The following is a 56939-nucleotide window of genomic DNA, read 5'->3' as shown; positions in this document are numbered from 1 at the left end:
CAGCGAGTTGGTGACGAGTCTCGCCTTGGCCCCGGCCGCCTCGACGGCCTTCGCGGCGCCCTGGTCGAGCACATTGACGACGAGACTCCTGGCCTGGGCGTCGTAGTAGCTGCCGGCGGCGCCGGAGCCGAGGTTCTTCAGCAGCGTCGAGGCGAGGTTTCCAGCCGCCGGAGCGGACAGAACCCGCGCCTGCGGAGCGGACTTCACGGGCTCGCTGGCGTTCGCATTCTGCAAGGTGACACCCGCGGCGACCAGTGCGGCAATTCCCGCCCCGGCCAGGGCGGCCCGCCGCCCGGTTATGCGTCGGTGCTTCAACTCACGTCCTCCTGTGGGGGGTCGGCTCGCCGGTTGTGGGGACTCGGCGGGCCGGAAGGCTGGTTGACGAGCGCCTACTCTTCCGAACGGCGCGGGGAGCACACAAGGTTGACTTCAGGACGCGCACACCGAGGGCTTGCGCACCCCCCACTGGATTGACTGACCACGGTCACGCCCAGAAATTCGCACTGCAAACACAACGTGCAAGGGCGCCGCAGCGGAACGTCACGACAATGCATGGCTTGTTCTCCACCCCCGCTTCGGGCAGACAGAAGTCCCCGCACGCGCCGCGCGTGCGGGGACTTCGAGGAAGCGGGAGCCGGACTCGCTACGGCAGCGTGACTCCGTAGTAGTTCAACGCCTCGGTCACCGGCTGGAAGAACGTCGTACCGCCGGAGGTGCAGTCACCGCTGCCCCCGGACGTCAGCCCGTACGCCACGGTACCGGCGTACAGCGGACCACCGCTGTCGCCGCCCTCGGCGCACACCGTGGTCTGGATCAGCCCGGAGACGACGTCACCGCTTCCGTAGTTCACGGTGGCGTTCAGCGCGGTGACCCGGCCGCTGTGCGTACCGGTGGTGGAGCCGCGCCGGTAGACGGTCGTGCCCACGGACGGCGTGGCCGCCCTCGTGATGGACTGGCTCCCCACGGAACTCGGGTGGGACACCGAGGAGTTGGTGTACCGGACGAGCGCGAAGTCGTTGCCCGGGAAGCTGTAGCCGACATTGGTGCCGAGCACCGTGCTGTGGCTGGAGTTGCTGTACCAGGTGGAGGCGACCTGCCCGCAGTGACCGGCGGTCAGGAAGTAGTAGGTGCTGCCGCTGTGCACGTTGAAGCCGAGCGAGCAGCGGTAGGAACCGCCGTAGATGGCGTCACCGCCACTGATCAGCTTGCTGAACTTGCCGGGTGTGCGCTTGATGGTGAGCGCGCCCGCGTCGGCGCCGGCCTGCCGCTTGATCCTGGCGATGCCGGCCTGGGACACCGTGCTGTCGACGGTGACGACGACGCGGTCGGTCTTGCTGTCCACCGCCCAGGCCGTACCGGGTACGTCGGCCTTGAGGACGGAGTCGTCGACCTTGCTGAGCTGGGCGGCGCTGAACGTGTGGCCGTCGTCGCTGGCGTTCGCGGTGGGGGCGGCGAACGCCGCTGCGGCCAGGAGGCCGGTGGCCACGGCGATCAGCCGGGTCCGTCTCGCCGTGCCGCGTTGGGGAGTAGTGCGCTTGATCCTCACTTGTCGTTCCCTCCTGGGGGAAGTCGGGGGCCCGCGTGGGGTCGGGGCCCGTGAGTCGCAGCCAGGGTCTGTGGCCGGATTCCGAACATGCATGCCCTGACAAGCGCTGAGGGGGAGTATTCGGCCGAACGACCGGCCGCCACAAGAGTGCCTTTCGGCCGTCCGACTTTAAACCACTCTTACGCAGCAGCGTCTTGACATCAGGTCAGCGTGCGCTCGCCCGCCTCGACCGCCACGTCCAGCGTGTTGCCGGGCGGCGGGAACGGGCAGAGGAAGTGGTCGGCGAAGGCGCACGGCGGGAGCTGGGCGCGGTTGAAGTCGACGGTCGTACGCCCCTCGGCGTCCGGTGCGGGCGGGTGGAGGAAACGGAACCGGAAGCTGGTGTCGCCGCTGGTGGCGTCGGCGAACACCGCCCACAGCGGCCCGTCACCCTGCTGGGCGACCTGCAGCGTCAGCTCCCGGCCGGCGAGGGCGAAGGCCAGCTCACCGGCGAGGGCGAGCCCCCGCTCGCGCCCGTCCGCGTTGCCGACCCGCACGGTGCGCGTGCCGTCGTACGGCGTGAACCGTCCCGGCACCGACCAGCGGGGGTCGTACGCGGTGGCCTCGATGCCCTTGAAGGCGCGCCGGGCCTCGGACCCGGGGTCGTAGACCCGCACGCCCCAGACGCCCTCGCGGACCAGCACGACCAGCCGCTTCTCAGCCAGCGCGACCCGTGGTCCGGCCTCCGGCCCGAGGTCGGCGGCGAGCCGGACCCCGCCCGCGAAGGGCCGCCCGTCCACGGTCAGTCCGTCGGCCTCGGCGGCCGTGAGCACGACCCCGTCCCCATCCGCCACCCAGGTCCCGGGAATGTCCGGAAGTCGCCCGTCCGGATGGTCCTCGATCCAGTGGGTGGCCACCAGCGCGAGCGGTCCGTAGGGCGCCGAGACCTTCTCCGCGCGCTGCTCGTGCCACCGCTGCCACGCCTCGGGCGCGTCCGTCGTCATGCCGCAGGTTCCTCTCATCGGTGTTCAACCCTTCCCTGCCGGGCACGGAAGGGCGTACGGGTGGGCGGGCCGGGCCAGGCCCAGGTGCTCGCGCAGGGTGCTGCCCGGGTAGAAGGTGCGGAACAGGCCGCGGTGCTGGAGGACCGCCACCGTGCCGTTGACCAGCCGCTCCAGGTCACGGCGCGGCTCGACGGGCACCAGGTGGAAGCCGTCGGTGACACCGTCGGCGTGCCAGCCCGCGACCAGTTCGGCGAGGGCGACCGGGCCGCCCCGGTACAGCGGCCCCCGCACGGTCGGCCGCGGGCCGCCGCCACCGTGTCCGGGCTCGGCCGCGTACTCTCCGTCGCCGAGGTCGACCAGCAGGCTCACCAGGGTCCGCAGGGTGTCCGGGTCCCGTCCGGACCCGGCGGCCCGCTCGCGCAGTTCCCCGCGTACGGCGGCGGCCTGCGCCGGGGTCGCGGCGCGGATCAGGGCCACGTCCGCGTACCGGGCGGCGACGGTACGGGCCTGGGCCTCGGTGGCGTCGACCACGCGGACGGGGCGGCCCTGCGGCGGCCGGGGCACGGTGGAGGGGCCCCGGACCGAGGAGGCGCCGCCGGTGAAGCCGCCGGGGTGCGGCTCGTCCCGGTCCGGGAAACGGCCGGCCGGCGCGTCCCGGATCCCCGTGCCGTCCTCCCAGCTGTCCCCCGTCCTGGCGGACACCTCGGCGACTTCGCCCGCCTCGTCCCACCGCGCCCCGGCGGACACCTCGATCCGCCAGCCGGCCCGCCCCCGGCTGACCCGGTCCAGCGTCGCCACGGCGGCCTGCGCCCGGAAGGGCTCGGTGTGGGTGGTGGTGAGGGTCGGGACCAGGCCGATGCGCCGGGTCGCGGGCGCCGCCCGGGACAGCACGGCGAGCGCGTCGGGCCCGGGCCCGGCGGAGGAGTCGTCCAGCGTGACGAAGTCCAGCCCGCCGCGCTCGGCGAGCCGGACCAGCTCGACGTACGGTTCGGCACCGACGCAGCCCGGCACGTCGACGGCGGCGGCGAGACACAGCAGCCGGCGGCGGGCAGCGGCACCCATCCTCACAGCACCTTCGCCAGGAACGCCCGGGTCCGCTCCTGCCGCGGAGCGCCGAGCACGTCACCCGGCGGGCCCTGCTCGACGATCCTGCCGTCGGCCATGAACACCACCGTGTCGGCGACCTCGCGGGCGAACGCGATCTCGTGCGTGACGACGATCATCGTCGTGCCCCGGTCCGCCAGGTCCCGGATGACGTCGAGGACCTCGCCGACCAGTTCGGGATCGAGCGCCGAGGTCGGCTCGTCGAACAGCAGCAGCTTCGGCTCCAGGGCGAGCGCCCGCGCGATGGCCACCCTTTGCTGCTGCCCGCCGGACAGCTGCCGTGGATAGGCGTCGGCCTTGTCGCCGAGCCCCACCCGTTCCAGCAGCCGGCGGGCGGCCGCACCCGCTTCCTTCCGGGGCCGTTTCAGCGCGGACACCGGCGCCTCGACGACGTTCTCCAAGGCCGTGAGGTGCGGAAAGAGGTTGAAGTTCTGGAAGACGAACCCGATCCGGGTGCGCTGCCGGAGCACCTCGCGCTCGGGCAGTTCGTACAGCTTGTCCCCGGCGCGCCGGTACCCCATCAGCGAGCCGTCGACGCTGATCTCGCCCCGGTCCACCTTCTCCAGATGGTTGACGGCGCGCAGCAGCGTGGACTTGCCGGAGCCGGAGGGGCCGAGTACGACGGTCACCTCACCGGTGCGCACCTGGAGGTCGATGCCCTTGAGGACGTCGAGCGGGCCGAAGCTCTTGTGCACGGACCTGATGTCGACCATGACGCTCATCGCGCGAGTTCCTTTGTGTGTGAGGCGCTCAGGAAGGCCAGCGCCGCCCGGGCGGTGGCGTCGTTCTGCCGGAACGCGGCCCCGCCGGTGCGCGGCCGGGTGAAGGCGCCGGGGGTGCGGGCGTCGGTGTAGGGGCCGAGCGCGAAGCGCCGGGGATGCGGGCGGCCGGCCCGGTCGAGGATCCGGCCGTCGCCGGGATCGACCCGGAGCAGCCCCTCGGGGGTCTCGGCGGCGCCGTCGGTGTGCAGTTCGCGCAGCAGGCTGTCGCGGGCCCGTCCGACGGTGGGCTCGGGCAGCCGGGCCTCGACCAGTGCGCGGGCCTCGACCGAGAAGCCCGGCACGGTGGGACTGGCGGCCCGGAACACCCCGTTCTCGGCGGTGACGCTCATGTCGGCGCCGACGAACTTCAGCAGCCCGGCCCGGGACAGCGCGAGCATCTGCCGCAGCCGGGGTCCGGGCGGCCCGGACGCCAGGTAGCTGAAGAAGCCGTGCCACCAGGGGCCGGTGTTCCCGAGCCGCACGAGCTGCCCGTAGACGGAGAGCAGCCCGAGGAAGACGCCGAGGTCCGCGCTGTGGGAGGCGTCGTGACGGCGGCTCAGGTCCGCCTCGACATAGGCCCGCAAGCCGTCCTGGAAGTCCTCGTGCGACGCGTGGCGCACGCCGTCCAGCGGATGGTCGAGCGCGGCGAGGTCGAGCCGGTCGGCCGGGTCCGGCACCGCGGCGGCGACCAGCGCCCGCACCTCGGCGGAGCCGCTCGCGGCGGCGTACTTCTCCTCGAAGTCGGCCCAGGCCATCGCCGTACGCTCGGTGTGGGCGGTGAACAGCCGGTGGTAGTGGGCGAAGCCCAGCTCCTTCTCCACCAGCGGCCACACGTCGCGCCGGAAGTCGAAGCCGGCCGGGCGGGCCAGCAGGGCGTCCACCTCGGCCGGGCCGAAGAAGCGGGGCAGCGGGGGCCGGTCGCCGGTCCAGTCGTAGCCGATCTTCGAGTGGTACGGCACTCCGCGCCGGGAGCCGACGTAGAGCACGGGCTCCCGGCCGGAGGGCAGGTACGCGTCGCCCTCGTACCGCCCGCCGCGCCCCTCGGTGAGCAACACCATCAGGTCGACGAAGGCCAGCCCGAAGCCCCGTACGAGGACGGGTTCGCCGGGCTCCAGCGGGGACAGGTCGCTGTCGGCGGTGAAGTCGGGCGGCAGGTGCACCAGGCCGTGTGCGCGGGCGTAGGCGGCCAGCGCGGCCTGCTCGTCGTCGGGTTCGGCGTCGAGGTGGCCGAGGGCGAGGACCACGAGGTCGGCGAGGAGGGGGCGCGCGCGGCCGGCCAGCCACACCTGCTGGCGGCCCTCGCGCGGGCCGGTGACGCGCAGGGCGCGCCGGGGATGGTGGTGGACGGTGACGCCCGGCGGCAGGGCGGCCAGCGCCTGGTCGTACACCCAGCGCAGATAGCGGCCCTGGAGCTGCCGGTCGGCGAAGGTGCTGCCGTCCAGCCCGGCCCACTCGTGCAGGGTGGGGCCCTCGCGCACCGGGCCGTCCATGGCCACCGTCTCGTCGGTGAACATGGTGACGTCCTCGGCGTGCGAGTTCATCCACAGCAGCGGCGACTGGGCCTGGCGCCAGATGCGGCCGCCGCCCGGCGGATACGGGTCGACCAGATGGACGTCCAGGCCGGCACCGGCGTACAGCTCGGGGGCGTTGGCGGCGATGCGCTCCAGGAGGCCGGTCCCCCGCGGCCCGGCTCCCACGATCACCAGCTGCGGCCTCATCGGGCGTTCTCCGTGCCGCGCGCGTAGTACTTCTCGATGTAGTGCTGGCCGAGGCCGAGAACTGAGGTGACGACCGCGTACCAGAGGGTCGCGACCATCAGCAGCGGGATGACCTGATAGGTGCGGTGGTAGATCAACTGGGCCGAGAACAGCAGGTCGTTGACGGCGATGACGCTGACGATCGAGGTGCCCTTGAGGGTGCCGATGAGCATGTTCCCGGCGGGCGGCACGATGGACCGCATGGCCTGCGGCAGCACGATCCGCCACCAGCGCCGCCACCGGCTCAGGCCGAGCGCCTGGGCGGCCTCGATCTGCCCGCGGTCCACGGAGAGGATGCCGGCCCGGACGACCTCGGCGGCGAAGGCGGCCTCGTGCAGGGTGAGTCCGGTGATCGCGACGGCGACCGGGGTGAGCAGGTTGACGGTCTTCACCCCGAACACCTGCGGGTACAGCGCCCCGATGTTGAACCACAGCAGCAGCTGCACCAGGATCGGGATCGACCGGAAGAGCCACACATAGCCCCAGCCCACGGCCCGCAGCACCGGGTTGGCGGAGAGCCGGAGGGCGGCGAGCAGGGTGCCGAGGGCGAAGCCGAGGACCATCACGACCGCGGTCAGCCACAGCGTGAGCCACAGACCGCGCAGGATGGAGTCCGTGGTGAAGTAGTCGGCGACGACGTCCCACTGGAACGCCCGGTTGTGCAGGACGGAGTTGACGGCGAGGCCGAGCAGCGCGAGGACGGCGACGGCTGCGGCCCACTGGCCGTACCGGCGCCGCGGGACGATCCGCGGGGTGTCCGCCGGCTCGGGAATGCCGGCCGCGGTGGGGGCTTGCGCGAGGGTGTCGGATGACATGCGAAGGCTCCGTGACACGAAATGGTCGGGTGGCGCCTTCACACGGCCGAGCCCCTCAGCAGGGCCGTCCGTCGAGAGTACGTGGGCGTTTCCCGCCGCTGTCAAGGCTGTCCGAACTATGAGCCTTCCGTCTCAGGCAAGTTGACGCGGAACCGGATGCCTGTTCCACTTGGCCCATGCATCCACAGCAGTGGCTGGTCACGCGCTCCCACATCGACTTCGGTCGCGTGTGGTCCTCTTCGTGTTGAGCTGACCCCCTGCCTGCGCCTGCCCTTCGGGCGGCGTACTCGCGCTCTCCCTCTCCTTCCTCGCCTTCACACGCGTACCCCTCCCCTCGGGCTCCGCCACCCTGTCTGCTCCCAGGAGATCGCCACCGATGCGCACGCGTCATTTCGTACCTTTCATCGGCATTACGTCCGCCGCCCTGCTCCTCACCGCCTGCGGCTCGGGCGGGACGGACACGTCCGCGGTGGCGGCCAAGGCCGACCCGGTGCCCGCCACCGATGTCGTCTCCGCGGAGAAGAAGGACGAGGCGGCGGCGAAGCTGCTGCCCGCCGGCACCACCCGCCTCACCGTCGCGATCAGCGTCGGCGGCACTCCGCCCGGCACCACCTACCTGTCCGACGGCAAGACACTGACCGGCCAGGACGTCGACTTCACCAAGGCGGTCGCCAAGGTGCTCGGCATCAGACTGAAGGTGGAGCAGGCGAGCTTCGAGGCCATCCTGCCCGCGCTGGGCAGCGGCAAGTACGACTTCGGCGCGAGCAACTTCGGCGTCACGGACGAGCGCCGCAGGAGCATCGACTTCGTCACCTACGTCAACGACGGCCAGGGCTTCGCCACTCGCGCGGACAGCAAGCTGACGAAGATCACCGACCTCCGGCAGCTGTGCGGCCTGAACGTGGCGACCGGCGCCGGCACCACCTTCGAGGCCACGCTGCAGGAGAACAGGCACGTGTGCGCCGACGCGGGCAAGAAGGCGTACCAGGTGCAGACGTACTCGGAGCAGAGCGCGATCTGGTCGTCCGTCCAGCAGGGCCGCAGCGACATCGTGATGTCCACGATCAACGGCCTGCGTTACGCCGTGGCCCACCAGCCGGGACTGAAGTTCCTGAACGAGTACCACCGCCTGGACGTGGGGTTCGCCTTCAAGAAGGGCACCGGTCTGGCCCCGGCCTTCCAGGCGGCGGTCAACAGACTGCTGGCCGACGGCACCTACGCCAGGATCCTGAAGAAGTGGGGCACGACGGGCTCGGCCATCGGGAAGTCCCGGATCAACCCGCCGGAGCTGAAGGGCCAAGCGGGCCGCCAGGCCTGATCCTCCGTCAGGACCGAGAGGAGAACCGACCATATTCCGTCACGATCAACGCACAGTCTGACGATTCCGCACACGACGATCCCTCGTGATGTGGTACGAGATTGACGTTCACCCGGACGCACCGATCATCACCCATCCGCCGCCGACAATCATATTTCACTCTCAGTCAGCAGCCGTATGTGTCAGGACCCTTGGGGTACAAGGGTTCTCGACGGATCGCCTGTGCACCAGTACCGTCACAAACCCCCCGCGCGGCGTCTATCCACTTGGCGCGCCGTCCGCATCATGGATGACCATAGGGATGCGGAAAGCAAGAAAGACCGCTGTGAGAGGAGGCGTCCATGGGATCGGTACGCAAGGCGAGTGCGTGGCTCGGCCTCGTCGACGACAACGATGACGAGCGTTACTACGACGACGAGTACTCCGAGGGCACCGAGTCCGGGGACGCCTGGGTCACGGACCCCCGGGTGAAGGTGGCCGCGGACACGGCCGAGGAGAAGGGCCGCCGGATCGGCACGGTCACCCCGGACAGCTTCCGGGACGCCCGCGCCATCGGCGAGCTGTTCCGGGACGGCGTCCCGGTCATCATGAACCTCACCGCGATGGAGCCCGCCGACGCCAAGCGTGTGGTGGACTTCGCGGCGGGGCTCATCTTCGGCCTGCGCGGCTCGATCGACCGGGTGTCCAACCGGGTGTTCCTGCTGACGCCCGCCGACACGGAGATCATCAGCGGTGAGGCGTCCGCCCACCGCGAGGACGGCTTCTTCAACCAGAGCTGAGGCAGGGCCGCTCACCGGCCCTGCCTGCTGACGGGGATCAGCGGAAGGCGTCGAGCCCGGTGAGCGCCTTGCCCAGCACGAGCTGGTGCATCTCGACGGTGCCCTCGTAGGTGAGCACCGATTCCAGATTGGTCGCGTGCCGCATCACGGGGTATTCGAGGGAGATCCCGTTGGCACCGAGGATCGTCCGCGCCGTACGGCAGATCTCGATGGCCTCGCGGACGTTGTTGAGCTTGCCGAAGCTGACCTGCTCGGGACGCAGGCGGCCGGCGTCCATCCGCCGCCCCAGATGATGGGCGAGCAGGATCCCCTTGTGCAGTTCGACCGCCATGTCGGCGAGCTTGGCCTGGGTGAGCTGGAAGCCGCCGATGGGCCGCCCGAACTGCTCGCGCGTCTTCGCGTACTCCAGGGCCGCCTCGAAGCTGCTGCGCGCCGCGCCCATCGCGCCCCAGACGATGCCGTACCGGGCGTGGGACAGACAGCTGAGCGGTCCGCGCAGTCCGGTGACCTCCGGCAGTACGGCGGTGGCGGGCAGCCGTACGTCGTCCAGCACGAGTTCGCTGGTGACGGAGGCGCGCAGGGACCACTTGTGCTTGATCTCGGGCGCCGAGAAGCCGGGGCGGTCGGTGGGCACGACGAACCCGCGGATGCCGTCCTCGGTCTGGGCCCAGACGACCGCGACCCCGGCGACCGATCCGTTGGTGATCCACATCTTGCGGCCGTTGAGGATCCAGTCGTCGCCGTCGCGCTTGGCGTGGGTGCGCAGGGAGGCGGGGTCGGAGCCGTGGTCGGGCTCGGTCAGCCCGAAGCAGCCGATCACCTCGCCGGCCGCCATGCGCGGCAGCCACTCCTGCTTCTGTTCCTCGCTGCCGAACCGGTGGATCGCGTACATGGCGAGGGAACCCTGCACGGAGACGAGCGACCGGATGCCCGAGTCCGCCGCCTCCAGTTCCAGGCAGGCCAGGCCGTACTGCACGGCCGTCGCACCCGCGCAGCCGTATCCGGTCAGCGACATCCCGAGGGCGCCGAGGGAGCCGAGTTCGCGCGCGAGGTCCCGGATGCCGGGCAGCTCGCCCTTCTCGTACCAGTCGGCGACGTACGGCAGCACCCGGTCCGCCGCCCAGGCCCGCACGGTGTCCCGCACGGCCAGGTCTTCCGGTTCCAGCAGGTCGTCGATCCCGAGCGGGTCGGCGGGATCGAAGGGGGGCAACTTCGAGGACGCGGACATGGGACACCCTCCGGCACACAAGAAACTAGCACCGCTAGTTACATTTTGGGGCCGACGTTACGGTGCAGTGGGCCGCACGTCCAGTCCGTCAGGCCGTGACGCGCGGCTCGGCCACTTCCCGCGGTGCGGGCAGCTCCACCGCCGCCGCGGGCTCCCCGCACTGCATGACCCGCGGCAGCCGCAGCGCCATCAGCGCGCCCAGCAGCAACAGGCCAGCGCTCACCAGCAGCGTCACATGCAGCCCGTGCACGAAGGAGTCCCGCGCGGCCCGGCGCAGCGCCGCCCCGGCGGGACCGCCGAGGCGTCCGGCGATGTCGTAGGCCTCGCCGAGCGAGTGGCCCGCCGCGTCGGAGGCGTGCCGCGGGACGCCCGGGACCGAGCGCAGACCGGGGGCGTAGGCCGCGTTCATCACGCTGCCGAGCAGCGCGATGCCGATGCCCGCGCCGAGCTGGTACGACGTCTCGCCGATCGCCGCCGCCCCGCCGGCCTGGTCCGCCGGGGACTCGCTGAGCATCGACTCGTACGCCCCGAAGAGCGTGGTCTCCAGGCCGAAGCCGAGCAGGACGAAGCCGGACAGCAGCAGCGGGGCGTTGTCGGTGCCGCCCATCGCCGTGAGCGTGCCGACCGCCGCCGCGGTCAGGCAGAAGCCGAAGCAGACCATCCGGCGCGGTCCGAAGCGGCGCAGCAGCCGCGCGCCCGCCAGGCCCGCCGCCATCGCCGCGATGGTCAGCGGCAGCAGCCTCAGGCCGGTCCGCAGCGGGGAGAGCCCGAGCACCAGTTGCAGGTACTGGGCGGCGATCAGCTCCAGTCCGACGAGCGCGAGCATGGCCAGCACGATGCAGCCCACCGAGGTGCTGAACGCGGGCCGGCGGAACATCCGCAGGTCCACCAGCGGATGCGGGAGCCGCCGCTGCCGCCGCAGGAAGAAGAACAGCAGGGCCGCGCCGGCCAGCAGCGGCAGCACGGTGAAGGGGCTCGCCGGCGCCTCGCCGCCGCCCAGCCGCTTCACCCCGAGGACGACACCGAAGAGACCGCCGGCCGCCATCAGGGCACCGATGACGTCCCAGGGGCCGCCGCGGTCGCCGTGGGACTCGGGCAGCAGAATCCGGCCCACCGGGAGGCTGACCAGCATCAACGGGATGTTCACGAGGAAGACGGCGCCCCACCAGAAGTGCTCCAGCAGGAACCCGCCGAGCAGCGGTCCGACGGCCGCGCCGACGGCGGCCACCGCGCTCCAGATGCCGATGGCGAGCGCGCGTTCGCGCCGGTCGGGGAAGACCTGACGCAGGATCGACAGGGTCGCCGGCATGATCATGGCGCCGCCGACGCCGAGCAGCGCGCGGGCGAGGATGAGCGTCTCGGCCGTCTGCGCGAACGCCGCCACGGCGGAGGCGACCCCGAACAGACCGTAGCCGAGCAGCAGGACACGCCTGCGCCCGACCCGGTCGCCGAGGGTACCGAAGAGGATCAGCAGCGAGGCGCAGACCAGCGGATAGACGTCGACGATCCAGAGCAGCTGTATGGCGCCTGGCTTGAGGTCCTCGGTGACGGCGGGCACCGCCACGTGCAGCACGGTCGCGTCGAGGGCGACGAGCAGCAGGCTGACGCAGAGGACGACGAGGACGACCCAGCGGTTGGCACCGGCCCCGGCCGTCCGACGGCACGGCCGTACGGCAGCCGTGGTCGTCCCGGACATGTACGTACCTCCCAGATGAGCCTCGCGTTGGGGCGGACCGACGGGGTGGGGACCCCCTGTCGTACGGCCGGAGAGGAGCGGTGTCTTCCGGCCCGCGCGAACCCACGCGGCTGACTCGTCAGCGTACGCGAGTTCGGCACGGGGGCACGTGGCGGACCTCTCACACGCTCGACGGAACCCGTGTGGCGTACGCCACGTCGCTCCCTCTTGACCACGCCCCGGGGTCCGGTCCGGTTCCACCGCCGGTCGATAATCGAACCGTGACCGATCTTGACACGCGCGCGGCTCCACCCGGCGCACCGCTGCTGCGCCGGGCGGCGCCTGCCCTCCTGGGCTACGCGGCGGTCCGCGCCCTGGGGCTGCTGGTGCTGGCGGTGTGGAGCGCCGCGCGCGGCAAGAGCGCGTACACCTTGCTGACCGCGCGGTGGGACTCGCTCTGGTACACGCGGGTCGCCGCACTGGGGTACGGCTACCAGGTGCGGCTGCCCAACGGCGACGTGCACTCCAACCTGGCGTTCTTCCCGCTGCTGCCCTGGCTGGAGCGGCTGCTGCACGCGGCCCTGCCGCTGTCGTACGCGGACGCCGGTTTCGTGGTCGGCGTGCTCACCTCGCTCGCCGCGGCCTGCGGGATCTTCGCGGTGACCGACCGGGTGTACGGCCCCCGGGCCGGGCTCTGCGCCGTCCTGCTGTGGGCGGTGCTGCCGGTCGGGATCGTGCAGTCGATGGCGTACAGCGAGTCGCTGTTCACGGCGCTGGCGGCCTGGTCGCTGTACGCGCTGCTGACCGGCCGCTGGGTCACCGCGGGCACGCTGGCCGCACTGGCGGGGCTGACCCGGCCGGTGGGGGCGGCGGTGGTCGCGGCGGTGTGGACGGCGGGCGTGATCTCGTTCGTGCGGGGCCGGAGCGCGATGCACGCACCCGGCGCACCCGATGAAGCACACGCCCCGGCGCACCCATCGAGCGCACTCGACAGCACACACGCCCCCGAGCATCCGAGCGGCGCGCGGGAAACCGAGGGCGCCACCTCTCACGCCCCTGCCACCTCTTTCACACCATCAGCCGCTGCGGCCACTCCTGTGGCCCCGCGCGGCCGGGTCGCCCTCGGCATGCTCATCGCGCCGCTCGGAGCCGCCGGTTACGTGCTGTGGGTCGGGCAGCGGACCGGCAAGGGGCCGCTCGGATACCTGGACGTCCAGGCCGGATGGCGCAATGGCTTCGACGGCGGCTACGCATTCGCGCGCTTCGTGGCCCACAAGTTCACATCATTTCCGTCCGCCCTGGCCGGCGTCGGCCTGACCGCCGGGGTCGCCCTGCTGCTGTGGCTGTACCTGACCGGCGTGCGCCGGCGCCAGCCCGTCGAACTGCTGGTCTACACGGGGTTCGTCCTCGCACTCGCCCTGTGCGCGTCGAGCTACTTCGGCTCCAAGCCGCGACTGCTGGTGCCCGCCTTCCCCCTGCTGCTGCCGCTCGCCTGTTCCCTCGCCCGACTGCGTCCACTCCGGTTCATGCTGGTCACGACCGCGCTGGCGGTCGCTTCGGCGGCCTACGGGGCCTTCTGGCTGAACGGTTCCGGTCCACCATGATCGACATTCGCCTGCCGGTGACGCACCGGAGAATTCAGCACCAGGACCCGGTTAACGCATTCATAAGCGCCATATAAAGAACGCCCGGCATGATCAAAGGAATTGAAGAGAACAGCGTCACAGGATTGCGGAATCGCTGGAATTCGGGCCACCTTGAGAGGTTTCCCACATCACATCGTCATCACAAAGCCGCTGTTACGACCGGGAACACAGCTCACTCGCTGTAACGTCGATTGGGTGCGTACCGAACGAAACCTCACCCGGCGTCTGGACCGGGTGTTCGCCAGACTCGACCGTGAGCCGGAACGACCGGCCCACATCGATGTGCCAAGGATGAGCCGGCACCGGGTCGTTCTCTTCACCGCGACCCTGGCTTTCTACCTGGCGATCGTGTGGGCCGTGGTGATCACGTCCTGGCTGGTCCGGCTCGACTGGCAGGTCATGTTCTTCCGGCCGTACCAGCAGTGGCCGCAGATCCACGCCTTCCTCGACTACTACGTGGTGCTCGGCCAGCGCGGCCCCACCGCGGTGATGGTCGCGGCCTGGCTCGGCTGGCGCTCCTGGCGGCAGCACACGCTGCGCCCGCTGCTCACCCTGGCCACCTCCCTGCTGCTGCTGAACATGACGGTCGGCGCCGCCAAGCTCGGGATGGGGCGCCTCGGTCCGCACTACGCGACCGTGATCGGCTCGAACGAGATGGGCCAGGGCGGCGATATATTCCCCAGCGGCCACACCGCCAACGCGGTGGTGACCTGGGGCATCCTGGCCTATCTGGCCTCCACCCCGAGAGCGCGCCGCTGGCTGTCGGCACTGTCCGCGATCACGGCGCTGGGCGTCGGCCTCACCACCGTCTACCTCGGTACGCACTGGCTGAGCGACGTCCTGCTGGGCTGGGCCGCGGGCCTGCTGATCCTGCTCGCCCTGCCGTGGTTCGAGCCGCTGATCGCCTGGGTCGAGACCACGGTGTTCGGTCTGCGCGACTTCGTGCGCGAGCTCCTGCGCGACCTCCTGCGCACCCGCCGCGGCCGCCCGGTGCCCGAACCGGCCGTCCCGGTCACGCCGGTGGTGTTCAGGCCGCGGGCCACACCGGCCGAGCAACCGGCCCCGGCACGCGAGCCGGTCGCCTCGACCCGTGCCTCCAGAGGGCTGGCCCATCTGGCCCCGGGTCCGCACACGACCCGTTCGGAACGCACCCCGGTCACCCCCGCGGGCAGCCGCCGCCCACCCCACGCCGACCACCGCCCACCCCGCGGCACCACCCAGCCGGCCCGCCCGCTGACCGGCGGCTGACGGCACGAAGGCCGGCGGGGCCGGTACGCACAACCGCCCCGCACCACGACGAAGGCCCCGCATCCCCGAGGAGGGAAACGGGGCCTCGGCCATACCGGCGACCCGCCGCGACGGGCCCGCGGACGAAGGACCCGCTACCCCTTCCAGGCGCGGGCGACGAGACCGTCCCGCACCTCGAAGTTCAGCCGCCCCGCCCGGTACTCCATGGTGACGACCGCCCCCGGCGGCAACGACCGCACCGTCGACCACCCCCGCTGCCGGGCGAGCCGCTCGGCGTGCGCGGCGTCGAGGCCGACGTACCCGTCCGGACTGTCCTGGGGCTCCGCTGGCGGAGTGGGAATCGGTGCCATGCCGCCACGCTACCCCGCGGCGCAGGGTAAGAGTCCTATCAGACTCCCGTCACACTTCTGTCACAGCTTCCCGGCCGAGGTATCCCTCGTTCCCCTTCACACGTACGAGGGTTTCCGCAGGCCTCAGCGGGGCTATCGGCCGGAATTCACGGGTCGCGCAGCACCCCTCCAATTACCCCGGGAAAAGCGCTGCAGTGGCGATCGGGACGGCTCCGGAGTGGGATTCCCCGTGCAATCCGGTGCCCCGTCACGGCAGCTGACGCCCCCACGGGTATTTCACCGGTTCGACACATGACCGCCATGCGCCGCCGGCGGGGCGGGCGCCGCGGCCAGAGCCGCGTCCAGCCGGTCCCGGACGCTCCTGATCGCCTCGGTCAGCTCGGCGGGCTCGATCACCTCGAAGGGGAAGCCCAGCATCATGACGTGGACGACCATCACGTCCAGGTTCGCCGCGCCGGAGCGCAGGACGCACGCGTCCGCGCCGTCGGCCTCCAGCGTGCCGGCGGACGGTGAGATCCGCTCGGCGGCCTCGTGCAGCGGCACCAGCAGCCGTACGGCGGAGTGCGTGGCGTACGCGCGCGTGGAGACGCCCTTCGAGACATAGGCGGCCAGGTCCTCGGCGGGCGGCTCGCGCGGGACGAAGCGGGGCCCGTGCGGCGGCCTGGGGGTGATCCGGTCGACGCGGAACGTCCGCCAGTCCGCCCGGTCGACGTCCCAGGCGACCAGGTACCAGCGCCGCTCACTGCACACCAGCCGGTGCGGCTCGACGGTACGCCGGCTGGTGGTGCCGTCGTGGCTCCTGTACGCGAAGCGCAGCAGCTCGGCGTCCCGGCACAGGTGCGCGAGCTCCGTGAGCAGCGCCGGGTCGACCGGCGACACCGGCGGGCCGCTTCTCGTCATCGGCACGGTGAAGGCGTTCAGGGCGCTCACCCGGCGGCGCAGCCGGTTCGGCAGCACCTGCTCCAGCTTGGCGAGGGCGCGTACGGAGGTCTCGCCGATGCCCTCGATGCCCTGGCCCGCGGCGGTGCGCAGGCCGACGGCCACGGCGACGGCCTCGTCGTCGTCCAGCAGCAGCGGCGGGAGTTCGGCGCCCGCGCCCAGCTGGTAGCCGCCGCCGGTGCCGGGGCTGGCGTTGACCGGGTAGCCCAGTTCGCGCAGCCGGTCCACGTCCCGGCGGACCGTGCGCGCGGTGACGCCGAGCCGGTCGGCGAGTTCGGCGCCGGACCACTCGCGATGGGCCTGGAGCAGCGAGAGCAGGCGCAAAAGACGTGCCGAGGTCTCCAACATGGGGCCGAGTCTGCCAGGGCATGCGGACAGCCGCTGTCCTCGTCGGGGACAGCGGCTGTCTCGGGCGGACCGGGCGGGGCTCAGAGCGCGAGGCGCTGGCCGGGCACGATCAGGTCGGGGTCGTCGCCGATGACCTTCTTGTTGGCGGCGTAGATCCGCTGCCAGGTGGTCCCGTGCCGGGTGGCGATGGCGCTCAGGGTGTCGCCCTCACGGACGGTGTAGTCGCCGCGGGAGGCGCTGCGGCCGGTGTGGGCCGCCGGGCGCTGCGGGGCCGTCGCCGGGGCGGACTTCACCGGGGCGGACTTCGTCGTCGCGCCGCCCTGGGGGGCCGCCGTACCGGAGGAGCCGCCGCGGTCGGCCGCGGGAGCGGCGCCATAGGCTCCGGCGCGGCCCGAGCAGACCGGCCAGGCGCCCCAGCCCTGGGCCTCCTGGACCTTGGTGGCGACGGCGATCTGCGCGCTCCTGGAGGCCTGGTCGGCCGTCGGGGCGTAGGCGGTGCCGCCGTACGCGCGCCAGGTGCCGGCGGAGAACTGGAGCCCGCCGTAGTAGCCGTTGCCGGTGTTGATGTGCCAGTTGCCGCCGCTCTCGCACTGGGCGATGCGGTCCCACACCCCGTTGTCCGCCGCTGCGGCGTTGCCGGTGGCGGCCAGCAGGCCCAGTGGGGCCAGCAGGGCGGCTCCGGCGAGCGCGGCCGTCGTACGGCCCTTGCGGGCGCCGTCGTGACGGGCGGTGCTGCGGGTGGTATCGGCACACTCGGACATGTAATTCCCTCTCCACGAACCCGGGCTCCCCCAGGCGGAGCACGCCTCGCCGCGCAGGAGCGCGACCGGTCGTGCCCGCCCCGTCCGCGTGGCCGGTGCCGGCGTGGTGCTCTGCCGGTGCCGGCCGTCGGACGTACCCGAGCGGTGCTCGTTGCACACGGCGGAGGAATGTAGGGAGGTCGAGCGGCCGGAATCAACCAACTCACCGTCAGTCCAGGCCAGTTGCCCGTTACCGCGAGTATCGGCGATTTTCAGCCACCCACTACATGCGCTGATTTCCCGATTTTTCGACCACCGACTGAAGCGATCTGTGACTCACCTCACCGCGCCAAGTTCCTTGACGTGGCGAGGAGTTGACTTCGAGTAGCGGATTCCGCACACAAGGTGACCGTGCGCGCTGCTTGGTTCGAACCGGTCGCCCTTGAGGCGTGACTCCCACCACAGGACGCCCGTTGTCTCCTTCATGAGCCCGGAACCCCGGGGCTCATCGGCCGGGAGCCACCCGGCCGACCCAGCACCGCATCCCGAGGGAGCCACCGTGCCGCGCATGCTCGACGTCAGTGACGCCGTACGCGCCGAGATCGGCGACGAAGAAGCCGACCGGCTGCTCGCCGGAGAGAACGCCCCGGGCAGTTACGACTGCACGTCCTGCCGCACGCCGGGCGACTCCGAGCAGGAGCGCACCAGCACCGTTCTGTTCGTCGGCGACGAGACCGCCGTCCTCGCCTTCGCCCACGCCAGCTGCCTGCCCTCCCAGGTCGTCCAGGTCACCGAGGAGCAGCTGCAGGGCGCCGTCCGTTCCATCGGCGGGATGGCCGGCGAGGCCGCCGGGGGCGCGCCGCAGCAGGCCGCGGCCGAGCCGGCGGTGCTCGGCGTGACCAGCGGTCTCGTCCTGGTCGAGGGCGAGTTGCACCCCGCGCTCGTCGTCGAGCCGACCTCGCCGATCGTGCGTCCGGGCACGACCGGGACCGGCGACGACTTCCTTCCGCTCCTGATCGAGCAGGGGTTCATGCCGGTGACCGAGCTGGCGTCGGTGCCGCCGGTGCTGCACGGCTGGTCGGTGCTGCTCGCCGCGGGCCAGCTGCACGCGGTGCTGCAGCCGTCGGCGGGCGGCGGGCAGCCGGTCGCCTGGTGGCAGGCGCATCAGCCGCTGCAGGTGACGGACAGCTGGCGGGCCGCCGCCAACAAGCACCAGCAGGTGCTGATGTTCGCGGCGCCGGTGGGGTCGATCGGGCGGCAGCCGCGGGAGGACCTGCTGCGGGACTCTCTCGACAAGGCGGCGGCGAACGGGAAGCTGGTCGCTGCGGCGCTGCCTCTCGCGGGGACGTGAGGGGCGCCTCATGGGCGGGGGCTGCACGCAGTCCGGCGGCTGCGGGCGCATCGCGGCTCGCCGCGCAGTTCCCCGCGCCCCTCAGGGGGTTGCGGTGACCGCATCTCTTTGAGGTTCCGGTCGTTTGGACATACGTGCACGCATACGACACTCCACCCCGCCGGTCATCCTTCTCCACCATCCCCTCTGCCCGAACGGGGCAGGAAGGGGCTGGTGGTGCCTCGGCCACGCCGATCTACGACTCGCTCTACGCGGAGTGGGTCAAGAGCTTCCGTACCCTGCCGGGTGACCGGAGCGGGGAGGAGGGGCTGAGGTTCAGCCCCTTCGGTCAGCTTCCGGACCGTACGGGCGGGTACGGCGGCCACCGGGCGGGGTCGTTCAGCAGCTCGTACAGCGCCTACAGCGCGGGGGCCTACAGCGCACGGCAGCAGTCGCAGTGGCAGCGGATCGGCACGCTGGGGCGGCAGCAGCACGACACGGGGATGCAGCACGTGCCGGCGGCGCTGCCGCCGGGGCCGCGCCGGGGTATGTGACCGGCGCACGGTGAAGGGCGGCACCTGGCGGACCAGGTGCCGCCCTTCGCGTCGTACCGGCGTTACTTCTTCTTCGTGCCGCGCTTCTCGCGCACCCGCACCGAGATGTGGATCGGGGTGCCCTCGAAGCCGAACTCCTCGCGCAGGCGGCGCTCGATGAAGCGCCGGTAGCCCGCCTCGATGAAGCCGGAGGCGAAGAGGACGAACCGCGGGGGCTTGGTGCCGGCCTGGGTGCCGAACAGGATGCGCGGCTGCTTGCCGCCCCGGATCGGGTGCGGGTGGGCCGAGACCAGCTCGCCGAGGAAGGCGTTCAGGCGGCCGGTGGGCACCCGGGTCTCCCAGCCGGCGAGGGCGGTCTCGATGGCCGGGACCAGCTTCTCCATGTGGCGGCCGGTGCGGGCCGAGACGTTCACCCGCGGGGCCCAGGCGACCTGGCCCAGCTCGGTCTCGATCTCGCGCTCCAGGTAGTAGCGGCGCTCCTCGTCGAGGGTGTCCCACTTGTTGTAGGCGATGACCACGGCGCGGCCCGCCTCGACGGCCATGGTGACGATCCGCTGGTCCTGCACGGAGATGCTCTCGGAGGCGTCGATCAGGATGACGGCGACCTCCGCCTTCTCCACGGCGGCCGCCGTACGCAGGGAGGCGTAGTAGTCGGCACCCTGCTGGAGGTGGACGCGCTTGCGGATGCCCGCCGTGTCGACGAACTTCCAGGTCACACCGCCCAGTTCGATCAGCTCGTCGACCGGGTCGCGGGTGGTGCCCGCCAGTTCGTTGACGACGACGCGCTCCTCGCCGGCCACCTTGTTCAGCAGGGAGGACTTGCCGACGTTCGGACGGCCGATCAGGGCGATGCGGCGGGGGCCTCCGATGGCCGTGCCGAAGGACTGCTCGGGCGCGTCCGGCAGGACCTCCAGGACGGCGTCCAGCATGTCGCCGGTGCCGCGGCCGTGCAGGGCCGAGACCGGGTGGGGCTCGCCGAGGCCCAGGTTCCACAGGTAGGCCGCGTCGGCCTCGCCGCTCGGACCGTCGACCTTGTTGGCGCACAGCACGACCGGCTTGCCGGCCTTGCGCAGCAGCCGTACGACGGCCTCGTCGGTGTCGGTCGCGCCGACCTTGGCGTCCACGACGAAGACGACCGCGTCGGCCGCCTCGATCGCGTACTCGGCCTGCGCGGCCACGGAGGCGTCGATGCCGAGGACGTCCTGCTCCCAGCCGCCGGTGTCGACGACCTTGAAGCGGCGGCCGGCCCACTCGGCCTCGTAGGTGACGCGGTCGCGGGTGACGCCCGGCCGGTCCTCGACGACCGCCTCGCGGCGGCCGATCATCCGGTTCACCAGGGTCGACTTGCCGACATTGGGGCGGCCGACGACGGCGAGCACGGGCAGCGGTCCGTGGCCCGCCGCCTCGATGGCGCCCTCGACGTCCTCGATGTCGAAGCCCTCTTCCGCGGCGAGCTCCATGAACTCCGCGTACTCGGCGTCGCCGAGAGCCCCGTGGTCGTACTCGTGCTCAGCCGAGTCGCCGGGCTGGATGTCGTCGTTCATGTAGTCCGTACCTCGTCGTTCTTCGTGGTGATCGGTGGAAGGGCCCTGATGGGATGAACCCCGTGGGCTGATCCACTACTCAAGTGTCGCCTAGCGCCCGGTCAGGCGCCTGGCGTTTTCCAGGTGGCTGGTGAGCTGCTTCTGGATGCGCTCGGTCGCCTCGTCCAGCGCCCTGCGCGTACGCCGCCCGCTCCCGTCGCCCGCGTCGAAGGGGTCGCCGAAGACGACGTCGACGCGGGAGCGCAGGGGCGGCAGCCCCTTTATCAACCGTCCGCGCCTGTCGGTGCTTCCCAGTACGGCGACGGGCACGATCGGCGCCCCGCTGCGTACCGCGAAGTAGGCGAGCCCGGCGCGCAGCGACGCGAAGTCGCCCTCGCCCCGGGTGCCCTCCGGGAAGATGCCCAGCACTCCGCCGTTCTCCAGCACGCCGAGGGCCTGGGTGATCGCCGTGCGGTCGGCGGTGGCGCGGTCCACCTTCAGCTGGCCGATGCCGGTCAGGAAGGGGTCCAGGGGGCCGACGAAGGCTTCCTTCTTGATCAGGAAGTGCGTCGGCCGGGGTGCCACGCCCATGACCATCGGGCCGTCGATGTTGTGGGAGTGGTTCACGGCGAAGATCACCGGGCCGGTGGCCGGCACCTTCCAGGCGCCGAACACGCGCGGCTTCCACAGGCCGTACATCAGGCCGACGCCGATGCGCCGCCCGACCTCGGCGCCCCGCGGCGAAGCAACCGGCGGTCGGTTCACTCGCCGGCCCGCTTCTCCTCGACCAGGGTGACGACGCACTCGATGACCTGGGCGAGGGTGAGCTCGGTGGTGTCCACCTCGACCGCGTCGTCGGCCTTGGCGAGGGGCGAGGTCTTGCGGCTGGAGTCGGCCGCGTCCCGCTTGATCAGCGCCTCGCGGGTGGCGTGCACGTCGGCGCCCTTCAGCTCGCCGCTGCGGCGGGCCGCGCGGGCCTCCGGGGAGGCGGTGAGGAAGATCTTCAGGTCGGCGTCGGGGAGGACGGTCGTACCGATGTCACGGCCCTCGACGACGATGCCGTTCTCCGCGCCGGCGGCGATCGAGCGCTGCAGCTCGGTGATCAGGGCGCGCACCTCGGGCACCGCGCTGACCGCGCTGACCTTGGAGGTGACCTCCTGGGTGCGGATCGGGCCGGCCACGTCGACGCCGTCGACCGTGATGGTCGGCTTGTCCGGGTCGGTGCCGGAGACGATCACCGGCTTGCCGGCGACGGCCGCGACGGCGGTCGGGTCCTCCAGGTCGATGCCGTTGTTCACCATCCACCAGGTGATCGCCCGGTACTGGGCGCCGGTGTCCAGATAGCTCAGGCCGAGCTGCGCGGCGACGGCCTTCGACGTGCTCGACTTGCCCGTGCCGGAGGGGCCGTCGATCGCGACGATCACGGGCTTGGCGGTCGGGGCGGCGCCGTTTTCCACGGAGGGACACCTTCCTGGTGCGGTGCTGGCGGGGGGCGGGGAGCGAGAGCGCCCTGCACAAGGTTACTGGGTGCGGGTCACTCGTCCGGACGCACGCGGGATCCCGGGCCCGGTGCTACTGCCGCAGGGCCCACCCGCGCTCCCGCAGTGCCTCCTTCAGGACGGCCGCCGCCTTGGGCTCGACCGAGAGCTGGACCAGACCGGCCTGCTGCCCGGTGGCGTGCTCGATGCGTACGTCCTCGATGTTGACCCCGGCCCGTCCCGCGTCCGCGAAGATGCGGGCCAGCTGGCCGGGCTGGTCGTCGATGAGCACGACGACGGTCTCGTACACCCGCGGCGCGCTGCCGTGCTTGCCGGGTACCCGCACCTGGCCCGCGTTGCCGCGGCGCAGCACGTCCTCGATGCCGGCGCTGCCCTCGCGCCGCTTGGCCTCGTCGGAGGACTGCAGGGCGCGCAGGGCCTCGACGGTCTCGCCCAGGTCGGCGGCGACGTCGGAGAGCAGGTCGGCGACCGGACCCGGGTTCGCGGACAGGATGTCGATCCACATGCGCGGGTCGGAGGCGGCGATCCGGGTGACGTCCCGGATGCCCTGCCCGCACAGCCGTACGGCGGCCTCCTCGGCGTGCTCCAGGCGCGCGGCGACCATGCTGGACACCAGGTGAGGCATGTGCGAGACCAGGGCCACGGCGCGGTCGTGGGCGTCGGCGTCCATGACGACCGGGACGGCCCGGCAGTGCGAGACCAGCTCCAGGGCGAGGTTGAGCACCTCGGTGTCGGTGTCCCGGGTCGGGGTGAGCACCCAGGGCCGGCCCTCGAAGAGGTCGCCTGTCGCGGCCAGCGGGCCGGACTTCTCCCGGCCGGACATGGGGTGCGTGCCGATGTAGGCCGTGAGGTCGAGGCCGAGCGCCTCCAGCTCGCGGCGCGGGCCGCCCTTGACGCTGGCCACGTCCAGGTAGCCGCGGGCCACGCCCCGGCGCATGGCGTCGGCGAGGACGCCGGCCACATGGGCGGGCGGGGCGGCCACGACCGCCAGGTCGACCGGGCCGTCGGGGGCCTCGTCGGTGCCGGCGCCCAGCGCGGCGGCCGTCCGGGCCTGCTCGGGGTCGTGGTCGGCGAGGTGGACGACGACGCCGCGCTGGACGAGGGCCAGGGCGGCGGAGGTGCCGATGAGGCCGGTGCCGATGACGAGTGCGGTTCTCACTGGGCGATGTCCTTGCGCAGGGCGGCCGCGGCGCCGAGGTAGACGTGGTGGATGCCGGCGCGGGGCTGGTCCGACTCGATGTGCGCGAGGAGCCGTACGACCCGGGGCATGGCGCCCTCGATGTCCAGTTCCTGGGCGCAGATCAGGGGCACGTCGACGATGCCGAGCTTGCGGGCGGCGGCGGCCGGGAAGTCGCTGTGCAGGTCGGGGGTGGCCGTGAACCAGATGCTGATCAGGTCGTCGGTGGTCAGCCCGTTCCGCTCCAGGACCGCGGTGAGCAGGGCTCCGACCCGCTCGTCCATGTGCCCGGCCTCGTCCCGCTCCAGTTGGACGGCCCCCCGGACCGCTCGTACCGCCACGGCGTCGCTCCCTGCTGACGTGCGGATCTGTTCTTGGTCCGTCCAGCGTAGTCAGCCCGCGCGGACACGGCGCACGGCGCCCGATCGCTGAGACGATGCGGCTGTTCCGGTATGTACCGGTTCGATCCCTTGTTTTCCCGTCTGGATGGAGTGGTGACATGAACCAGCCCGCGACGCGGCGCACGGCTTTGGCGACGGGCACGGCGGCCCTCGCCGCGGGATGCGTCGGATGCGGCGGCGGCAACGGCGGGAGTTCCCCGGCGTCCGCGTCCGCGGTGCCCTCCTCCCCGGCCCCCGCCTCCCCGGCCCCCACTTCCCCGGTCTCCGACTCCTCCGACGAGAGGGCGCTGGCGAGCACGCGCGACATCCCGGAGGGCGGCGGCAAGGTCTTCGGGGAACACAAGATCGTCGTCACTCAGCCGAAGAAGGGTGAGTTCAGGGCCTTCTCGGCGGTCTGCACGCACATGGGCTGCACGGTGAGCAAGGTCGCGGACGGCACGATCGACTGCCCGTGTCACGGCAGCAGGTTCCGCATCGCCGACGGCGCGGTGGCCCACGGCCCGGCGACCAGGCCGCTGCCGAAGAAGTCGATCAAGGTGGAGGGAAATTCGATCCACCTGACGTGAGGGGTCCGCGTACGCTCCCCGCATGCAGCCCGAGACCCTGGTGCGCGACCACACCGTCTACGCCTGTGTCATGGGGTCCCGGGCCTTCGGTCTGGCGACGGACACGAGCGACACGGACCGCCGGGGTGTGTTCCTCGCCCCGACTCCCCTGTTCTGGCGGTTCGAGAAGCCGCCCACGCATGTGGAGGGCCCGGGGGACGAGCAGTTCTCCTGGGAGCTGGAGCGGTTCTGCGAGCTGGCGCTGCGGGGCAACCCGAACATCCTGGAGTGCCTGCACTCCCCGCTCGTGGAGCACCTGGACGACACCGGCCGGGAGCTGCTGTCGCTGCGCGACGCCTTCCTCTCCCGCCGGGCCCACGACACCTTCACCCGGTACGCCCTCGGCCAGCGCAGGAAACTGGACGCCGGCGTCCGTACGACGGGCGCCCCGCGCTGGAAGCACGCCATGCACCTGCTGCGCCTGCTGATGACCGCCCGCGACCTGCTGCGCACCGGCGAGCTGCGGATCGACGTCGGCGACCAGCGGGAGCCGCTGCTGGCGGTGAAGCGGGGCGAGGTTCCCTGGACGGGTGTCGAGGCGTGGATGGCCCGGCTGGGGGCGGAGACGGAGCGGGCCCTGGAGCGCACCCCGCTGCCGCCCGAGCCGGACCACGCGCGCGTGGCCGACTTCCTCTTCCGGGTCCGCCGGGACTCAGCCCTGCAGACGGACGCGTATGACGAAGTCGTGCAGGGCGTCGTACGCGGCGGGAGCGTCCGGCAGGGCTGAGGCGGCCTGGGCCTCGTCGAGCACGGCGTGCAGCCGCTCCACGTCGGCCTGCACGCGCGCGTGCTCGACGCCGGCCGCCCCGTGCTCCCGCTCGCCCTTGGCGGCTATCAGGTCGGGCACATAGCCGGGCGCGTCGACCAGCTCCAGGAGCGTGGGCAGGTGCGCCTGGACCTCGCCGCTGCGCATGAGGTGGATACCGGTGAGCAGCACCCGGAACGTGTAGAGCAGCGGCTTGAGTTCGCCGGTCTTCTCGAACAGGCGCCACTGGGTCACCGCGAAGCCCCGGTAGTGGTGGGCGTGGTGACCGGTGAGGACGTCGGGGGCGAGCGCGGCCAGCTCCCGGTGCGTGTCCCCGGTGTGCACGACCAGCGGGGAGAGCAGCTGCTCCAGCACATAGCCGTTGCGGCGCAGCATCAGCCGGACGAACTTGCGCAGGTCATGGGTGACGAGGTCCAGCTCGACGCCGTAGCGCACCCAGGTCCGCGAACGGGTCTCCTCCGGCTCGCGCAGGCCGACGAGATCGGCCGCGGGGAGCAGGTGGACGCCCCGCAGGTCCACGTCCGAGTCCTGCGAGGGGAAGCCGTACAGATGGGCTCCGGAGACGGTCGCGAACAGCAGGGGGTCGGGCTGTTCCGCGACCACGGGCTTCAGGTCGATGTCGAGGTCGTCGATCATGGGCCTAAGCGTCCCAGAGCGCACCCAGCGCCAACAGATCGCCCCGGTACTCGATCCGTTCCGCCCAGTCGGCGGGCCAGGCATCCGCGCCCAGCCAGGCGCCCGCGAAGGCGCCGGTGAGGCAGGCGATGGAGTCGGAGTCGCCGGAGGAGCAGGCGGCCCGGCGCAGGGCGGTGACGGGCTCGTCGGGGAAGAGGAGGAAGCACAGCAGACCGGTGGCGAAGGCCTGCTCGGCGATCCAGCCCGCGCCGGTGGCCAGGCACGGGTCGGTCTCCGGGGAGACCGTCCGTACGGCCGCCTGGAGCCGGTCGAGGACGGCCAGGCACTCGTCCCAGCCGCGCGCGATGAAGTGCTCGGGGCCGGGGTCCTGGGAGCGGGTCCACAGGTCGCCGAGCCAGGTGTGGTCGTAGTGCGTGCGGTGGTCGAGGGCGTAGGAGCGCAGCCGGCCGACCAGGCCCGTCGGATCGACGCCCTGCGCCAGCAGGTGGACTGCGTGAGCGGTGAGGTCGGAGGCGGCGAGCGCGGTGGGGTGGCCGTGGGTGAGGGCGGACTGCAACTGGGCGGCGCCGGAACGCTGTTCGTCGCTCAGACCGGGGGCGAGTCCGACGGGGGCGACCCGCATGTTGGCACCGCAGCCCTTGGAGCCGACCTGACTGGCGTCCTGCCAGGCCCGGCCCTCCTCCTTCAGCAGGCCGCACGCGGTCAGGCAGGTGTTGCCCGGGGCGCGGTTGTTGTCCGGGGAGTCGTACCAGTCCACGAACTCCTCCCGCAGCGGCCGCTCCAGCCGCTTCGGGGCGAGGTACCCGCGCTCCATGGCCGTCCTGAGCGCCCGCCCGACGGCGAGGGTCATCTGGGTGTCGTCGGAGACGAAGGCGCGCCGCGGCAGCTCCATCTCCCGCCAGGGCCCGCACTTGGCGAGGATCTGCGGCACGTCGTTGAACTCGGTCGGGAAGCCGAGGGCGTCCCCGAGGGCGAGGCCGAGGAGTGCGCCGGTCGCCGCGTGTTTCGGCATGTGAATCACCATCCCCCTTTATCGTCATCCTGACCATAAAGGGAAATGGTGATCACGGCAAGGGCGTTTCGGGGATCGGCTTAGAGGTCGACTTCCTTCATCAGCATGCCGACCTCCGTGTTGGACAGGCGCCGCAGCCAGCCCGACTTCTGGTCGCCCAGGGTGATCGGGCCGAAGGAGGTGCGCACCAGCTTCTCCACCGGGAAGCCGGCCTCCGCCAGCATGCGCCGCACGATGTGCTTGCGGCCCTCGTGCAGGGTCACCTCGACCAGGTAGTTCTTGCCGGTCTGCTCGACCACCCGGAAGTGGTCCGCGCGCGCGTAGCCGTCCTCCAGCTGGATGCCGTCCTTCAGGCGCTTGCCGAGGTCGCGCGGGATCGGGCCCACGATGGCCGCGAGGTAGGTCTTCTTCACGCCGTACTTCGGGTGCGTGAGGCGGTGCGCCAGCTCGCCGTGGTTGGTGAGCAGGATGACGCCCTCGGTCTCGGTGTCCAGCCGGCCGACGTGGAAGAGACGGGTCTCGCGGTTGGTGACGTAGTCCCCGAGGCACTGGCGCCCCTCGGGGTCCTCCATGGTGGAGACGACACCGGCGGGCTTGTTGAGCGAGAAGAACTGGTACGACTGCGTGGCGACCGTCAGGCCGTCGACCTTGACCTCGTCCTTCTCCGGGTCGACCCGGCGGCCCTGCTCCAGCACGATCTCGCCGTTGACCTCGACCCGCGCCTGCTCGATCAGCTCCTCGCAGGCCCGCCGCGAGCCGTAGCCGGCGCGCGCGAGGACCTTCTGCAGCCGCTCGCCCTCCTGCTCGGCGCCCGGGAAGGTCTTGGGCAGCTTGATGTCCTTCTTGCCCGCGTACCGCTCCCGGTTGCGCTCCTCGGTCCGCGTCTCGTACTCGCGCGAACGCGAGGGCGCCGTCCGGTCACCGGAGCGCCGGCCCTGCCTGGGGCCGCCCTTGGCGCCACCGCGGGCCGAGGCGCCGCGGCCCGACTTCGGGCCGTCCTGGGTGGCGCCGGGACCCACGTCGTAACGCCGCTCCTCCGGGCGCGGCTTCTTCGGACGGCCGCCCGGCTTGTCGTCGCGGTTGTTCCCGGCACCGCGGTAGCTACCGCGGCCACCGCTGCTCCCGCCGCGGCCGCCGCTGTTGCCACCACGGCTCCCGCCGTTGTTTCCGCTGCTGTTCCTGCCGCTGCTGCTTCGCATCAAAGTTCCGTCTGGTCGTCTGCGTCCTCGTAACCCGGCGCGTCGGGCGCGTCCGGGTCGAACGACGGAACCCCTTCCTGGGTCTCGGCCTCGATCGCCTCCGCCTCCGGGAGGAAGGGCGCGAGCTCCGGAAGCTCGTCCAGGCCACGCAGGCCCATCCGCTCCAGGAAGTAGTTCGTCGTCCTGTACAGGATCGCACCTGTTTCGGGTTCCGTGCCCGCCTCCTCGACCAGACCGCGCTGCAGCAGGGTGCGCATCACGCCGTCGCAGTTGACCCCGCGTACGGCGGAGACGCGGCTGCGGCTGACCGGCTGGCGGTAGGCGACCACCGCCAGGGTCTCCAGCGCGGCCTGGGTGAGCCGGGCGGTCTGGCCGTCCAGGACGAGCCGCTCGACGGCCGGGGCGTACTCGGCGCGGGTGTAGAAGCGCCAGCCGCCCGCGACGTACCGCAGCTCGAAGCCGCGGCCCTGGACGGTGTACTCGTCGGCCAGCTCCCGCAGCGCGTCCGCGACCTGCCGCTTCGGCCGCTCCAGCAGCTTCGCCAGGTGGTCCTCGGTCGCGGGCTCGTCCACGACCATGAGCATGGCTTCCAGGGCGGGCTTGAGGTCGAGACCGGACACGTCCCGCAACCCGGCCGGAACCCCCGTGGTCTGCTCGCTCACGGCTTCTTCTCCTCCTTGGGCGGCTCGGGCGGCCGGTCGAACTCGTCGGTGACCATCGGTGCCGTGTCGGCGTCCCCGCCGGTCCAGCGCACGAGCAGTTCCCCGAGCGCGGCCTCCTGCTCCAGGGCGACGGCCTTCTCGCGGTACAGCTCCAGCAGGGCGAGGAACCGGGCCACGACGGTGAGGGTGTCGTCGGTGTCCTCGACCAGTGCGCGGAAGCTCGCCTCCCCCAGCTCCTTCAGCCGCGCCACCACGATCCCGGCCTGTTCCTGCACGCTGACCAGCGGGGCGTGGATGTGGTCGACGTAGACCTGCGGCCTGGGCCTGGGCTGCATCGCCTTGACCGCGAGCCTGGCGAACCCCTCGGGGCCGATGCTGATGACGACCTCGGGCAGCAGCTCGGCGTGGTGCGGTTCCAGGCCGACGGTACGGGGCCGGCGGCGGGCCTCGTCGTCGAGGCGCCGGTTGAAGATGTCGGCGATCTGTTTGTACGCGCGGTACTGCAGCAGCCGCGCGAACAGCAGGTCCCGGGCCTCCAGCAGCGCGAGGTCGGCCTCGTCCTCGACCTCGGCGGCGGGCAGCAGCCGGGCCGCCTTCAGGTCCAGCAGGGTGGCGGCCACGACGAGGAACTCGGTCGTCTGGTCCAGGTCCCAGTCGGGCCCCATGGCCCGGATGTGCGCCATGAACTCGTCGGTGACCTTGGAGAGGGCCACCTCGGTGACGTCCAGCTTGTGCTTGGAGATCAGCTGGAGGAGCAGGTCGAAGGGGCCCTCGAAGTTGGCGAGCCGGACCTTGAAGACACCGTCGCGGGGTTCCTCGGGTTCGGGAACGTGCGATTCCGGTTCGGGAACGTGCGGTTCGGGTTCCGGTGCGGGAACGTGCGGTTCCGGTTCGGGAACGTGCGGTTCGGGTTCCGGTGCGGGAACGTGCGGTTCCGGTTCCGGTGCGGGTACGACCCCCGGGCCCCGCCCCAGCGCACGCCGACGGCCGGCTCCGGCGCCGGGGAGGGGAACGTCGTTCGAGGTCATGGCCCCCGCAGGCTACCCCTACCGCCCCCGCAGCCGCCGTACCAGGATGCTCGCGTCCCCACGGGACTCCAGGTCGGCCAGGACCACGGCCACCGCCTCGCGGACGATGCGCCCGCGGTCGACCGCGAGACCGTGCTCGCCCCGCAGCACCAGCCGGGCGTGCTCCAGGTCCATCAGCTCCTCGGCCGAGACATACACCGTGATCTTCTCGTCGTGCCGCTCGCGCCCACTGGGCCGCCGCGCCGCCGCCCGCCCCCGCTTGCGCGGCTGAGCGACCCCGGCGCCTTCCTGCGCCGTCTGCCGCCTGGCCGGCCGGGTACGGGACTCGCCGGCGTCGGCGGGTTCCGCCTCCGCCGCGGTGTGTTCCGCGCCCTCTCCGTCGCCGCCCTGGACGGGCACCGACTGCGGCGCGTCCTCGGCGGCGGCCATGTCGTCGCTCTCCCCCGCGGGAGCCGGCACCCGGGCCTCACCGTTGGCCCCGCGCCGGGGAGTCGACGGCTGAAGTGCCATCCCCCCTGTCGTACGGAAGAGTTCGTCGGCCCCGGGCAGACTCACTCGGCGTGACACCGGGCGAGCACCTCCCTGGCGAGCTGGCGGTAGGCGGCGGCACCGACGGAGTTGGAGGCGTAGGTGGTGATCGGCTCACCGGCGACCGTGGTCTCCGGGAAGCGGACCGTGCGGCCGATGACCGTGTGGTAGACGTGGTCGTCGAAGGCCTCGACCACACGGGCCAGGACCTCGCGGCTGTGGACGGTGCGCGAGTCGTACATCGTGGCGAGGATGCCGTCCAGTTCCAGCTCGGGGTTGAGCCGCTCCTGGACCTTCTCGATGGTCTCGGTCAGCAGGGCCACCCCGCGCAGGGCGAAGAACTCGCACTCCAGCGGCACGATCACCTTGTGAGCGGCCGTCAGGGCGTTGACGGTGAGCAGGCCGAGCGAGGGCTGACAGTCGATCACGATGTAGTCGTAGTCGGACATCAGCGGCTTGAGCGCCCGCTGGAGGGTCGACTCGCGCGCGACCTCCGAGACCAGCTGGACCTCCGCGGCCGACAGGTCGATGTTGGAGGGCAGCAGGTCCATGTTGGGGACCGCCGTCTTCAGCAGGACCTCGTCCGCGGACATGCCCCGCTCCATGAGCAGGTTGTAGACGGTGAGGTCGAGTTCCATCGGGTTGACGCCGAGTCCCACCGACAGCGCGCCCTGCGGGTCGAAGTCCACGAGCAGCACGCGCCGGCCGTACTCCGCGAGCGCGGCACCCAGGTTGATGGTCGACGTCGTCTTGCCGACGCCGCCCTTCTGGTTGCACATCGCGATGATCGTCGCGGGGCCGTGGTCGGTCAGCGGGCCCGGGATCGGGAAGTACGGCAGCGGGCGTCCGGTCGGCCCGATGCGCTCACGGCGCTGGCGGGCCGCGTCGGGCGCGAGCGTGGCCGCGTACTCCGGATCGGGCTCGTACTCGGCGTCGGGGTCGTAGAAGTGCCCCTCGGGCAGTTCGTCGTAGTCGGCGAAGTGGTTGTGGGGCGCGCCACTTCCGTCGCCGGCCATGGCGTTCACGTGATGGCCATCCATGCTCTGGTGTGCTGTCCGGGCGGTCTGCGGTCCCGGACTCTGGTGGGCTGCGAAGGTGCGCACAGCTACGGAGCCGACAGCCTCGAATCCCGTGGGGCCCTGGCCCCGTACCGGCATTCCTGGTTGACCACCCCCGGGAGAAAATGTCGACTCATTCACAAGTCGTCTTACCTCCTTGGTGACCAGGAAACTTCTAGACAAGGTCAGCGTGGCACCATGCCGACGGTTGGCGACTCTATGGCGTGTCGGCGGTCCGCAGCAACACAATCCGCCGGACCCGGCAGGATGTGTCGGCAATGAAACATCCCGCTGTCAAGGGCGTACGGCCGTCGCACAGCAGGTTTCACCGGTGTGCGAATCGGTCGAAGGGTTACGTTCGAGGCGAGTTGACCGAGAGTCGCAAAGTGACCATACACACATCCGGCCGGACCTTGTCGGGCAAGGTCCGGCCGGGCGTGCGCTGTTGACGAGTCGTGTTGACGAATCGCCTTTTGGGTCAGCCGAGCAGGGACTCCAGCTCCACGTGCTCAAGGCCGTGTGCCTCTGCGACCTCCTTGTAAACGACCTTGCCGTCATGGGTGTTGAGTCCCTTGGCGAGCGCGGCGTCGCGGCGCAGCGCCTCGACCCAGCCGTTGTTGGCGAGGGAGACGATGTACGGAAGCGTCGCGTTGGTGAGGGCGTTGGTGGAGGTGTTGGGCACCGCGCCGGGCATGTTGGCGACGCAGTAGAAGACCGAGTTGTGCACCTGGAAGGTGGGCTCGGCGTGCGTCGTCGGGTGGGAGTCCTCGAAGCAGCCGCCCTGGTCGATCGCGATGTCGACAAGAACACTTCCGGGCTTCATGCGGGCCACCAGCTCGTTGGTGACCAGCTTCGGGGCCTTGGCGCCCGGGATGAGGACCGCGCCGATGACGAGGTCGGCGTCGAGGACGGCCTTCTCCAGCTCGAAGGAGTTGGACATGATCGCCTTGACCTTCGTACCGAAGATCTTGTCGGCCTCGCGCAGCTTGTTGATGTCGCGGTCGAGCAGGGTCACGTCGAAGCCCATGCCGACGGCGACCTGGGTGGCGTTCCAGCCGGAGACGCCGCCGCCGATGACCACGCACTTGGCGGGGGTCACGCCCGGGACACCGCCGGGGAGCACGCCACGGCCGCCGGCCGCGCGCATCAGGTGGTAGGCGCCGACCTGCGGGGCGAGGCGGCCCGCGACCTCGGACATCGGGGCGAGCAGCGGCAGCGCGCGGTTCGGCAGCTCCACCGTCTCGTAGGCGATGGCCGTGGTGCCGGACTCGATGAGCGCGTCCGTGCACTCCTTGGAGGCGGCCAGGTGCAGGTAGGTGAAGAGGATCTGGTCCTTGCGGAGGCGGTGGTACTCCTCCGCGATGGGCTCCTTGACCTTCAGCAGCAGGTCGGCGGCGGCCCACACCTCGTCGGCGGTGTCGAGGATCCCGGCGCCGGCGGAGACGTACTCCTCGTCCGTGATCGAGGAGCCGAGGCCGGCGCCCCGCTCGATGACGACCTGGTGGCCGTTGCGCACCAGCTCGTGCACACCGGCGGGGGTGATGGCCACCCGGAACTCGTTGTTCTTGACCTCGCGGGGGATGCCGACCTTCACGTCGATCACGGTCCTTGGCTCAGAGGGTATGGGGGGTGCATTACAAGACATACCCAGGCATGCAGGGCACACCGGGAGACACCGCAGGAGAACGTGCGGCAGAGCCAGTCTAATGAAGGCGTTCCGCGTGTCTAGCCTTTCATTGCATCAATCTTCAGGAGGTGTACTGCGGATTTCGCAGGCGTTAGCGTCTTGATTCGGACTTGCCTCGCTGTCCTGGGCCTCCTCGTCCAGCATGCGCCCGGCCGCCGCGCGGTGCAGACGGGCGGCGGTGGGGTCGCCGAGGTGCTCCAGGGTGTCGGCCAGCCGCAGCTGCACCGCGGCCTGCAACCGGACGTCCTCGGCACGCCGCGCCCACTCCACCGCCTCCTGGCAGGTGCGCAGCGACTCCTCGAACCGCCCGGCGTACTCCTGCACCCGGGCCAGCTCGCTCAACGCCCGCGCGTGGGCCGCCACATCGCCACTCCTGCGGTGGCCGGCGACGGCGGCCCGCCAGTTCCTGAGGGCCTCGCCGTAGCGGCCCGCGTAGGTGTGCGTGGCGGCGATCCGGCCGTACAGCCGGGCGACCTGCTCGCGCTCGCCGCGGGCCAGCCGCTCGGCGAGGGCCCGGCCGAACCAGTCGGCGGCCCGGTCGTAGTCCCCCAGCTCCTGGTACGCGCCACCTACGGATTCCATCGCGCGGCCGGTGGCGTACGGGTCGTTCGCCCTGCGTCCGGCATCCAGTGCCAGCCGGTACCGGGCCAGCGCCGCCCGGGTACGGCCGGTCTGCGCGTCCACATCGCCGAGGTTCAGCAGCGCCGCGGCCTTCTCCCGGACCAGGCCGCGCCGCTCGGCGACATCCAGGACAAGGCTGTGCACATCGTAGAGATCGGCGGCCGCGGCCTGGGTGCCGACATGCGCGACCATGGCCCTGACCAGCTGGGACATCAGCCGCCGGGCCAGGGTGTCCAGCTCGCCGTCGGCCACGGCGAGACGCGCGGAGGCCAGCAGCGCGGGCCGCCGGACGAGCAGCCAGTCGGCGGCCGCCCGGGGATTGGGGAAGCGGATCTCGCGGGGCATCGCGTTCAGCTTCTCCCGGGCCTGGGGGCTGTCCGTCTCGGTGATCGCCCGGCAGGACTGCAGCAGCCGTACGGTCCGCTCCAGCATCCGGGCCCGGGCCAGCTGCAGCTCCGCGGGCCGCTCCTGGCTCTCGGCGAGTGCGCGCAGCAGCGGGTGCAGACAGCCGGGGACGTCGTACAGCGGCAGCGGGGAGTCCACGGCGCGCAGCAGACCGAGGGCGACGAAGTCGTCCAGGACGGCGCGGGCGGCGCCGACCGAGCAGCCGGCGAGGGCCGAGGCCGTGTGCGGGTCGATCAGGCCGGCCGGCGCGAGGGAGAGCAGCGGCAGCATCCGGGCGGCCGGACCGGGCAGCTCGCCGCGGACATGCCGGAAGACGCGGGCCAGCGGGGTGCCGTCCGTGCCGTCGTCGGCGGTGTGCAGCCGCTTGGCGAGGTCGGAGACGGCCGACTTGGGACGGGCGGCGAGCCAGCCGCCGGCCAGGACGAGCGCGGCCGGATGGCCCTGGCAGGCCTCGACCAGGCTCTCGGCGGAGCGCGGGTCGACCGTGATGCGGACCGCGCCGGTGTAGCGGGTGAGCAGTTCCACCGCGGACTTGGTGTCCAGGCCGCCCAGGGTGCAGGGCCGGACGTCCGCGATGCCGGTGAGCGGGCCCGAGGAGACGGCCACCACCAGGCAGTCCGGGGCTTCCGGGAGCAGTGCGTCGACCTGCTCGGCGCCGGCCGCGTCGTCCAGCAGCAGCAGGGCGCGCCGGTCGGCGAGGGCGGTGCGCAGCGCCTCGGTCAGGTCGTCCTCGGCGGCGCCGGCCGGGGCGGGCAGCTCCAGCGCGGCGAGCAGCTCGCGGGCGGTGCGGGCGAGGGGGACGGGGGTCCCGTCGGGCTCGCTGAGCCGGGCCCGCAGCACCCCGTCGGGGTAACGGTGCGCCACCTGCCGTACGAGTTCCTCGGCGAGCGCGGTGCGGCCGGAGCCGGGGCGCCCCGCGATCAGCAGCACGCGCGCGCGGGGTGCCTTGCGGCCCGAGAGGGTGTCCAGGCCGGCGCGCTCGATGTCGGCGCGCAGCTCCTTCAACTCCCTTGTACGGCCCAGGAATCGGTCGTCCGCGTCCGCGTGCGCCGACAGCCGCACGAAGCCTGTGTCCACCGCCTGATCCGTCACGGGCCACACTCCCGTCCCACCGCACGCGCGAGCCCGCCGGATCTTCCCGGTACGGGCGTTGCAAAAGCCTAGTTCACGCTCTGCGACGTGCTGGGAGGAGCATGGCGGACGGGTCCCCCGATCGGATCAGGCGATCGTCACACCAGTACGCCGTACGGGTGCCGGTCAGGGCGTGAAGGGGCGGGCCGGCCAGGGGGCGTCGGCCGGGCGCAGTGCGTCGAGGCCGTCGCCGGCGCGGGCGGCCACCAGCGAGAGGACGCCGACGACCAGGCAGTTGTTGTGCACATCGCCGGCGAGGACACGGCGCACCAGTTCGTCGACCGGTACCCGTGCCTGCTCCATGTCGGTCTCCTCGTGCTCCGCCGCGAACCGTTCGCCCTCGGCCGCGGACAGGTCGCGGGCGAGGAAGATCCGTACCGCCTCGTCGCAGCCGCCGGGCGTGGTGTAGACGTCGGTCAGCACCCGCCAGTCCTCGGCCTTGACGTGCGCCTCCTCGTACAGCTCGCGCTGGGCGGCGTGCAGCGGGTTCTCGCCGGGCACGTCGAGCAGGCCGGCCGGGATCTCCCACAGCCGGTACCGCACCGGGTGGCGGTACTGGTTGATCAGCAGCACCCGGTCCTCCTCGTCCAGGGCGAGGACGGCGACCGAGCCGGGGTGGACCTGGTAGTCGCGGCGGGCCACCGAGCCATCGGGCATGACCACGTCGTCGGTGCGCACGGAGGTCTTGTTGCCCGTGAAGGGGGTCTCCGTCGCCCGGATCTCCCACGCCTCGGCGGTGTCCTTGATCGTCATGCCCTGTCCTTCCCACACATGCAAAGCGGCCGGGGCGCGATCGTTCTGAACCCGCGCGCCCCGGCCACCGTACAACTCTTGTGCTACTGCGAGATCTTCCGCTCCACGGCGGCCTTCACCAGGCCGGCGAACAGCGGGTGCGGACGCGTCGGCCGCGAGCGCAGCTCGGGGTGCGCCTGCGTGGCGACCAGGTAGGGGTGGACGTCACGCGGGTACTCCACGTACTCGACCAGCTTGCCGTCCGGCGAGGTGCCCGAGAACAGGATCCCGGCCTTCTTCTCCAGCTCCGCGCGGTAGGCGTTGTTCACCTCGTAGCGGTGGCGGTGCCGCTCCTCGATGTACTCCTTGCCGTCGTACACCTCGCGCACGATCGAGCCCTCGGCCAGCTTGGCCGGGTACATGCCGAGCCGCATGGTGCCGCCCATGTCGCCCTCACCGGCGACGATGTCCAGCTGCTCGGCCATGGTGGAGATGACCGGGTGGCCGGTGGCCGGGTCGAACTCGGTGGAGTTGGCGTCCGGGATGTCGGCGAGGTTGCGCGCGGCCTCGATCACGATGCACTGCAGGCCGAGGCAGAGGCCGAGCAGCGGGATCTTGTTCTCGCGGGCGAAGCGGATCGCGCCGACCTTGCCGAGCACACCGCGGTCGCCGAAGCCGCCCGGGATGCAGATGCCGTCGACGTCACCGAGCTGGGCCTTGGCGCCGGCCGGGGTCTTGCAGTCGTCCGAGGTGACCCACTTGATCTTCACGCGGGCCCGGTTGGCGAAGCCGCCGGCGCGCAGCGCCTCGGTCACCGACAGGTAGGCGTCGGGCAGGTCGATGTACTTGCCGACCAGCGCGAGGGTGATCTCGTGGTCGGGGTTGTGGACGCGGTCCAGCAGGTCGTCCCAGGTCGTCCAGTCGACGTCGCGGAACGGCAGGTCGAGCTTGCGCACCACGTAGGCGTCCAGGCCCTCGGCGTGCACGACCTTCGGGATGTCGTAGATCGAGCGGGCGTCCGGGCAGGCGACCACGGCGGCCTCGTCCACGTCGCACATCAGCGAGATCTTCCGCTTGATCGCGGTCGGGACCTCGCGGTCGCAGCGCAGCACGATCGCGTCCGGCTGGATACCGATGTTGCGCAGCGCGGCCACGGAGTGCTGGGTCGGCTTGGTCTTCAGCTCGCCGGACGGGCCGATGTACGGCAGCAGCGAGATGTGCACGACGAAGACGTTGTCCCGGCCGACCTCGTGGCGGACCTGGCGGACGGTCTCCAGGAACGGCAGCGACTCGATGTCGCCGACGGTGCCGCCGACCTCGGTGATGACGACGTCCACCTCGTCGGTGGCCATGCGCCGGATGCGGTGCTTGATCTCGTTGGTGATGTGCGGGATGACCTGCACGGTGTCGCCCAGGTACTCGCCGCGCCGCTCCTTGGCGATCACGGTCGAGTACACCTGGCCGGTGGTGACGTTGGCAGAGCCGTCCAAGTCGCGGTCGAGGAAGCGCTCGTAGTGTCCGATGTCGAGGTCGGTCTCGGCGCCGTCGTTGGTGACGAAGACCTCACCGTGCTGGAAGGGGTTCATGGTGCCCGGATCGACGTTCAGGTACGGATCCAGCTTCTGCATCACCACGCGCAGGCCGCGGGCCTTGAGCAGCATGCCCAGGCTGGAGGCGGTCAGGCCCTTGCCGAGCGAGGAGGCGACACCCCCGGTGACGAAGATGTGCTTGGTCGTCGTGGCTGTGCTGTTTCGGAAAGCAGCGGGCGGCATGGCCAAGAGGGGGCTCCCGTGGTCGCGGTCTGTCGTGCGGTGCGGCTGCCGTCCCGGAGATCTCCGGGGGTGCCGTCGCTGCGGTTCGGGGGTTTCGGGCCCACCGGTCCACGGGCTACCAGGGTATCAGCGCCTGGACGAGATGGCTTCCGGCCACGCTCCGCGCTCACCCGGGCACGGGCGGCTCGCCCACCGCCCCGGTACGAGGCCCGGGCACGGTGCGGGTCGCCCCAGGTGTCAGCACAGGCACGCACACGTCACATGGTTATCACCAGCTGCTCACCCGTTCGGACCACACCGGTTGCCCGGAGCGGCACGCAGATCATCTACGTGCGTCGTATCCTGCTCGGACACTCGCTGCCGAGCCCGGCCGGAACGACGGCACACCCCCGCCTGCACCACCCGGAACAACGAGAGCGCGGCAGTTCGTTGAGCAAAGACTGTCGTGTTGCCTCAGGGCTCGGCAGGCTGCTTTGCTTCACCGCTCAACGACGCACAACAACGACCCCTTGACCGCACTAGCGACAGCCCCCTGCGCGGGGGTGACGTGGCCGTTCGACTGGAGTTGCACGTGGCCGGGCGCATCGAAGACTACGCACTCATCGGAGACATGCAGACCGCGGCACTGGTCTGCCGGGACGGCACAGTGGACTGGCTGTGCCTGCCCCGCTTCGACTCGCATGCCATCTTCGCCGGTCTGCTGGGCACCGAGGAACACGGCTTCTGGCGGCTCGGCCCGGCCCACGCGGCCGACGTGCAGCCGCCCACGGCCGCCCGGCGGAGCTACCGGGGCGACTCGCTGATCCTGGAGTCCGAGTGGGACACCCCGCGGGGCACGGTCCGCGTGACCGATTTCATGCCCCCGCGTGAGGGCGCGCCTCAGCTGATCCGGATCGTGGAGGGTGTCACCGGCCGGGTGCCGATGCGTTCGGCCCTGCGGATGCGGTTCTCCTACGGCCGGGTCGTGCCCTGGGTGCACAAGCACGAGGGCCGCACGGTGGCGGTCGCCGGACCGGACTCGGTGTGGTTCGACACGGAGGCCGAGACCTACGGGAAGTCGCTGACGACGTACGCCGACTTCACGGTCGCCCCGGGTGACCGGATCGCGTTCACCATCTCGTGGCAGCCCTCGCACCGGGAGCCGCCGTCGCTGCCGGAGCCGGAGGCCTCGCTGGAGGCGACGGAGGCGTTCTGGCGCGAGTGGGTCGAGCACTGTACGTACCACGGGCCGTACCGCGAGGCGGTGGTCCGTTCGCTGATCACCCTGAAGGCCCTGACGTACGCCCCCACGGGCGGCATCGTCGCCGCGCCGACGACCTCCCTGCCGGAGGACATCGGCGGCGTGCGCAACTGGGACTACCGCTACACCTGGCTGCGCGACGCCGCGATCACCCTGTCGAGCCTGCTGCGCACCGGTTACCGCGAGGAGGCCCGCGCCTGGCGCGAGTGGCTGCTGCGCGCGGTCGCCGGCGACCCCGAGAACCTGCAGATCATGTACGGCATCGCGGGCGAGCGCGAGCTGGGCGAGGCCGAGCTGGACTGGCTGCCGGGCTACGAGTCCTCCGCCCCGGTCCGGGTCGGCAACGGCGCGGCGCACCAGCTCCAGCTGGACGTGTACGGCGAGGTCACCGAGGCCCTGCACCTGGCGCACATGACGGGCCTGGCCCGCAACGACTACGCCTCGCTGCTGCAGCTGAAGCTGATCCGCTATCTGGAGGACCACTGGCAGCAGCCGGACGAGGGCATCTGGGAGGTGCGCGGCCCGCGCCGGCACTTCGTGCACTCCAAGGTGATGGCCTGGGTCGCGGTGGACCGCACCATCAAGCTGATCGAGTCCGGGGACGCGGACGGCCCGCTGGAGCGCTGGAAGGAACTGCGCGACGACATCCACCGGGACGTGTGCGAGAAGGGCTACGACAAGGAGCGCAACACCTTCACGCAGTCCTACGGCTCCCAGGAGCTGGACGCCTCGCTGCTGCTCATCCCGCAGATGGGCTTCCTGCCGCCGGACGACAAGCGGGTGATCGGCACGATCGAGGCGATCCAGCGCGAGCTGTCCACGCCGGACGGGTTCATCCTGCGCTACCCGACGGAGGGCGACCACGCGGGCGTCGACGGTCTGCCCGGCGACGAGGGCGCCTTCCTGGCCTGCTCCTTCTGGATGGCCGACGACCTGGCGATGATCGGCCGCGTGGACGAGGCGAGGAGGCTCTTCGAGAAGCTCCTCGCGCTGCGCAACGACCTCGGCCTGCTGGCGGAGGAGTGGGACCCGCGCCTGCAGCGGCAGGTGGGCAACTTCCCGCAGGCGTTCAGCCATGTGCCTCTGATCGATACGGCGCTGCGGCTGACGGCGTCCGGGGCGTACGGCGGTTAGCGGCCCCAGGGGGCTTCTGACGGAAGGCCCCTAGGCTGGAAGGTGACCCCTCCTGGAAGGGGGCCCGGCCATGGCCACCCGTTCCACGGCGCACACGGCGCTCGCCGCACTCCGTGAGGAGCTGGCCGGCGACGTGTTCGCCCCCGGGGACCCCGGTTACGACGACGCCCGGGGCGTCTTCAGCGCCCTGCCCGACCGGCGTCCGGCCGTGATCGCGCAGTGCGCGGACGCGGCCGACGTGGTCCGGGCCGTCCGCTTCGCGCGTGAACTGGACCTGCACATCGCGGTGCGCGGCGGCGGGTGCGGCCTGGCGGGGGCCCGGGTCGACGGTGCGCTGGTGGTGGACCTGCGCCGGATGCGCGGCGTGACCGTCGATCCGGCGGCCGAGGCGGTCCGGGTCGAGGGCGGCGCCACGACGGGCGACCTGGACCGGGCGACCCGGCCGTACGGCCTCGCGAGCACCGGCGCCCGGGCTCCGGCCACCGGGGTCGGCGGCTTCGTGCTCGGCGGCGGCACCGGCCGGCTGGACCGGGTCTTCGGCCTCGCCGTGGACGGCCTCACCGGGGTCGAGCTGGTGACCGCCGACGCCGAGCGGGTGCACGCCGGCGCCGACAACAACCCCGAGCTGTTCTGGGCGCTGCACGGCGGGGGCGGCAACTTCGGCGTCGCCACGGCGCTCACGCTGGAGCTGCACGAGCTGCCGGAGTTCTCGGCGGTGCTGCTGCGGTACCCGCCGGGGTCCGGCCCGGACGTGGTCCGCGCCTTCCGCGAGATCATCCGTACCGGCCCCGACGAGGTGGGCGGCGCGGTGCTGTACGCGGCTCCGGACGGGGTGCGGTGCGGCGTGCTGCTGACGTACGCCGGTGGCGGGGCGGGGTTGCGCCGGCTCGCCGAACCCCTGCTGGCGCTGCCGCACACGGCGGAGCTGACCGGTGCCGAGGCCGGGCGCCTGCTGTACCCCACGGGCGGCCGGGCCCACTGGTCGGCGGAGTGCCTGACGGACCTGCCGGACGAGCTGGTGGACGTCTTCTGCACCCGGGCGCAGTCCATGCCGGTGCCGGGCGGATGCCGGCACATGCTCCTTCCGCTGGGCGGTGCGGTCGCCACCGGTCCGGCCGCGTACCCGGTGCCCTACCGCGAGGCGCCCTGGCTGGTGCACCCCTTCGCCCGCTGGACGGACCCGGCCGATGACGAGCGGGCCGTGGCCTGGGTGCGGGACGCGGGTGCCGAGGTACGGCCCTGGAGCACCGGTGCCGTCCCCCTCGGCCTCATCGGCGACGAGGGACCCGAGCGCGTCCGGGCGGGCCTGGGAGCGGGCGACCTGCTGCGGCTGGGGAAGGTGAAGCGGCGCTGGGACCCCGACAACGTCTTCCGCTTCAACCACAACATCCGGCCGATCTAGCCTGGAGCTGTCCCGCGGGCGTTTGCGCAGGTAGCGTCCGCTGCATGGACAGCCGTACGGACCACCGACCCGACACCCAGGGCGCCGGGATCACCGTCCAGCGGGCGCTGGAACTGCCCGGACTGCGCAGCGGGCTGCCGGAGATCCTCGCGGGTGCCGACCGGCTGGGGCGCACGGTGCGCTGGGTGCACGCGGGCGAGGTGCCGAACATCGCCTCGCTGCTCAAGGGTGGCGAGCTGCTGCTCACCACCGGGTACGGCCTCGGCACCCGCCCGGCCGAGCAGCGGGCGTTCGTGCGCACCCTGGCCGAGCGTGGGATCGCCGCTCTGGTGGTGGAGCTGGGCCCGCGTTTCAGCCGGCTGCCCGCCGCCCTCGTGGACACCGCCCGCAGCGCCGGGCTGCCGTTGGTGCAGCTGCACCGCGAGGTGCCGTTCGTGACGGTGACCGAGGAGATCCACACCGAGATCGTCAACGGCCACTACGCGTTGCTGCAGCGGGCCGAGGAGGTGCACCGGCGCTGCACCGAGGCGCTGCTGGGCGGCGGCGGGGTGCCGCAGGTGCTGGGCATCCTGGCGGACTTCAGCGGCAACCCGGTGTTCCTGGAGACGGCCGACGGCCGGCTGCTGTACGCCGCCGGGGAGGGGCCGGAGGGGGCGGACCCGCTGCAGGTGTGGGAGGGGCTGCGCGGGCCGCACAAGGACGCGCCGCCGCCCGCCGGTTCGGTGCTGGTGGATGTGCCGGGCGGCGGGCCGGGTACGGCGGGCTCGGTGCGGGCCCGGCTGGTCCTGCTGCCGGTCCGCGCCGCGTTGGCCCCGGTCCACCGGATCGCCGCCGAGCGGGCCGCGGGCATCCTGGCCGTGGTGCTGATGCAGGCCCGGCAGGAGGAGGAGCTGGCCGCCCGGGGGCGCGGTGACTTCCTCACCGATCTCGCCGAGGGCCGGATCACCGCCGGGGACGCCCCGGCACAGGCCCGGGTCCTCGGCTTCAAGCCCGGCGAGAGCCCGCTGCTGCCCGTGGTGATGCGGATCGGGGACTCCCTCTCGCCCGGCGGTGGCTGGGCGGTGCTGGCACGTGCCGTGTCCGAGGAGCTGGCGGCGGTGGGGGTGCCGGTGCTGCTGGGCGTGCGGCCGGTGGAGGGCCGGGTGCTGGTCCTGCTCGGGCTGCGTTCGGAGTCGGAGCGCTCGGCGGTCGCGGACCGGGTGGCGGCGGCGCTGCGGGCGGGCGTGGAGCGGGCCGGGATGCGCCGGCCCGGCTCGCCGCCGCCGGTGGTGGTCGTCGGCGTGGCGGGCGGCTGGGCGGCCGCCTCCGCGGGGCTGCGGCACGCGGCGGAGACCGCGGCGGCGGCGCAGGGTCTGACCGACCGGCCCTGGTACGACGCCCGCCGCCTCGACATCGACCTGCTGATGTGGCGGCTGCGCGACCACCCGGACCTCGCCGCGTTCGTGGACCGCGCCATCGGCCCGCTGCGCGACCACGACCACCGCTCCAAGCCGCCGCTGCTGCCGACCCTGGAGACCTATCTGGCGCACGCAGGACGCAAGGCCGAGACCGCCCGCGAACTGCACCTCAACCGCCAGACCCTCTACAACCGCCTGGCCCGCATCGGGGAGTTGCTGGGCACCGACCTCGACGACCCGCAGACGGTCCTGGCGTTGAGCCTCGCGCTCAGGGCCCGTCGGCACGTGTCCTAAGCCAGCGGCCTGGGCTGCGTCAACTCGTCGTACACGCTGAGCACTTGGGCGACCGTCTCGTCCTCGGTCGGCCACCCGGCGGCCTGCCGCACGCCCCGCTCGCGCAGCTCCTCCCGGCGCTCGGGATCCGCCAGGAGCCGTACGACGGTGTCCGCGAGCGCCTCCGGGTCGCCGTACGGGACGAGTTCGGCCGCGTCGCCGACGAGGTCGGGGATGCCGCCGACCCGGGTCGCGACGAGCGGCACGCGCGCGTACAGCGCCTCCTGGGCGAGCACGGACCGGGACTCCCAACTGCTGGTCAGCAGGGCCAGATCGGCGGCGGCGAGCAGTTCGGGCACGTCCTCGCGGTGCCCGATGAGCCGCACCGGCAGCTTCTCGTCCTCGATCCGCCGCAGCAGCACCGGCCGCAGCGGCCCTTCCCCGGCGATGACGACCAGCGGCACGGGGTCCAGGTCGCGCCAGGCGCGGGCCGCGTCGAGCAGGACGTCGTAGCCGCGCTGCCGGTCGAGGGAGCCGACGGCGATGAGCAACGGGCGTCCGGTGGCGCCGAGTTCCGCCCGGACCTTGGGACGCAGCCGGTCGGGGTCGTCGAGGACGACGGGCCGGCGCTGCCCCGGCAGGCCGACTGCGGCGAGCCGGGCGTCCCTCGCCCCCGTCCGCCTGGCCCGGTCCACCAGGTCGGGGCTGGTGCCGAGGACCACGGCCGCCGTTCGCATCACCCGCCGTTCCAGCAGCCGCAGCAGATGCGCCCGGGGGCCCTCGGCCTGCGCCCGGTTGTGCCAGGTGACCACCAGCGGGGTGCGCCGGCCGCTGAGCGCGAGGACGGCCCGGAAGGAGGCGTGCAGTCCGTGCGCGTGCACCAGGTCGGCGTGCGCACAGGCGGTTCGCAGTGCGGCCACCGAGACGGGGTCGCTGCTGCGGGGCACGTGCACGTGTTCGGCACCGGCGCCGGTGAAATCGTAGGCGCGGTCGGCCTCGACGGGGGCGCACACCGTGACCCGCACGCCCCTCGCCACCAGCCCCTCGGCGAGCGAGCGCACATGCGCGCCGCTGCCGGCGTTGCCTCCGCCCAGCACCTGCACGGTGCGCAGCGGCGACTGGCCGTGCGGTGCGTTGCTGCTCAGGGGGGTCACGGGGCCGGCGCTCCTGGTTCTGCGTGGGCGGTCACGAGGAAACGTACAGAAGGTAGCGGGCTCAGGGGGGCGGAAGGACGTACCCCGCGCGCCCCGCCGCGCGGACCGTGTTCCCTCAAGCATGCCAGGGGGACCGGCCGTTACGGGGAATCCGGCGGGCGCACAGTGCGGCGGGCCGGGGCAATGCGCCGGAGCACGTCACCCACACGGGTGAGCGACGCCCCGGCACGGACGACCGGCGCCCACCGCATACGGCAAGGTCAGCCGCTCACAGTGCCCGCGCCCAGGCACTCACCCGGTCGCCCTGGACCGTGGCTGCCACCACCGCGACGGCGTGCGCGAGAAGGCCGGGGCGCTGGTTCCCGGCCACGACGGCCGCCCCCAGCGCCGCGCCGAGGGCGTGCGCCCCGGTGTCCCCCAGCATCGTGCGCTCGCCGAGGTCGTCGGGCAGGACGGCCGCGGCGGCACCGACCGCGGCGGCGGCCAGCTCCCCCGCCGGGCCGCCGCGCAGCAGCCCCGGCGCCCCGAGCGCGAGCACGGCACCGGCCGCCCGGCCCGGCCGTACGTCGAGGAGATTGACGACGTGCGCGGCCCCGGCGATGACGACACCGGCGAGCACCTTGTCGAGGAACCGCTCCTTCATCAGCGCGCCGGCCACCAGCCCGGCCGCCGATATCCCGAACAGCTTCACGGCCCCGCTGGTGACCTCCCCGTCCCGCAGGGCCCCCAGGTGCGCCCGGAACCCGCGGCGCGGATCCCCGGCCCCGGCCACGTCGTCGTACGCCCCGCACGCCCCGGCCGCGAGCACGGCGAGCCCGGCACCGGGGTGCGCCCGCCCGGCCCCGACGGCGACCGAGACGGCGGCGGCGGGTCCGGCGTACAGGTCGACGCTCCGGCCCGCGTGGTTCGTCCGCTCCCAGCGCTCCCGCCCGCCGGGCGGAGCGGTGCGGAGCAGGGCCTGGCCGGCCCGGGTGAGCGCGGCGGACCGCAGGAACGAGCGGGACTTTCGCTTGGCGATCATCCCGCCAGCCTAGGCTGCCTGGAACCGGCCTACTGGTCGGCCCGCGCCGTGGCCAGCAGTTCCTCCGCGTGTGCGCGGGCCGTCTCGGAGTCCTCCTGGCCGGCCAGCATCCGGGACAGCTCGCGGACGCGGTCCTCGCCCTCCAGCACCTTCACGCCGGAGCGGGTGACCGACCCGTCGTTGGTCTTCTCGACCAGCAGCTGCCGGTCCGCGAAGGCGGCCACCTGGGGCAGGTGGGTGACCACGACGACCTGCGCGGTCTTGGCGAGCTTCGCCAGCCGCCGCCCGATCTCGACCGCGGCCTTGCCGCCGACACCGGCGTCGACCTCGTCGAAGAGGTACGTCGGCACGGGGTCCGTCCCCGCGAACACGACCTCCACGGCGAGCATCACCCGGGACAGCTCACCGCCGGACGCGCCCTTGGCGATGGGCCGCGGCGGCGCGCCCGGGTGCGGGGCGAGCAGCAGCTCGACCTCGTCCACGCCCGACGGCCCGTACGCGACCGTGCGACCGCCGACCTCGACGCCCTCCGGGTCCTCGGTCTGGCGGATGTCGAAGGACACGCGCGCGTGGGGCATCGCCAGCGAGGCCAGCTCGGCGGTCACGGCGGCCGCGAACCGGTCGGCGGCCTCCGCCCGGGCGTCCGTCAACGCCTGTGCCAGACCGCCCAGTTCGGCCCGCAGCGCGTCCCGCTCGGCGGTCAGCTCCGCGATCCGCTCGTCGTCGCCGTCCAGCTCGGTCAGCCGCGCGGCGCTCTGCTCGGCCCAGGCGAGTACGGCGTTGATGTCGTCGCCGTACTTCCGGGTGAGGGCGGTGAGGGCGGCCCGGCGCTCCTCGACGGCGGCCAGCCGCAGCGGATCGGCGTCGAGGTCGTCGGCGTAGCCCGCCAGCTCCCCCGCGACATCGCCGAGCAGGATCCCGATCTCCCCGATCCGGTCGGCGAGGGAGGCCAGCGCCGGATCGTGCGCGCGCACGGCCTCCAGCGCCCGGTGGGCGCCCGCGACGAGCGTCGAGGCGTCGATGCCCTCGGGGTCCTCGGGATTGCCCGCGAGGGCGGCGTGCGCGGCCGTCGCGGCCGACGACAGCGCCTCGGCGTGCCCCAGCCGCTCGGCCTCCTCGGCCAGCTCGGCGTCCTCCCCGGGCCGCGGCTCGACGGCGGCGATCTCCTCCAGCCCGTACCGCAGCATGTCGGCTTCCTGCGCCCGCTCACGCGCGCGTGTGACGATCTCCTCCAGCTCGGCGGAGACGGCCCGCAGCCGGCGGTAGGCCTCGGAGTACTTGGCGAGCGGCACGGCGACGGCATCGCCCGCGTACCGGTCCAGGGCCTGCCGCTGCCGGGACAGCTTCAGCAGCCCCTGCTGGTCGGTCTGCCCGTGCACGGCCACCAGCTCGTCGGCCAGCTCGGCGAGCAGCCCCACGGGGACGCTGCGCCCGCCCAGGTGCGCCCGGGAGCGGCCCTCGGCGGAAACGGTACGGCTGATCAGCAGGGCCCCGTCGTCCAGCTCGGCCCCGGCCTCCTCGGCGCGCAGGGCGGCGGTGGCGTCCGCGGGGACGGTGACCCGCCCCTCCACGACCGCCTTCCCGGCCCCGATCCGCACGAGTGCCGGGTCCGCCCGCCCCCCGAGCAGCAGCCCCAGGCTGGTGACCACCATGGTCTTGCCCGCACCCGTCTCACCGGTGACGGCGGTGAACCCCGGCGACAGCTCGACGACGGCATCGTCGATGACCCCGAGCGACCGTATCCGCATCTCCTCCAACACGGAACAGACCATACGAGGTCCGGGGCGGGGAGTGCACACAGGCCGCTCTTTCCGGTGACGCTTCTAGTGCGGCGCCCCTCGCCACCCGGTGGTCGGCAGTGCGAACTTCGCCACCAGCCGATCCGTGAAAGACGAATGGTGCAGCCGGGCCAGCCGCACCGGCACGGCCCCCCGCCGCACCTCCACCCGCGCCCCCGGCGGCAACTCCACGGTCCGCCGCCCGTCACACCACAGGACCCCCGGAGGGATGTGCGGCAGCACCTCCACCGCGAGCACCGAGTCCGGCGACGTCACCAGCGGCTTGGCGAACAGCGCATGCGCACTGATCGGCACCATCAGCAGCGCCTCCACCTCGGGCCACACCACCGGTCCGCCCGCGGAGAAGGCGTACGCCGTGGACCCGGTGGGCGTGGAGAGGATCACCCCGTCGCACCCGAACTCCGACACCGGCCGCCCGTCGATCTCCAGCACGACTTCCAGCAGCTTCTCGGCGCCGGCCTTCTGCACGGCCGCCTCGTTCAGCGCCCAGTCCGTGTGCACGATGTCGCCGTTGCGGTGCACGACGACGTCGACGGTCATCCGCTCCTCGACCTCGTACGACCGCGCCACCACCCGGTCGACCACCCGATCGAGGTCGTCCCGCTCGGCCTCCGCGAGGAATCCCACCCGTCCGAGGTTGACGCCGAGCATCGGCACCCCGGAGGCGCGCGCGAACTCGGCGCCCCGCAGCAGGGTGCCGTCACCGCCGAGCACGATCAGCAGCTCGCACCCGTCGAGGCACTGCGGAGTGGCCTCCTTGACCAGCTGCACCTCGTCCGGCAGCGGCAGGTCGCGCGCCTCCTCCTCCAGCACCCGCACCCCGATGCCGTGCCGCAGCAGGCCCTTGACGACGAGTTCCGCACTGCGGATCGCCGCGGGCCGCCCGGTGTGGGCGAGCAGGAAAACAGTACGCACCAGGTTCTGTGTCAACGCGGCCCCTCCGCCACTGCACGGTCGACGTCGGCCGGGTCCACCTGGGGTGCCCCCGCCCGCAGCCAGAGAAAGTACTCGACGTTCCCCGAGGGGCCGGGCAGCGGACTCGCGGTCACACCCTGCACCCCGAGCCCCAGCTCCCAGGCCTTCTCGGCCACTCCCCGCACGGCCTCCGCGCGCAGCTGCGGACTCCGTACGACACCCCCGCTGCCGAGCCGCTCCTTGCCCACCTCGAACTGCGGCTTGACCATCATCACCAGGTCGGCGTCCGGCCTCACGCACCGCTTCAGAGCCGGCAGCACCAGCCCGAGCGGGATGAAGGACAGATCACCCACGACAAGATCCACCGGTTCCCCATCGATCGCCTCAAGCGTCAACTCGCGTACGTTCGTACGGTCCTTGACGGTGACGCGTTCATCGCTCTGGAGAGACCAGGCGAGCTGGCCGTACCCGACGTCCACGGCGACGACGTGTGCGGCGCCCGCGCGCAGCAGGACGTCGGTGAAGCCGCCGGTGGAGGCGCCGGCGTCCAGCGCGCGCCGGCCCTTGACGACGAGCCCCTGCGGGACGAACGCCGCCAGCGCGCCGGCGAGCTTGTGTCCGCCCCGGGAGACGTAGTCCGGGTCGCTGTCGTCGGTCTGGACCACGATCGCGGCGGCGGTCTCCACCTGCGTGGCCGGCTTGGTCGCCACGGTCTTGCCGACGGTGACCCGCCCGGCGGCGATGAGCTGGCTGGCGTGCTCACGCGAACGCGCGAGCTTCCGGCGGACCAGCTCCGCGTCCAGACGGCGACGTGCGACTCCTGCCACGTTCGGTTCAGCTCCTGCTCTGGTACGTCGATCAAGAAGGTGTGACCCGAAGGGTCTCATTGAGGGGCGGCGGTCGGGTGACGGGTGGGAGCCGGAGGTCCCGGGCGGGCGTCGAGCGCGGTGAGCGCGTCGCGCAGCCCCTGGTGTACATCCTCGTACACCTCGACGTGTCCGTCGGTGGCGAGGTGGTCGGCATCGGCCAGCCGCGCCAGCCGGTCGTCGACCTCGGCGTTGCCGGTGAGGGTGCGCGGGACGTTGAGGGGGGCGGGCGCGGCGGGGTCGTACGCCCCCGGTGCCTCCGCCGCCTGCACCGAATCCTGCGGGATCTCCGTCTCCGGAACCGAGTCGCTCATGCCCAGACGCTACCGCGAACCGCTGGGGTACCGTCGTGGGCGATGGCCACCATCGCGGAGTGCCGCGCCGCACTGGGAAAGCTTTCGGACAACATGCAGGGCGCCGAGGGCGACGTTCGCGCGGCCGCCGCCCTGGACCGCTCGGTGAGCTGCCACATCACCGATCTGGACGTCACCTTCGAGGGCCGGATGACGGGCGGGCGGATCGAGGTGGACGAGACCCACCCCGGCCCGCCGCGGGAGAAGGCGCGGATCAGGCTCGCCATGGCCGGGGACGACCTGGTGGCGCTGGTGGCGGGCGAGCTGAACTTCGCGACCGCCTGGGGCTCGGGCCGGGTCAGGCTGGAGGCGAGCCTGCTGGATCTGTTCCGGCTCAGGAAGCTGCTGTGACCTTCTCCGCGCGGGCCCTGCGGGCCGCCGGCACGACCAGCGGGGTGCCGGTCTCCGGGTCGTCGATGACCTGACACCGCAGCCCGAACACCTGCTCCACCAGCTCGGCCGTGACGATGTCGTTCGGGGCGCCCTCGGCGATCACCTCGCCGCCGCGCAGGGCGATGAGGTGGGTGGCGTAGCGGGCGGCGTGGTTGAGGTCGTGCAGGACGGCGACCAGGGTGCGGCCCTGGGTCTCGTGCAGCTCGGCGCACAGGTCGAGGACGTCGATCTGGTGCTGGATGTCCAGGTAGGTGGTCGGCTCGTCCAGGAGCAGCAGCGGGGTCTGCTGGGCGAGCGCCATGGCGATCCACACCCGCTGCCGCTGCCCGCCGGAGAGCTCGTCGACGTACCGGTCGGCCAGCTCCGCGACCCCGGTCTGCCGCATCGACTCACTCACGACCCGCTCGTCCTCCGACGACCACTGGCGCAGCAGGCCCTGGTGCGGGTAGCGGCCCCGGCCGACGAGGTCGGCGACGGTGATGCCGTCGGGCGCGACGGACGACTGCGGGAGCAGGCCCAGGGTCCGCGCCACCTTCTTGGCGGGCATCGACTGGATGACCTGCCCGTCCAGCAGCACCCTGCCCTCGCTCGGCCTGAGCATCCGTGACAGCGCCCGCAGCAGCGTCGACTTGCCGCACGCGTTCGGGCCCACGATCACCGTGAAGGAGTCGTCGGGGATCTCCACCGACAGCTGTTCGGCGATGACCCGCTGGTCGTAGGCGAGGGTGACGTTCTGCGCGGACAGGCGGTTCACAGTGCTCCTAGACGTATCGGTGGTCGTGCCGCTCATATCCGGCCCGCCCTGCGCTCGGTGACCAGCAGCCACAGCAGATAGCAGCCGCCGAGGACCCCGGTGACCACGCCGACCGGCAGCTGGTCGGCGCCGAACGCGCGCTGCGAGGCCCAGTCGGCGGCGACCAGCAGGGCGGCGCCCATGCAGAGGGAGGGCAGCAGGTTGGGGCCCGGGGAGCGGGTCAGGCGGCGGGCGAGCTGGGGCGCGGTGAGCGCGACGAAGCTGACGGGTCCGGCGGCGGCGGTGGCGGCGGCGGTGAGCAGCACGGCGGACACCATCAGCACCAGCCGGACGCGCTGCACCCGCACCCCGAGGGCGTTGGCGACGTCGTCGCCCATCTCCATCATCCTCAGCCCGCGCGCGTTCACGAGGACCAGCGGGACGAGGACGGCACAGAGCGCGAGCAGCGGCCAGACCTGGTCCCAGTCGCGGCCACCCAGGGAGCCGGTCATCCACACGACCGCGCGGGCCGCGTCGACCAGGTCGGCCTTGGTGAGCAGATAGCCGTTGACGGCCGTCATGATCGCCGAGACACCGATGCCGACCAGGACGAACCGGTACCCGTGCACACCCTGCTTCCAGGCGAGCAGGTAGATGGCGAGTCCGGTCACCAGGCCGCCGATCAGCGCGCCGACGGTGACCTGGGAGGCGGTACCGGACATCAGCACGATCACGACCAGCGCGCCGGCCGTCGAGCCCTGGGAGAGGCCCAGCACGTCCGGGCTGCCGAGCGGGTTGCGCGAGACGGACTGGAACAGCGCGCCGCCGAGGCCGAGCGAGGCGCCGACCAGCAGCCCCACCAGCACGCGCGGCAGGCGCAGTTCGTTGACGATGAAGTCCTGGTACGCGGTGCCGTTCCCGGCGAGGGTCCTGAGCACGTCGCCCGCGGGTATCTTCGCGTCACCGGTGCCGATCAGCGCGACGCCCACGGCACACGCGGCGGCCAGCAGCAGGACGACGACGACCAGGGCCCGCGGATCCAGGCGCAGGGAGAGCCCGCCGGGAGTGCGTACGGCCCGGTTCATGGAGCGGGTCTTCACAGCTGGGCCGTCCTCCGCCGTCGTACGAGAAAGATGAAGACCGGGCCGCCGATGAGCGCGGTGACGATGCCGACCTGGAGTTCCGAGGGGCGGGCCACCACCCGGCCGATGACATCGGCGCCGAGCAGCAGCGCCGGGGAGAGGACCGTGGCGTACGGCAGGATCCAGCGCAGGTCGGGGCCGGTGAAGGAACGCACCACGTGGGGGACCATCAGGCCGACGAACACGATCGGACCGCAGGCGGCGGTGGCGGCACCGCACAGCACGGTGGCGGCCAGCATGGCCAGGGCGCGGGTGCGGCCCAGGTGGGCGCCGAGGGCACGGGCGGTGTCGTCGCCCATCTCCAGCGCGTTCAGCGGCCGGGCCAGGGCCAGCGCCAGGACCGTGCCGGCCGCGAGGAACGGCAGCACCTGGAGGATGGTCGAGTCGGTGGCGGACGCCAGCGAACCCACCGTCCAGAAGCGCATCTTGCCCAGCGCCGCGTCGTCCATGATCATCACGGCCTGGAGATAGCCGTACAGTGCGGCGCTGATCGCCGTACCGGCGAGGGCGAGCCGCACCGGCGTGGCGCCCCGGCTGCCGCCGAGGAACCACACCAGCGCGCCGACCGCCGCCGCCCCGAGGAAGGCGAACCACACATAGCCGGTGAGGCTGGTGACGCCGAAGTAGGTGATGGCCGTGACGACGGCCGCCGAGGCGCCCGCGTTGATGCCGAGCAGCCCCGGGTCGGCCAGCGGGTTACGGGTGAGCGCCTGGAGCACCGCACCCGCGAGACCGAGCGCGGCACCGGCCAGCAGACCGAGGACCGTGCGCGAGAGCCGCTCGTCGACGACGACGTCGCCGTAGGTCCCCGTGCCGTGGAACAGGCCGTGCCAGACCTGGTCCGGCGACAGGGCTTTCGCCCCGATCGCGATGCTCGCCACGGCGACGAGCACCAGGACCGCGACGGACAGCAGGAGCCCAAGGGCCCTGACCGCCTGGCGGGTTGGGGGCGCGGGGGCGGTCTCCGCGCGCTGTTCCGGAGGACTGTCGACCAACACAAGGTTAGGTTAGCCTACCCTCGCTCCAGATCTCGATCCCCGGTGCGTACGCATCGGACGCCCCCCGCGTCGGAGTGACTCCGCGTCAGAGCCCCAGACGGGCCAGCGCCTTCCCTCCGTCCAGCTCGCAGGAGCCGTCCCCGGCCGCCGTCCAGGCCGCCGCGCACAGGGCCCGCAGTCCGTCCATCGCCTCGCCGTCGCCCTCCAGCTCCAGCCGGTCCGCCCCTGCCGTCGCCGTGAACCCGCCGCAGCCAAAGCCCCCCGAGACCGCGGTGACCTCCGGCTGCCCGGTGAGCAGCCCGCGCAGATCGGCGTCCACATAGGTCGGCCGGTGCTGCGGTGGCGCCGCCAGCAGCTGGGCACCGTCCGTGACACCCGTCAGCACCAGCAGGGAGTCCACCTCGCCGTTGAACGCGCCCTCGATGTCCGTGTCCAGCCGGTCCCCGACCACCAGCGGCCGCTCGGCACCCGTCCGGATGATCGTCTCGCGGTGCATCGGCGGCAGCGGCTTGCCCGCCACCTGCGGCTCCCTGCCCGTCGCGATCCGTACGACCTCCACGGCCGCCCCGTTGCCCGGCGCAATGCCCCGCCCGCTCGGAATCGTCAGATCGGTGTTGGAGGCGAACCACGGCACCCCGCGCGCGACCGCGTACGCCGCCTCCGCGAACCGCCCCCAGGCCAGATCCGGCCCGCCGTACCCCTGCACGACCGCCGCCGGATCGTCGTCCGCCGACTCCACGGGCGTCAGCCCCCTCTCGCGCAGCGCCACCCGCAGCCCCTCACCGCCGATCACCAGCACCCGCGCCCCGGCCGGCACCTGCTCGCTGATCAGCCGCGCGACCGCCTGCGCCGACGTGATGACGTCACCGGCACCCGTCGGTATCCCCAGCTCCGTCAGATGCTCCGCCACCGTGTCCGGGGTCCGCAGCGCGTTGTTGGTGACGTACGCCAGACGCATCCCGCCCGACCGCGCCACCGCGAGCGAGTCCACCGCGTGCGCGATCGCGTTCCCGCCCGCGTACACCACCCCGTCCAGATCGAGCAGCGCCGTGTCGTACGCCTCGCTCAGGGGCTGCCCACTGCCCTCGGGCCTCGTCCTGACCGCCTGGCTCATTCCACATCGCTCCTCGTCCACCGACGTCCAAAGGCTTTCCCTCGCCTTTCCCCCGATCATCCCGCACGCCACTGACACACGTACGATGCCGGGATGAACACTGCAGGTCACTCGGAAGCAACGGCGCGCCGAGGCCTGGAACTCACCCCGTTCCGCGGCCTTCGCTACGACCCCGACCGGGTCGGCAGCCTGGCCTCCGTCACCTCACCGCCGTACGACGTCGTCGTCCGCCCCGACGGGGTGCACCACCTCCAGTCGGCCGACCCGCACAACATCGTTCGGCTGATCCTTCCTCAGGCCGGCACCCCCAGCGCCGGCACCGAACAGGCAGCCGACACCCTGCGCCGCTGGCTGGACGAGGGCATCCTCACCGCGGACCCGGAGCCCGGGCTGTACGTCTACGAACAGCGGGACGGAGGCGACATGCTGCAGCGCGGTGTCATCGGCGCGCTGCGGGTCTCGGAGCCCGCCGAGGGCGTGGTGCTGCCGCACGAGGACGTCATGCCGCCGGTGGTCGCCGACCGCGCGGCCCTGATGCGGGCCACGCGCGCGAACCTGGAACCCCTGCTGCTGACCTACCGCGGCGACGGCACGGCCGCCGAGGTCGTCGAACGCACGGCGGAGAAGCCCCCGCTGCTGGACACCACCACCGAGGACGGCTACCACCACCGCCTCTGGTCCATCACCGACCCCACCGATCTGGCCCGCATCCAGTCCGACCTCGGCCACCAGCAGGCCCTGATCGCCGACGGCCACCACCGCTGGGCCACCTACCTGCGGCTGCGCGCGGAGCACCCCTCCCCCAGCCCCTGGGACCACGGCCTGGTCCTGCTCGTGGACACCGCCCGCTACCCGCTGCGCGTCCGCGCCATCCACCGCCTGCTGCACGGCCTGCGGGTCCCGGACGCGCTCGCCGCCGTGGAGGGCCTGTTCCGGGTACGCCACCTCGACGCACCGCTCACCGAGGCACTGGAGGCGCTCGCGGACGCGTCCTGCGCGGGCAACGCCTTCCTGCTGGCCGGCGACGGCGCCTTCCACCTGCTCGACCGCCCCGACCCGGACCTGCTGGCCCGCACGATCCCGGCCGACCGCCCGGCCGCCTGGCGCTCCCTGGACGCCACGGTCCTGCACGCCACGCTGCTGGAGCACGTCTGGCACATCCCCGAGGACTCCGCGGCCCACATCGCCTACATCCATGACACCGCCGCGACGGTCGCCAAGGCGGAACACGACGGCAGTACGGCCGTCCTGATGCACCCCGTCCACGAGGAAGTCGTACGCGACCTGGCCCGCCAGGGCGTGACGATGCCCCGCAAGTCGACGTCGTTCGGCCCGAAGCCGGCGTCGGGGCTGGTGCTGCGGGCCCTGGAGATCTGAGCGCCCGGAACGAGAAGAGGGCAGACCCTGGGGTCTGCCCTCTTCTCTCCCGTGCTGCTACTCGTCGCCGTCCGCGTCGGAAGGCTTCTCCGGCTCACCCTGGCTCTCGTCCAGCTGGCTCTCGTCCAGGGCGTCGACGAACTCCACACCGTCCAGCTCGGCGAGCCGGTCGGAGGCGTCCGTGCTGCCGTCCCGGTCGGCCTCCACGGCCTTGGCGAACCACTCCCGCGCTTCGCCCTGCCGTCCGGCGGCCAGCAGGGCGTCGGCGTAGGCGTAGCGCAGGCGCGCCGTCCACGGCTGAACCGAGTTGGAGGCCAGCTCCGGGCTCTGCAGGGTCACGATGGCGGCGTCCAGCTGGCCCATGTCACGCCGGGCACCGGCCGCGACGAGCCGCATCTCGACCTGACCGGCCTTGTCCAGCTTGTGCACCTCGGAGGCACCGGCCATGTCCAGCGCCTTCTCCGGCCGCCCGAGCCCACGCTCGCAGTCGGCCATCACCGGCCACAGCTCAACGCTGCCGGTCATCCGCCGCGCGGCCCGGAACTCGGCGAGGGCCTCGGAGTACTTCTGGTTCGCGTACGCCGCGAAACCGGCGGCCTCGCGTACGGCGGCCACGCGGGACGCCAGGCGCAGGGCCACCCTGGAGTAGCCGTAGGCGCCCTCGGGGTCCTCGTCGATGAGCCGGGCCACCATCACCAGGTTCTTGGCGACATCCTCCGCGAGCGTCTTGGGCAGGCTCTGCAGCTCCTGCCGGACGTCCTTGTCGATCTCGTCGCCGGTGACGTCCTCCGGGATCGGCAGCCGCTTGATCGGCTCGCGGTCGCGGTCACGGTCGTCGCGGAAGCGGCCGCCGCCCCGGCGGTCGTCGCGCCGGTCGTCGCGCCGGTCGTCACGCCCCCGGAACCCACCGGGCCGACCGCCACGGTCGTCGCGACGGGGGCCACGGGCACCGCGGTCGTCGCGGCCCCGGAAACCACCGCGCTCGCCTCGATCGTCACGCCGGTCGTCACGGCGGTCATCCCGACGGTCGTCCCGACGGTCGTCACGGCGGTCGTCACGGCGGTCGTCGCGGCGGAAGCCACCGCGCTCGCCACGGTTGTCGTCGCGCTCACGCCGGCCGTAACCACCACGGTCGTCGTCACGGCGGTAGGACGGACGGTCTGCGCCACGGTCGTCGCGACGGAAGCCACCCCGGTCGTCACGGCGGTCGTCCCGACGCGGCCCACGGTCACGGTCGTCGCGCTGGAACGCCGGACGCGAACCCCGGTCACCCTCACGACGATCATCCCGACGGCCGTAACCGCCCCGGTCGTCGCGACGGAAACCACCCCGGTCCCCTCGGTCGTCACGGCGATCGTCACGGCGGTCGTCGCGGCGGAAGCCACCGCGCTCGCCACGGTTGTCGTCGCGCTCACGCCGGCCGTAACCACCACGGTCGTCGTCACGGCGGTAGGACGGACGGTCTGCGCCACGGTCGTCGCGACGGAAGCCACCCCGGTCGTCACGGCGGTCGTCCCGACGCGGCCCACGGTCACGGTCGTCGCGCTGGAACGCCGGACGCGAACCCCGGTCACCCTCACGACGATCATCCCGACGGCCGTAACCGCCCCGGTCGTCGCGACGGAAACCACCCCGGTCCCCTCGGTCGTCACGCCGGTCGTCACGGCGATCGTCACGGCGATCGTCACGGCGGTCGTCGCGGCGGAAGCCACCGCGCTCGCCACGGTTGTCGTCGCGCTCACGCCGGCCGTAACCACCACGGTCGTCGTCACGGCGGTAGCCGCCACGGTCGCCTCGGTAGCCGCCGCGCTCAGCGCGGTCACCACTGTCCCGGCGCCGCTGGTCGCGCTCCGGCCGGTCCTCGGGAGAGTTGGTGGACATGGTGGCTCCTGTCTTCGGTACCGCAAGCATTGTAAAAACGAAAGGACCCCTGGTCCCAGCTGAACGCTGGGACCAGGGGTCCTCCAAAGATTGTTCGGCGGCGTCCTACTCTCCCACAGGGTCCCCCCTGCAGTACCATCGGCGCTGTGAGGCTTAGCTTCCGGGTTCGGAATGTAACCGGGCG

The 56939-nt window shown here is 72.3% G+C and carries 52 protein-coding genes and 1 rRNA gene (1 of these 53 running past the window's edge); 13 read left to right on the top strand and 40 right to left on the bottom strand.

Annotated features, from left to right (window positions below):
• The 7 genes from ABT171_RS11845 to ABT171_RS11815 all read right to left on the bottom strand — a co-directional run.
• On the bottom strand, nt 1–315 hold the beginning of the coding sequence (locus ABT171_RS11845; protein WP_351242458.1) for a S1 family peptidase. It extends 768 nt beyond the left edge of the window; the window shows 315 of its 1083 coding nt (coding positions 1–315); it begins with the start codon at nt 313–315; its stop codon lies off the left edge, out of view.
• A gap of 328 nt (nt 316–643) precedes the next feature.
• Nucleotides 644–1546 (bottom strand): S1 family peptidase, encoded by a 903-nt coding sequence (locus tag ABT171_RS11840; protein ID WP_351242456.1) that lies wholly within the window; start codon nt 1544–1546, stop codon nt 644–646.
• A gap of 200 nt (nt 1547–1746) precedes the next feature.
• Nucleotides 1747–2529, bottom strand: coding sequence for a DUF1684 domain-containing protein (locus ABT171_RS11835; RefSeq protein WP_351242454.1), 783 nt, complete (start codon nt 2527–2529; stop codon nt 1747–1749).
• Nucleotides 2530–2553: 24 nt separating this feature from the next.
• The gene (locus ABT171_RS11830; RefSeq protein ID WP_351242452.1) at nt 2554–3591 is read right to left on the bottom strand and encodes an LLM class flavin-dependent oxidoreductase; all 1038 of its coding nucleotides are present in this window, start codon (nt 3589–3591) and stop codon (nt 2554–2556) included.
• Nucleotides 3592–3593: 2 nt separating this feature from the next.
• On the bottom strand, nt 3594–4355 hold the full coding sequence (locus ABT171_RS11825) for an amino acid ABC transporter ATP-binding protein (RefSeq protein ID WP_351242450.1): 762 nt from the start codon (nt 4353–4355) through the stop codon (nt 3594–3596).
• Nucleotides 4352–6112: an FAD/NAD(P)-binding protein gene (locus ABT171_RS11820; RefSeq protein ID WP_351242448.1), complete on the bottom strand. Its 1761-nt coding sequence runs from the start codon at nt 6110–6112 to the stop codon at nt 4352–4354. Before ABT171_RS11820 ends, ABT171_RS11825 begins: the two co-directional genes overlap by 4 nt.
• The gene (locus tag ABT171_RS11815; protein WP_351242446.1) at nt 6109–6966 is read right to left on the bottom strand and encodes an amino acid ABC transporter permease; all 858 of its coding nucleotides are present in this window, start codon (nt 6964–6966) and stop codon (nt 6109–6111) included. The genes ABT171_RS11820 and ABT171_RS11815 overlap by 4 nt, the downstream gene beginning before the upstream one ends.
• 376 nt (nt 6967–7342) lie before the next feature.
• Between ABT171_RS11815 and ABT171_RS11810 the strand changes: the two genes are divergently transcribed.
• Both ABT171_RS11810 and ABT171_RS11805 read left to right on the top strand, forming a co-directional pair.
• The gene (locus ABT171_RS11810; RefSeq protein WP_351242444.1) at nt 7343–8284 is read left to right on the top strand and encodes an ABC transporter substrate-binding protein; all 942 of its coding nucleotides are present in this window, start codon (nt 7343–7345) and stop codon (nt 8282–8284) included.
• A gap of 341 nt (nt 8285–8625) precedes the next feature.
• A complete protein-coding gene (locus ABT171_RS11805; RefSeq protein ID WP_351242442.1) occupies nt 8626–9063 on the top strand; it encodes a cell division protein SepF in 438 nt (145 codons plus the stop codon).
• A 37-nt stretch (nt 9064–9100) separates the two neighbouring features.
• Here the strand turns inward: ABT171_RS11805 and ABT171_RS11800 are convergent, their stop codons facing one another.
• Both ABT171_RS11800 and ABT171_RS11795 read right to left on the bottom strand, forming a co-directional pair.
• Nucleotides 9101–10291 carry an acyl-CoA dehydrogenase family protein gene (locus ABT171_RS11800; RefSeq protein WP_351242440.1) on the bottom strand — a complete coding sequence of 397 codons (1191 nt, stop codon included), beginning with the start codon at nt 10289–10291 and terminating at the stop codon, nt 9101–9103.
• 88 nt (nt 10292–10379) lie between these two features.
• Complete coding sequence (locus ABT171_RS11795) at nt 10380–11987, bottom strand: MFS transporter (protein WP_351242438.1); 1608 nt, start codon at nt 11985–11987, stop codon at nt 10380–10382.
• Between the two features lie 260 nt (nt 11988–12247).
• Here ABT171_RS11795 and ABT171_RS11790 point away from each other — a divergent pair, with 260 nt between their 5' ends.
• Nucleotides 12248–13570 (top strand): putative hexosyltransferase, encoded by a 1323-nt coding sequence (locus ABT171_RS11790; protein ID WP_351242436.1) that lies wholly within the window; start codon nt 12248–12250, stop codon nt 13568–13570.
• A 237-nt stretch (nt 13571–13807) separates the two neighbouring features.
• Complete coding sequence (locus tag ABT171_RS11785; RefSeq protein WP_351242434.1) at nt 13808–14860, top strand: phosphatase PAP2 family protein; 1053 nt, start codon at nt 13808–13810, stop codon at nt 14858–14860.
• Between the two features lie 134 nt (nt 14861–14994).
• Here the strand turns inward: ABT171_RS11785 and ABT171_RS11780 are convergent, their stop codons facing one another.
• The 3 genes from ABT171_RS11780 to ABT171_RS11770 form a co-directional block, all read right to left on the bottom strand.
• Nucleotides 14995–15210, bottom strand: a complete 216-nt coding sequence (locus ABT171_RS11780; RefSeq protein WP_351242432.1) for an I78 family peptidase inhibitor — start codon at nt 15208–15210, stop codon at nt 14995–14997.
• Nucleotides 15211–15486: 276 nt separating this feature from the next.
• On the bottom strand, nt 15487–16497 hold the full coding sequence (locus ABT171_RS11775; RefSeq protein ID WP_351242430.1) for a helix-turn-helix transcriptional regulator: 1011 nt from the start codon (nt 16495–16497) through the stop codon (nt 15487–15489).
• Nucleotides 16498–16577: 80 nt separating this feature from the next.
• Complete coding sequence (locus tag ABT171_RS11770; RefSeq protein ID WP_351242428.1) at nt 16578–17258, bottom strand: LysM peptidoglycan-binding domain-containing protein; 681 nt, start codon at nt 17256–17258, stop codon at nt 16578–16580.
• Between the two features lie 538 nt (nt 17259–17796).
• On the opposite strand from ABT171_RS11770, the gene ABT171_RS11765 reads away from it, so the two are divergent.
• Both ABT171_RS11765 and ABT171_RS11760 read left to right on the top strand, forming a co-directional pair.
• On the top strand, nt 17797–18588 hold the full coding sequence (locus ABT171_RS11765) for a DUF8842 C-terminal domain-containing protein (protein ID WP_351242426.1): 792 nt from the start codon (nt 17797–17799) through the stop codon (nt 18586–18588).
• 134 nt (nt 18589–18722) lie between these two features.
• On the top strand, nt 18723–19121 hold the full coding sequence (locus ABT171_RS11760) for a hypothetical protein (RefSeq protein WP_351242424.1): 399 nt from the start codon (nt 18723–18725) through the stop codon (nt 19119–19121).
• A 62-nt stretch (nt 19122–19183) separates the two neighbouring features.
• On the opposite strand, the gene der is transcribed toward ABT171_RS11760, so the two are convergent.
• From der to aroH, 5 genes are all read right to left on the bottom strand, one after another.
• Nucleotides 19184–20665 (bottom strand): ribosome biogenesis GTPase Der, encoded by a 1482-nt coding sequence (gene der / locus ABT171_RS11755; RefSeq protein ID WP_351242422.1) that lies wholly within the window; start codon nt 20663–20665, stop codon nt 19184–19186.
• A gap of 90 nt (nt 20666–20755) precedes the next feature.
• Complete coding sequence (locus tag ABT171_RS11750) at nt 20756–21448, bottom strand: lysophospholipid acyltransferase family protein (protein WP_351242420.1); 693 nt, start codon at nt 21446–21448, stop codon at nt 20756–20758.
• A complete protein-coding gene (gene cmk, locus ABT171_RS11745; protein ID WP_351242418.1) occupies nt 21406–22101 on the bottom strand; it encodes a (d)CMP kinase in 696 nt (231 codons plus the stop codon). Before cmk ends, ABT171_RS11750 begins: the two co-directional genes overlap by 43 nt.
• A gap of 115 nt (nt 22102–22216) precedes the next feature.
• On the bottom strand, nt 22217–23302 hold the full coding sequence (locus tag ABT171_RS11740) for a prephenate dehydrogenase (RefSeq protein ID WP_351242416.1): 1086 nt from the start codon (nt 23300–23302) through the stop codon (nt 22217–22219).
• A complete protein-coding gene (gene aroH / locus ABT171_RS11735; protein WP_351242414.1) occupies nt 23299–23661 on the bottom strand; it encodes a chorismate mutase in 363 nt (120 codons plus the stop codon). Before aroH ends, ABT171_RS11740 begins: the two co-directional genes overlap by 4 nt.
• 158 nt (nt 23662–23819) lie before the next feature.
• Here aroH and ABT171_RS11730 point away from each other — a divergent pair, with 158 nt between their 5' ends.
• Nucleotides 23820–24287: a Rieske (2Fe-2S) protein gene (locus tag ABT171_RS11730; protein WP_351242412.1), complete on the top strand. Its 468-nt coding sequence runs from the start codon at nt 23820–23822 to the stop codon at nt 24285–24287.
• A gap of 22 nt (nt 24288–24309) precedes the next feature.
• Complete coding sequence (locus ABT171_RS11725; protein ID WP_351242410.1) at nt 24310–25053, top strand: nucleotidyltransferase domain-containing protein; 744 nt, start codon at nt 24310–24312, stop codon at nt 25051–25053.
• Here ABT171_RS11725 and ABT171_RS11720 read toward each other — a convergent pair.
• The 11 genes from ABT171_RS11720 to pyrG all read right to left on the bottom strand — a co-directional run bounded on the left by ABT171_RS11720 (nt 24979) and on the right by pyrG (nt 37563).
• Complete coding sequence (locus ABT171_RS11720; protein ID WP_351242408.1) at nt 24979–25728, bottom strand: nucleotidyltransferase domain-containing protein; 750 nt, start codon at nt 25726–25728, stop codon at nt 24979–24981. The genes ABT171_RS11725 and ABT171_RS11720 overlap by 75 nt on opposite strands.
• 4 nt (nt 25729–25732) lie before the next feature.
• A complete protein-coding gene (locus tag ABT171_RS11715) occupies nt 25733–26740 on the bottom strand; it encodes an ADP-ribosylglycohydrolase family protein (RefSeq protein WP_351242406.1) in 1008 nt (335 codons plus the stop codon).
• Nucleotides 26741–26820: 80 nt separating this feature from the next.
• The gene (locus tag ABT171_RS11710) at nt 26821–27939 is read right to left on the bottom strand and encodes a pseudouridine synthase (RefSeq protein ID WP_351242404.1); all 1119 of its coding nucleotides are present in this window, start codon (nt 27937–27939) and stop codon (nt 26821–26823) included.
• The gene (gene scpB, locus ABT171_RS11705) at nt 27939–28601 is read right to left on the bottom strand and encodes an SMC-Scp complex subunit ScpB (protein ID WP_351242402.1); all 663 of its coding nucleotides are present in this window, start codon (nt 28599–28601) and stop codon (nt 27939–27941) included. Before scpB ends, ABT171_RS11710 begins: the two co-directional genes overlap by 1 nt.
• Complete coding sequence (locus tag ABT171_RS11700; RefSeq protein WP_351242400.1) at nt 28598–29629, bottom strand: segregation and condensation protein A; 1032 nt, start codon at nt 29627–29629, stop codon at nt 28598–28600. The genes scpB and ABT171_RS11700 overlap by 4 nt, the downstream gene beginning before the upstream one ends.
• Nucleotides 29630–29647: 18 nt before the next feature.
• Nucleotides 29648–30196: a hypothetical protein gene (locus ABT171_RS11695; RefSeq protein WP_351242398.1), complete on the bottom strand. Its 549-nt coding sequence runs from the start codon at nt 30194–30196 to the stop codon at nt 29648–29650.
• Entirely contained in the window at nt 30181–31314 is a 1134-nt protein-coding gene (locus tag ABT171_RS11690) for a ParA family protein (RefSeq protein ID WP_351242396.1), read from the bottom strand. The genes ABT171_RS11695 and ABT171_RS11690 overlap by 16 nt, the downstream gene beginning before the upstream one ends.
• A 379-nt stretch (nt 31315–31693) precedes the next feature.
• On the bottom strand, nt 31694–32818 hold the full coding sequence (gene ald, locus ABT171_RS11685; protein WP_351242394.1) for an alanine dehydrogenase: 1125 nt from the start codon (nt 32816–32818) through the stop codon (nt 31694–31696).
• Nucleotides 32819–32956: 138 nt separating this feature from the next.
• Nucleotides 32957–35020 carry a tetratricopeptide repeat protein gene (locus ABT171_RS11680; RefSeq protein ID WP_351242392.1) on the bottom strand — a complete coding sequence of 688 codons (2064 nt, stop codon included), beginning with the start codon at nt 35018–35020 and terminating at the stop codon, nt 32957–32959.
• A gap of 165 nt (nt 35021–35185) precedes the next feature.
• Entirely contained in the window at nt 35186–35812 is a 627-nt protein-coding gene (locus tag ABT171_RS11675; RefSeq protein WP_351242390.1) for an NUDIX domain-containing protein, read from the bottom strand.
• An 83-nt stretch (nt 35813–35895) separates the two neighbouring features.
• On the bottom strand, nt 35896–37563 hold the full coding sequence (pyrG, locus tag ABT171_RS11670) for a CTP synthase (protein WP_351242388.1): 1668 nt from the start codon (nt 37561–37563) through the stop codon (nt 35896–35898).
• Between the two features lie 571 nt (nt 37564–38134).
• Here pyrG and ABT171_RS11665 point away from each other — a divergent pair.
• The 3 genes from ABT171_RS11665 to ABT171_RS11655 all read left to right on the top strand — a co-directional run bounded on the left by ABT171_RS11665 (nt 38135) and on the right by ABT171_RS11655 (nt 43030).
• Nucleotides 38135–39937: a glycoside hydrolase family 15 protein gene (locus ABT171_RS11665; RefSeq protein WP_351242940.1), complete on the top strand. Its 1803-nt coding sequence runs from the start codon at nt 38135–38137 to the stop codon at nt 39935–39937.
• A gap of 70 nt (nt 39938–40007) precedes the next feature.
• Nucleotides 40008–41339, top strand: a complete 1332-nt coding sequence (locus ABT171_RS11660) for an FAD-binding oxidoreductase (protein ID WP_351242386.1) — start codon at nt 40008–40010, stop codon at nt 41337–41339.
• 44 nt (nt 41340–41383) lie between these two features.
• Nucleotides 41384–43030 (top strand): PucR family transcriptional regulator, encoded by a 1647-nt coding sequence (locus tag ABT171_RS11655; protein WP_351242384.1) that lies wholly within the window; start codon nt 41384–41386, stop codon nt 43028–43030.
• On the opposite strand, the gene ABT171_RS11650 is transcribed toward ABT171_RS11655, so the two are convergent.
• The 6 genes from ABT171_RS11650 to ABT171_RS11625 all read right to left on the bottom strand — a co-directional run bounded on the left by ABT171_RS11650 (nt 43027) and on the right by ABT171_RS11625 (nt 49078).
• Nucleotides 43027–44163: a glycosyltransferase family 4 protein gene (locus ABT171_RS11650; RefSeq protein ID WP_351242382.1), complete on the bottom strand. Its 1137-nt coding sequence runs from the start codon at nt 44161–44163 to the stop codon at nt 43027–43029. The genes ABT171_RS11655 and ABT171_RS11650 overlap by 4 nt on opposite strands.
• A gap of 268 nt (nt 44164–44431) precedes the next feature.
• Nucleotides 44432–45184, bottom strand: coding sequence for a hypothetical protein (locus ABT171_RS11645; protein ID WP_351242380.1), 753 nt, complete (start codon nt 45182–45184; stop codon nt 44432–44434).
• A 29-nt stretch (nt 45185–45213) separates the two neighbouring features.
• Nucleotides 45214–46956, bottom strand: coding sequence for a DNA repair protein RecN (recN, locus tag ABT171_RS11640; RefSeq protein ID WP_351242377.1), 1743 nt, complete (start codon nt 46954–46956; stop codon nt 45214–45216).
• A 51-nt stretch (nt 46957–47007) separates the two neighbouring features.
• The gene (locus ABT171_RS11635; RefSeq protein WP_351242375.1) at nt 47008–47913 is read right to left on the bottom strand and encodes an NAD kinase; all 906 of its coding nucleotides are present in this window, start codon (nt 47911–47913) and stop codon (nt 47008–47010) included.
• Entirely contained in the window at nt 47910–48725 is an 816-nt protein-coding gene (locus tag ABT171_RS11630; protein ID WP_351242373.1) for a TlyA family RNA methyltransferase, read from the bottom strand. Before ABT171_RS11630 ends, ABT171_RS11635 begins: the two co-directional genes overlap by 4 nt.
• Before the next feature lie 56 nt (nt 48726–48781).
• A complete protein-coding gene (locus ABT171_RS11625; RefSeq protein ID WP_351242371.1) occupies nt 48782–49078 on the bottom strand; it encodes a hypothetical protein in 297 nt (98 codons plus the stop codon).
• Nucleotides 49079–49120: 42 nt separating this feature from the next.
• Here ABT171_RS11625 and ABT171_RS11620 point away from each other — a divergent pair, with 42 nt between their 5' ends.
• Nucleotides 49121–49468 (top strand): sterol-binding protein, encoded by a 348-nt coding sequence (locus tag ABT171_RS11620; RefSeq protein WP_351242369.1) that lies wholly within the window; start codon nt 49121–49123, stop codon nt 49466–49468.
• Here ABT171_RS11620 and ABT171_RS11615 read toward each other — a convergent pair.
• The 4 genes from ABT171_RS11615 to ABT171_RS11600 form a co-directional block, all read right to left on the bottom strand.
• The gene (locus tag ABT171_RS11615; protein WP_351242367.1) at nt 49452–50300 is read right to left on the bottom strand and encodes an ABC transporter ATP-binding protein; all 849 of its coding nucleotides are present in this window, start codon (nt 50298–50300) and stop codon (nt 49452–49454) included. The genes ABT171_RS11620 and ABT171_RS11615 overlap by 17 nt on opposite strands.
• On the bottom strand, nt 50297–51328 hold the full coding sequence (locus ABT171_RS11610; RefSeq protein ID WP_351242938.1) for a FecCD family ABC transporter permease: 1032 nt from the start codon (nt 51326–51328) through the stop codon (nt 50297–50299). Before ABT171_RS11610 ends, ABT171_RS11615 begins: the two co-directional genes overlap by 4 nt.
• An 11-nt stretch (nt 51329–51339) precedes the next feature.
• The gene (locus tag ABT171_RS11605; protein WP_351242365.1) at nt 51340–52383 is read right to left on the bottom strand and encodes a FecCD family ABC transporter permease; all 1044 of its coding nucleotides are present in this window, start codon (nt 52381–52383) and stop codon (nt 51340–51342) included.
• A gap of 85 nt (nt 52384–52468) precedes the next feature.
• A complete protein-coding gene (locus ABT171_RS11600; RefSeq protein ID WP_351242363.1) occupies nt 52469–53497 on the bottom strand; it encodes an HAD hydrolase-like protein in 1029 nt (342 codons plus the stop codon).
• 93 nt (nt 53498–53590) lie between these two features.
• On the opposite strand from ABT171_RS11600, the gene ABT171_RS11595 reads away from it, so the two are divergent.
• Nucleotides 53591–54874, top strand: a complete 1284-nt coding sequence (locus ABT171_RS11595) for a DUF1015 domain-containing protein (protein WP_351242361.1) — start codon at nt 53591–53593, stop codon at nt 54872–54874.
• 57 nt (nt 54875–54931) lie between these two features.
• Here the strand turns inward: ABT171_RS11595 and ABT171_RS11590 are convergent, their stop codons facing one another.
• Both ABT171_RS11590 and rrf read right to left on the bottom strand, forming a co-directional pair.
• Nucleotides 54932–55675, bottom strand: a complete 744-nt coding sequence (locus ABT171_RS11590; RefSeq protein ID WP_351242936.1) for a tetratricopeptide repeat protein — start codon at nt 55673–55675, stop codon at nt 54932–54934.
• A gap of 1172 nt (nt 55676–56847) precedes the next feature.
• Nucleotides 56848–56939 (bottom strand): 5S ribosomal RNA (gene rrf, locus ABT171_RS11585); the annotation flags it as partial.

The sequence above is a fragment of the Streptomyces sp. NPDC001851 genome (assembly GCF_040297165.1).
In the GTDB taxonomy this organism is placed as follows: domain Bacteria; phylum Actinomycetota; class Actinomycetes; order Streptomycetales; family Streptomycetaceae; genus Streptomyces.
Note: the sequence above shows the minus strand (reverse complement) of the source record. Positions and strands in the feature narration are given on the sequence as shown.

Excerpts from the sequence above, each read along its gene's own strand:
- ABT171_RS11835 (WP_351242454.1), bottom strand. The coding sequence starts at position 2,529 with ATGACGACGGACGCGCCCGAGGCGTGGCAGCGGTGGCACGAGCAGCGC.
- ABT171_RS11830 (WP_351242452.1), bottom strand. The coding sequence starts at position 3,591 with ATGGGTGCCGCTGCCCGCCGCCGGCTGCTGTGTCTCGCCGCCGCCGTC.
- ABT171_RS11825 (WP_351242450.1), bottom strand. The coding sequence starts at position 4,355 with ATGAGCGTCATGGTCGACATCAGGTCCGTGCACAAGAGCTTCGGCCCG.
- ABT171_RS11820 (WP_351242448.1), bottom strand. The coding sequence starts at position 6,112 with ATGAGGCCGCAGCTGGTGATCGTGGGAGCCGGGCCGCGGGGGACCGGC.
- ABT171_RS11815 (WP_351242446.1), bottom strand. The coding sequence starts at position 6,966 with ATGTCATCCGACACCCTCGCGCAAGCCCCCACCGCGGCCGGCATTCCC.
- ABT171_RS11810 (WP_351242444.1), top strand. The coding sequence starts at position 7,343 with ATGCGCACGCGTCATTTCGTACCTTTCATCGGCATTACGTCCGCCGCC.
- ABT171_RS11805 (WP_351242442.1), top strand. The coding sequence starts at position 8,626 with ATGGGATCGGTACGCAAGGCGAGTGCGTGGCTCGGCCTCGTCGACGAC.
- ABT171_RS11800 (WP_351242440.1), bottom strand. The coding sequence starts at position 10,291 with ATGTCCGCGTCCTCGAAGTTGCCCCCCTTCGATCCCGCCGACCCGCTC.
- ABT171_RS11795 (WP_351242438.1), bottom strand. The coding sequence starts at position 11,987 with ATGTCCGGGACGACCACGGCTGCCGTACGGCCGTGCCGTCGGACGGCC.
- ABT171_RS11780 (WP_351242432.1), bottom strand. The coding sequence starts at position 15,210 with ATGGCACCGATTCCCACTCCGCCAGCGGAGCCCCAGGACAGTCCGGAC.
- ABT171_RS11775 (WP_351242430.1), bottom strand. The coding sequence starts at position 16,497 with ATGTTGGAGACCTCGGCACGTCTTTTGCGCCTGCTCTCGCTGCTCCAG.
- ABT171_RS11770 (WP_351242428.1), bottom strand. The coding sequence starts at position 17,258 with ATGTCCGAGTGTGCCGATACCACCCGCAGCACCGCCCGTCACGACGGC.
- der (WP_351242422.1), bottom strand. The coding sequence starts at position 20,665 with ATGAACGACGACATCCAGCCCGGCGACTCGGCTGAGCACGAGTACGAC.
- ABT171_RS11730 (WP_351242412.1), top strand. The coding sequence starts at position 23,820 with ATGAACCAGCCCGCGACGCGGCGCACGGCTTTGGCGACGGGCACGGCG.
- ABT171_RS11725 (WP_351242410.1), top strand. The coding sequence starts at position 24,310 with ATGCAGCCCGAGACCCTGGTGCGCGACCACACCGTCTACGCCTGTGTC.
- ABT171_RS11720 (WP_351242408.1), bottom strand. The coding sequence starts at position 25,728 with ATGATCGACGACCTCGACATCGACCTGAAGCCCGTGGTCGCGGAACAG.
- ABT171_RS11715 (WP_351242406.1), bottom strand. The coding sequence starts at position 26,740 with ATGCCGAAACACGCGGCGACCGGCGCACTCCTCGGCCTCGCCCTCGGG.
- ABT171_RS11710 (WP_351242404.1), bottom strand. The coding sequence starts at position 27,939 with ATGCGAAGCAGCAGCGGCAGGAACAGCAGCGGAAACAACGGCGGGAGC.
- ABT171_RS11700 (WP_351242400.1), bottom strand. The coding sequence starts at position 29,629 with ATGACCTCGAACGACGTTCCCCTCCCCGGCGCCGGAGCCGGCCGTCGG.
- ABT171_RS11690 (WP_351242396.1), bottom strand. The coding sequence starts at position 31,314 with ATGCCGGTACGGGGCCAGGGCCCCACGGGATTCGAGGCTGTCGGCTCC.
- ABT171_RS11675 (WP_351242390.1), bottom strand. The coding sequence starts at position 35,812 with ATGACGATCAAGGACACCGCCGAGGCGTGGGAGATCCGGGCGACGGAG.
- pyrG (WP_351242388.1), bottom strand. The coding sequence starts at position 37,563 with ATGCCGCCCGCTGCTTTCCGAAACAGCACAGCCACGACGACCAAGCAC.
- ABT171_RS11660 (WP_351242386.1), top strand. The coding sequence starts at position 40,008 with ATGGCCACCCGTTCCACGGCGCACACGGCGCTCGCCGCACTCCGTGAG.
- ABT171_RS11655 (WP_351242384.1), top strand. The coding sequence starts at position 41,384 with ATGGACAGCCGTACGGACCACCGACCCGACACCCAGGGCGCCGGGATC.
- ABT171_RS11645 (WP_351242380.1), bottom strand. The coding sequence starts at position 45,184 with ATGATCGCCAAGCGAAAGTCCCGCTCGTTCCTGCGGTCCGCCGCGCTC.
- recN (WP_351242377.1), bottom strand. The coding sequence starts at position 46,956 with ATGGTCTGTTCCGTGTTGGAGGAGATGCGGATACGGTCGCTCGGGGTC.
- ABT171_RS11625 (WP_351242371.1), bottom strand. The coding sequence starts at position 49,078 with ATGAGCGACTCGGTTCCGGAGACGGAGATCCCGCAGGATTCGGTGCAG.
- ABT171_RS11620 (WP_351242369.1), top strand. The coding sequence starts at position 49,121 with ATGGCCACCATCGCGGAGTGCCGCGCCGCACTGGGAAAGCTTTCGGAC.
- ABT171_RS11615 (WP_351242367.1), bottom strand. The coding sequence starts at position 50,300 with ATGAGCGGCACGACCACCGATACGTCTAGGAGCACTGTGAACCGCCTG.
- ABT171_RS11610 (WP_351242938.1), bottom strand. The coding sequence starts at position 51,328 with ATGAACCGGGCCGTACGCACTCCCGGCGGGCTCTCCCTGCGCCTGGAT.
- ABT171_RS11600 (WP_351242363.1), bottom strand. The coding sequence starts at position 53,497 with ATGAGCCAGGCGGTCAGGACGAGGCCCGAGGGCAGTGGGCAGCCCCTG.
- ABT171_RS11595 (WP_351242361.1), top strand. The coding sequence starts at position 53,591 with ATGAACACTGCAGGTCACTCGGAAGCAACGGCGCGCCGAGGCCTGGAA.